Here is a 56,684-nt window from a genome sequence, read left to right as displayed (position 1 = left end):
GCGCCTTCACGGTGTAGAAGGTGAAGCCGCCTACAAAAGGGCCGGCGGCGAGGCGGGACAGCCAGGCGCGGCTCGCGTGCGGGTCCAAGGCGCCGGACTCCCAGCCACGGCGGGCCACATCGGGCATGCGGAGGATCGCCTCAGCCTCGGCGTAGTCGGTGAAGAGGATGGATTCAGCGACCACCTCGACCACGGCGAAGCCGGCGGCGTGCAGGAGCCGGGCCAGTTCACGGCCGATCGTGGCGTTGCGGACGACGTGGCCGGTCACATAGCGCGTGTAGGCACGACTTGTCGCCGTGTCGGGGTCGGCGATCGCCAGGGTGTCCCAGTCGGGGTCGGCCAGCACCACGGTGCCACCGGGGCGGACCACCCGGTGAAGCTCGGCCAGCGCACGCTCCGGGTCGGCGAGATGCTGCAGCACCCGGTCCACCCGCGCCCGGTCCACCGACGCATCGTCGAGTGGCAGCTCATGGGCATCGCCGACCAGAATCTCCACCGAGCTGGGACAACGTCGCCGCGCCTCGTCCGCCATTCCCGGATCACGATCAACACCGATCACCCTGCCCACCGACAAGGGTGATGCATATATGTGCTCAGAGCAAAGCGCCTCCGGACCGGAAGCGCGGCCGCTGCGGGAAGGAGGGTGGGTGACCGCGGCGACCATGCCGGGGAGGTCGGTGCCGGGGCCGCAGCCGACGTCGAGGACCGTGAGGCCGGGGCGGAGGTCAAGGGCTTCCAGCAGGGAGCGCTTGTAGCGGCGGCCAGGTTCCGTGGTGGCGGCGTGGTCGAGGTAAGCGACGGTCATGCCGATGAGGGTGTCAGCGGAGTGGGGAGAGATCGCGCGCCGCTTGTGCAGATTGTGTGCGAGCACCAGCTGATCGTGGATAGTGTCGCGGAGCAAGGCCGCGCTCCGCGAAATCACCCCACAAGCCGTGTGACCGCACCGCGCCGCGTCTTCAGCCCGAGCACCACGCCGGACGCGCCACAGGCCCCGTGATCAGGTTGACGGCGGGAGCCTGCCGGGAAGGGGGCGGGCACAGAAACGGCGATGGCGGCCGGAGGCCGCCATCGTTGATCGCCCGTCCGCCTGCTAGCGGTGACCCTCGGGGCGGTTCTTCCACCGCTCCTCGAGCCTGTCGAGCAGCCCGCCGGACTTGCGCGGGCGGCCTGTGCGGCGCGTGGCTGTGCCGCCGACCGCGTGCAGGTCGGTGTTCTGTCCCTTGCGACGGCTGTGCATGGCGAAGGCCGCGGAGCCCAGCATCACGACGAAGCCGGCCACGCCGAGCAGCGTCACGCTGGTAACCGTGCCGTAGACGAGTAGGCCCAATCCGGCGACGATCATGAACGCGGCGATCACCAACCGGCGACGAGCGTGGAAACGCGGGTCGCTGGCCCGCACAGCCGAGGCGAATTTAGGGTCCTCGGCAAGCGACCGCTCGATCTGATCGAACAGCCGCTGCTCGTGCTCAGAGAGCGGCACGGCTTTCCTCCCCGGGCGCAAGTCCGGCCCCGAGGCCGGGGTCGGGTCCGGTCTGTCTGACCGACACAACCAGTGTGACTGATATAACCATTCAGACCGCTACATCGCTGTGGCGGATGTACCAGTGTGACACCGCTGACACTAGACAGCCCACCGGCCGTCCTGGGCCAAGTCTACGAGTGCCCCGGCGGGTCGGAAAGCGGGACGACAGCCGAGTGCGGGTGATTTTCGGTTCTGCGAAGATCGCGACGCCCCATCAGGCTCCCCAAGCCGACGACAGATCGCCCGAATCGGGCAGCCACGGCGTCGGCCGCGGCCTCCGCCTCGCGCCAGCCGCGCTCCGGCTCACCTAGCGTGAGCTGCCGCGATGTGGTTGCTGCGGGGGCAAGGCTCTCCACGCGTACGCCGATCAGCCTGATCTTGTCGGCCGGACCGAGCGCGGTGAACAATCCCCAGGAGATTTCGAAGATCTCACGTGCCACATCGGTGTTCACCGCCACCGTGCGGGACCGGTTGACCGTCTTGAAGTCGGCCAGCCGCACTTTGAGCGCGATCGTCCGGCCCACCACCCCGCTCGCCCGCAGCCTCGCCCCGACCTTTTCCGCGAGGCCGAGCAGGCTGCGCCTGAGCAGCTCACGGTCGCTGACGTCGATGTCGAAGGTCATCTCGGCGCCGATCGATTTCTCCGCCTGCTCGGGCTCGACCCGGCGTGGATCTCGCCCCCAGGAGAGCTCGTGCAGGTGGGTGGCGGACGCCTCGCCGAGCGCGCCGCGCAGCATGCTGACCGGGGCCTGCGCCACGTCGCCGACCGTGGACAGGCCCAGCCGTCGCAGCGACTCGGCGGCCCGCTCCCCCACGCCCCACAGCGCGTCGACCGGCAGCGGGTGCAGGAAGTCGAGCGTCTGGCCGACCGGGACGACGGTCATGCCGTCCGGTTTGGCGCGGGTGGAACCGAGCTTGGCCAGGAACTTGCTCGGCGCGACGCCGATCGAGCAGACCAGCCGCTCCTCGGCCAGGATGCGGCTGCGGATGTCGCGGGCGATCACCGCGGGCCGGCCGAGCAGGCGCTGCGCCCCGGCGACGTCGAGGAACGCCTCGTCCAGGGACAAGGGCTCGACCAGGGGCGTGACATCGCGGAAGATCTGCATCACCGCGCGGGACGCCTCTCCATATGCCGCGAAATCGGGCGGCAGGAAGATCGCCTGCGGGCACAGGGCGCGGGCGCGCATTCCGGGCATAGCGCTGCGTACGCCGTACTCCCGGGCCTCGTAGCTCGCCGAACTGACCACCCCGCGCGGGCCCGCCCCGCCGACCACCACCGGCCGCCCCCGCAGCTCGGGCCGCTTGCGCACCTCGACCGAGACGAAGAATGAGTCCATGTCGGCGTGCAGGATCGTGCAGCCCGCGTCGTCGGCATCCGGCCCGAACCGCGGGTCGCGTCCCGGCCCGACGGCATGGCTGCGTCCCATGGTCAGGAGGCTAGCCGGACCCCCCGACAAAAACGGCCAGCCCGGCCCTCGACAAGAACGGTCAGCCCGGCCCCCGACAAAACGGTCAGCCCGAGGCGCCGACGGCGCTGAGGAGCGGAACCGTCATCTCCGCGGCGGTCACCGAGCCGTGATAGGCGACCATCCGGGAAATCACCGGAGGCTCGACCGCGGTGGCCAGCGCGACGACCCGGTCCAGGCAGATGATCACCACGTCACCGATGCGCTCGCGATTGACCGCAGACACCGGACCGTAGAGCCCGGTGTCGATCGCCTCCGCGCGGGTGAGCACCCGGGCCGACGAGCCGAACATCGCCCGCGCGTCCGCCACCACGTCATCGACCGCACCCGGGGTGACGTGCAGGTACCGCACCCGCGGCTCGCCCGCGAAGGCGTCGACACCGGCGAGACCGGAGACGTCGAAGCGGGCGTCGGCGGGCACGTTGAGCTGGCCGTGGTCGGCCGTGATCAGCAGGGCCGCGGACGGCGGCAGCCCGTCCACCAGCATCGCGACCAGGCGCTCCACGTCCCGGGCGGCAGCCTCCCACTCGGGCGAGCCGACACCGCTGTTGTGGCCGTGCTTGTCCAGGTCCGGGTGATATCCGAACACCATGCCCGGTCCGGCGCGCAAGGCGCCGAGCATCCCGCCGGCGAGCGATGCGAGATCGGAGGCGCCCGTGAAGGCCGCGCCCCGGTACGCCGACACGGTCAGCCCGGTGCCCTCGAACTCCGGCCGGGTGACCTGCGTGACCGCCACCCCGGCCGCCGCAGCCGTCTCGAAACACGTCGGCACCGGCTGCCAGACGGCCGGCGGCGGGTCGTCGTCCCAGCGGATGTGGTTGAGGATCCGACCGTCCGGCAGCCGCGCCATGAACCCCAGCACCCCGTGCCGCCCGGGCGCCGCCCCCGTGCCCAGCGTGACCAGGCTGACCGGTGTGGTCGACGGGAAACCCGAGGTGAGGGAGCGTGCGGCGAGGGAGTTCAGTCCCGGTGCGTGCGGGGCCATCAAGGGCATCTGGTACGACCCGAGCCCGTCGACGAGCAGCACCGCGACCCGGTCGACGCCGTCCAGCCGCTCCCGCAGTCCCAGCGTGTCATCGGCGCCGGGCACCCCCAGCACCGCCGACACGCTCGGCATCAGATCGGCGAGGCTGCCCGTCCCGTACGCGGGAATGAGGGGTTGAAAAGCGGCGCCGGGCAGGTGGTCGTCGGGGGTCACGGGTGCCGCGCGAAGACGTGGAGCTGGGTCGCGATGTCCCGGAACGGCGGCCGGGCCGACAGCGACAGCTCCAGGTCGAGCAGCGCCTGCGGGTCCGCCTCGACCACCGCGGCGGGCAGCAGATCGGCGAGCACGCGTACGCCATGGGTCTGCTCAACCTCGAGACCCGCCGAGCGCAACAGCGCCGCCGCGGTCTCCACGTCGTAGCGCCGGCGCAGCGTGTCCCGCGGCCCGGACCGGCCGTCCGCGTCGGTGGCCAGCGCGGACGCCTGACCCAGCTGACCGTTGACGGCCCGGCCGAGCACCGCCGCGGCCCGCCCGGCGACCAGCACGCTGACCGCGCCACCGGGTCGCAGCGCGGACGCTATCGCGGCGACCACCCCGGACGGGTCGTCGACCACCTCGAGCATCGCGTGGCAGAGGATGAGGTCGGCGCTGGCCGGCTCGATCAGACCCGCGAGCGACTCGCCGTCGCCCTGCACGGCACGGACCCGGTCGGCCACCCCGGCATCGGCGGCGCGCCTGGTCAGCGCGGCGAGCGCGTCGGGGCTGGCGTCCACCACGGTCACCCGGTGGCCCGCCTCGGCCAGCGGCACCGCGAAGCCGCCGGTGCCGCCGCCCACGTCCAGCACGGTCAGCTGCCGGCCGGACTGCCGCTCCAGCTCCCGGTGCAGGACGGCCCAGACGGCGGCGTTACGTGCCGAGAAGACCGGCCGGGGCGCGCGCGTCGGTGTGCTCTCCACCCGCGCAGCGTAGCGGGCCTGTCCTCGGCCGGAGCGGACCGGCGACCCCTTCCACGATCGCGCTGGCATAGTCGGGTGATGGAGTTCTACGCCGACACCGGCGGCCCCTACCGGATCTGGGCCCGCGCCACCGGGCCGTCCGACGCCCCGGCCGTGCTGCTCGTCATGGGCGCCAACGCGAACGCCATGATCTGGCCGTCCGAGCTGGTCGACGCGCTCGCCGCCCGGTTCCGGGTCATCGTGTACGACCACCGGGACACCGGCCGGTCGACGTGGGCCTTCGACGATCACCCGTACGCGGTAGCCGATCTGGCCGGCGACGCCGTGGCCGTGCTGGACGCGGCCGGGGTCGACCGGGCGCACGTGGCAGGCATGTCGATGGGCGGCGTCCTCGTCCAGCTCCTCGCGGCCGACCACCCGGAACGCCTGCTCAGCGTGACCGCCTTCTGCACCGCCGCGCTGGGCTCGGGCCTGGCCGGCGGCGACGACGCCCCGCCGATGCCGGAGCCGGACCCGCGCCTGCTCGCGTTGTGGGAGCACCTGGCCGACGAGCGTGACCGCGAGGCCGAGCTGGACTGGCGGGTCGAACACTGGCGCCTGTTGAACGGCGACAAGGTCCCGTTCGACGCCGCTTACTTCCGTGCGCTGGAGGCGGCCTGCATCGACCACGCGGGCACGTACCGTAATACCGCCGCGCATGCCCGAGCCGGCCAGTCCGGGTTGGAGCGGGATCTCGCCCGGGTCAGGGTTCCGTTCCTGGTCATCGAGGCGCCGGAGGACCCGATCAACCCGCCGCCGCACGCCGCGCATCTGGCCGCCCAGGTGCCGGGTTCACGCCTGGTCACCGTGCCCGGGATGGGCCACGCGCTCCCTCCGGCCGTCCTCCCCGCCCTGACGACCGCATTGATCGACTTCTGGGATGCGATCTAGCAACCGCTCCGGTCAGTCTCGGTACGTTTCCGCGGTTGCACGATGAATGAGTTGGTGCGCCCGCCACTTGGTAACTCCTTGATGAGCCAGGCACCGGTCGGGCCCGGATCCACCGGCATGATCGAGAGCAATGACGTGTAGAGATCGTTCGACATGACGACCGCAGTGATTTGGACATGGTTGTCTCCCGCCTCCACGGGAGGCGTATGCCATCCCGTTCCATCGGCGTTGTTCTCGGCCGGCGAGCGAGTCATGTAGAACCCTCCGCGCGGGTTTCCACTCGGCCCCACCGGCCGGTTGAAGATCACCAGACGGGACCCGTCGGGGATGCGGCCGTCACCTTGATAAATGCTCTCAAGATGGAATTATTCAGGCACGCCAGTCCAGGCGGGACTCGATGATGTCGGTGACGTGCTGCCACCAGGCGGCGAGCATCCGGCGGTCGAGCTGCTGCCATTGGCGGATGTGGTTCTTGCGCGGGCGGTCGCCGGCCTGACGCAGGGAGTCGTCGAGCTGGTCCAGCGGCGTGCCGGGGGCGAGCAGCTGGAACGCCTCCTCGATGTCCAGGGCCAGGATCAGCTCGTTCGCGATCGTGCCGGACTTGACGAGCAGGTCGGGCAGCCACCGGGCCGGGTCCATCTCCAGGTTGACCGCCGGGAGGCCCAGGTCGTAGCGGTTGGCGTCGAGCAGCGGCAGGTAACCGCGTGACATCGACTGGCACAGCCAGCCCCAGTGCGGGATCCGGGACAGGTCGTGCTCGGGGCTTGCCAGCGCGAACCCGGCCGCCTGCTCCGGGCGTGGCACCAGAGGGAGGCGTCCGGCGGAGGTGGCGAAGACGGGTGTGGTCCAGCCGTCCTGCTCCGGCACGTGGGCCCGCAGGGTGTAGCCGGTCCGGTCGCCCACCGTCAGCTCGACCAGCTGGACGGGGAAGTCGGCGGGCAGCATCCCGTGCTGGTGAAAGGAAGGCGCGGGGAAGGGAGGCGGGGTCTGATAGGGAGCCGGCGGCGCCGAGAAAGGCGGCGGCGCTGAGAAAGCCGGAGCAGGCGGCGCCGGCGGCGTGTACCGCAGGGTGACGTCCTCCCGGGCCGACGTGGCCAGCAGCGGCCGCGCCTGCTCCGCGGTGAGCCGCCGGGCCGGGTCCTTCTCCAGCAGCCCGGCCAGGACCGGCCAGAGGTGCCCGGCGTCGACCGGTACGGCCGGGCTGGTCAGGATCGCCGCGATGGTCCCCTGGGTGTCCTCCCGCTGGAACGGCGAGCGCCCGGTCACCGCGGTGTAGATGGTGACGCCGAGCGCCCACAGGTCGCCGGCGGGCGTGGCGGGGTGGCCGTTGATCCGTTCCGGCGCCATGTAGGCCGGGGAGCCGATCATGAACCCGGTCGCGGTCAGCGCGGTCGCGTCGTCGACGGCCGCGATGCCGAAGTCGGTCAGCATCGCCCGGTCGGTGTCGATCAGGATGTTCGCCGGTTTGACGTCGCGGTGCACGGTGCCGTGGCGGTGGGCGGTGCTCAGCGCGTCGAGGACCTGTAGCCCGATCTCGGCGCTCCGACCGGCCGGCAGCGGCCCGGACTTCTCGATGACGTCGGCCAGGGACGGGCCGTTCACCAGCTCCATGATGATCCACGGCCGGCCGGCGTCGAGGGCGATGTCGTGGACGGTGACGATGCTGGGATGACGCAGCCGGGCGGCGGCCTGGGCCTCGCGCATCGCCCGCCGGATGCGGGGATCGGCGGGGTCGACCGGCCCGGAGTCGGCGCCCGGCAGGTAGATCTCCTTCACCGCGACGTCCCGGTCGAGGAGCGTGTCGCTGCCCTGCCAGACGGCGCCCATGCCGCCGCGGCCCAGGACCCGGTCCAGCCGGTACCGGCCGGCGACCATCCTGGCGCTCTCGTCCGTCACATCGAAAACCTACCGAACGCCGCCCAGTCATCGGCGACCGCTGCCGTCACCGGAAGCAACGCCGGTCAGGCGGTCGCGAGCGCTTCCGTCGGCGGCAGCCCGGCCGCCCGCATCGACGGGTAGACCCCGGCCACCACGCCGACCACCACGGCCCCGCCGAGCCCGGCGAACGTCGCGGACAGCGGGATGACGAGCGGCCAGTCGTGGTAGGCCGCGTACCCGACGGTCGCCGCCGCCCCGAGCACCGTGCCGGCGATCCCGCCCAGAGTCGCCAGCGCCACCGCCTCCGTCAGGAACTGCCCGCGGATCTGCCCCCTGTTGGCGCCCAGCGCCCGGCGCAGCCCGATCTCGCCGCGGCGTTCGAGCACCGAGATCACCATGGTGTTGGCCACCCCGATGCCGCCGACCAGCAGCGCCACCCCGGCCAGTCCGAGGAACAGCGCCGAGAACGCGGTCTCGGTCGCCCGTTTCGCCGCCAACGCGTCGGACGGGCGGCTGACCATGACGTTCGCGGGCTGCCCCGGGTCGACGGTCTCCGGGAGCACCCCGCGCACCTGTTCGATCGCCGGTTCCCTGGACTGGACGTAGAGCACGGTGGGATGCCCGTCGAAGCCGAGTTCGGTCTGGGCGGCGGGCCAGCCGACGAACACCGACCGGTCGATCTCGGGCAGCAGCGGCACCGAGGCGAGGATGCCGGTGACGGTGAACCACTTGTCGCGGATCATCAGCTGCCGCCCGGTGCCGGTGACGCCGAGGCGGATGGCCGCTTCCGAGCCGAGCACCACGGCCGGGAAGTGCGACGTCGCCTCGTTGAGCCACTGACCCCGGTGGACGCGGGCGTTGATGGCGGGCAGCAGGTCGAGCCGGCTGGCCAGCACGGTCAGGCCGGAGTTGTCGTCCGGGTCGGTGCGGTCGGACCGGCGTACGACCGTGTGGGTGTTGGCCACCGCGCTGGCCCGGGTCACCGGCCCGATCCGCTGGACCATCCCGACCGACTCGGCCGGCAGCAGCACCGGCGGGTCCTGGTCGGGCATCGCCCGCACCTCCAGCATGTTGGTGCCGAGGGCGGACAACTCGCGCATCAGCTGGGCCTGGCTGGACGCCGGGATGCCGGTGACGACGATCATGGTGGCGATCCCGATGGCGATGCCGAGTGCCGACAACGCGGCTCGGGCTTTCCGCGTACGCAATCCCAGCAGTCCGAGCCCGAGCAGGTCGGCGAGACCGAGCCGGACGGGTTTGGTGTAGGGAATCATGCGGCCACCAGCCGGCCGTCGAGCATCTCCACGCGGCGAGGCAGGGCGGCCGCGATGTCCCGGTCGTGGGTGATGACCGCGATGGTCGTGCCCTCCTCGTTCAGCCGGTGGAGCAGGTCGAGCACCACCCGGCCGTTCCGCGTGTCGAGGGCGCCGGTGGGTTCGTCGGCGAGCAGCAGCGCGGGCCCGTGCACCAGCGCCCGGGCGATCGCGACGCGTTGCCGTTCGCCGCCGGAGAGCTGGTGCGGCGCATGGGCGACGCGGTGCGACAGGCCGACCCGGTCGAGCGCCTCCAGGGCCAGCGGCCGGCGTTTGCGGCGGGGCACTCCGGCGTAGAGCAGGCCGGTGGCGACGTTCTCGGCGGCGCTGAGCCCGGCGGTGAGGTGGAACGCCTGGAACACGAAGCCCAGCCACCGTCCGCGCAGCGCGGAGAGGCGCCGGTCGGACAGCCCGGCGATGTCCAGCCCGCCGAGCTCCACCGTGCCGGAGGTCGGGCGGTCCAGCGTTCCCATGATGTTGAGCAGGGTCGACTTCCCGGAACCGGACGGGCCGACGATGGCCAGCATCTCGCCGGCGTCGATGTCGAGCGAGACGCCGTCGAGCGCCGCGACGCCGCCGGGATAGCGCATGGTGATGTCGCGTACGGAGAGGACGGTCATGAGGTGGTCACCACCTGGGCGCCCTCGGTGATGCCGTCGCCGGTCACCTCGACCAGGCCTTTGGCGAAGAGTCCGGTCTCGACGGCGACGAGGCGGTCGTCGGCCAGCTGCACCGCGTACCCGCCCTCGCTGAGCGCGACCAGCGCTCCGACCGGGACCACCAGGACGCCCTCGCGGGTCTCGCCGGCCAGATCGACCTGCACCTGCGCCTGCTCGATCCCGTTCAGTCCTTTGCCGCTGTCCAGGGTGACGGTGACGGCGCGCTTGGGCTCGGCGTTCCCGGAGCCCTCCTCGCCCTGCTGTACCTCGGTTCCGACGGCCGAGACCTCGCCCGGCACCGAGGCGTCGCCGGGCAGCAGGACGGTGACCTCGTCGCCGGCCTTGATCCCGCCGGCCTCGGCGACGGTCGCCGACGCGGTGACCACCTTCGTGGTCGAGGTCACGGTGATCAGCGGGGTGGTGGCGCTGTCACCCGTCAGCGCGGTCACGGAGTCGACCCGGACCGCGCCGGGCAGCACCACCACGTCGCCGACTCCGATCGTGCCGGTGACGGGCAGGCCGAGATCTCGCTGCCACCGCTTCAGTGCCGCGATCAGGCCGGAGGTCAAAACCCCTTCCCCTTTGCGTACGGTGGTCCGCTCGGTCCGATGGTCCGGGGGTGTCGGGGCCCCCGGGGTGGCGGACGGCTCGGGCGCGGGGAGAGGAATCGTGCGGGTGACCGTCTCTCCCGGGTCCGGCTGGCGGCCGATCGAGTAGCCGAGCGCCTTGAGGTTCGTGGCGACGATCCGCACGTCGCGGCCCACCGTCTTGGGGGTCTCGAGGTCGCGGTAGAGCGGCATCGCACCGTAGAACAGCGGCACCGGCCGGTCGTCGGCCCGGAAGAGCTGCCTGCCCCGGCTGATCGAGGCGCCGGACCGGGGCAGCCAGGTGACGATGCCGTCGCGTCCGCCCTTGACCGGTCGCGCACGGCCGTACCCGAGAGTGCCGGTCAGCGACTTGGTGACCGAGAGGTCGGTCTTCTCGACGGCGACCGTCCGCACGGCGACGGGGGTGCCGGCGGACGGCTTCGACGTGTCACGCCGCTGGTACCAGACGACGACGGCGGCCGCCACGATCACGATGACCAGGGCCGGGATCACGATCCGGCGGCCGATCCGGCGGGGCTGCGGTTGTTCGGGATGCACGAGGGCCGAGTCTGGCGACCGATTGTCAGAACTTGATGAGTTTCCGCCGATCTGACGGCGTCCTGACAATGGCCTGTGATGGTGTTCCGCATGCCTCAGATGACAGTGGCCCGGTACGCCGTGTCGGCGCTGGCCGTCACGTTCCTGCTCGGCGGCTGCTCCGCCGGCGCTGACCGGGACGATCCGCCGCGGGTGGCCTCCCTGCGGACCCCGGCCCCGGCGGCGAGCCCGTCGTCGTTGAGGGCGCGCGCCAGGTGGCCGATCTCGTCGCGGCCCTGCACCGGCATCGGCGCCGGACCGCCGGCCGGTTCGGCGGCCGCCTCGGTCAGCGCGCGCAGCGGCCGGACCAGCCGGCGTCCGGTCAGCACTGTGAGCAGGATCGTCGCCAGCAGGACGGCGGCGGTCACCCAGACGATGCGGAACGGGTTCTCCTGGGAGAGGCTGAACACCGGCTCCTCGGTGGCGCCGGTGTCCGGGTCGGTGACGAAAAGCAGGGCGGGCTTCGCCACGTACGGCCGCAGTTGCCGGATCCGCGCCTCGGCGACGCACGACTGGACCTCGCGCATGTCGGCCGTCCGGTCCCTGAGGCCCGCGACCGTGAAGTCCTGGTTGAGCACGAGGATGTCGTGCTTGCCGCCGAGACACTCCTCGGCCAGCCAGGCGAGGTCGTCCAGGGCCTGCTGCTCGGTCTCGGTGGGGTCGATCGGGGTCTTGCTCCGGCACAGGCCGACCACGAAGTTGATGTCCGCGCTGGTGGTCTGCACGGTGGACCGGCCGGTGGCGTCGACGGTCACCTGGCCGTTGACGCCGTTCTCCTGCATGCAGACCAGCTGGGTCTGCGCGACTCGGTGGAGCTTCTCCCGTTCGTTCTTCGACAGCCGGTACGGGCCGGTCACCCGCGGGTCGATCCGGTCCGCGCTGTCGGTCAGCCCCGGGTCGATCCGCAACGCGTCGACGGTGGCCGAGGCGCGGGTGGCGTCCAGCGGCACGCCCGGCTTCGAGTCGGCGATGATCTGGCGGTCGTCGGTCATCAGGGTGACCCGCCGGTGCAGCCGGGCCGCTTCGGCGTCGACGGTCTTCGGCACGCCGGTCCAGTCCTGGTGTGTGCCCGGCTGGTGGACTGCACGGCCAGGGGTCCGGGCGAGCAGCTGGGTGCGGGTGAACACGCGGTCGGGCTGTCCCGCCAACGCGGCCAGGATCGCGAACTCGCCCGGCGTGCACTCGACGGGCACACCGGACGCCTCGACCCGCCGCCGTCCCGGGTCGACGGTGATCGGCCCGACCTTCAGCACGTCGGACGTGGTGTCGGTGCGCTGGCGCCGCAGCAGCGTCCGCACCCGGGCCATCAGCTCACGCGGGCTGTACGGCTTGGTGAGGTAGTCGTCGGCGCCGACGTCCAGCCCGGTCAGCAGGTCGTCCTCGGCGGTCCGGGCGGTCAGCATGAGCACCAGCACGTCGCTGTCGCGGCGCAGCGTCCGGCACACCTCCAGCCCGTTGACCACGGGCATCATGACGTCGAGGATCAGCAGGTCCGGCGGCTGCCGCCGGAGGAGTTCCAGGGCGGCGCCGCCGTCGTGCACGACAGCCACCTCGTGACCGCCGGCCAGGAGGTACTGCCGCAGCACCTCGGCCTGTCGTTCGTCGTCCTCGGCCACCAGCACATGCGCGCACACGCGGCGACTATAGGTCGGCCGGGCCATCCGGCGGCCGACCTGACAGGTTCCTGATCAGACTGAGCCCGATCAGACTGATCAGGCTCAGAACGTGAACAGCACCCCGGTCGCGCGGCGCATGTCGCAGGTGTTGCTGAATTTCTTGGACCAGGCGATCTTCTTGCCCTCCCAGATGCCCTTCGCCTCGGCCGTGATCGGCGCGTACTCCAGCGTGCACATGACCGGGGCCGGCTTGATCGCGCCCGGATCGCCGTTCACCTTGACCAGGGTCTTGCACACCTTCTTGGCGTTCGGATGCACGTCGCTGTCCGGGACGCACGTCACCACCACCGCCGCGGCGAAGCCCGCCTCGGCCGTGTAGGCCAGCGTGAGCGAGGTCTTCGCCTTGCGGGCACTCTCCTCCGGGCCGCCGGCCGCCGCGCTCGCCGGGCTCCCGATCGCCAGGCTCGCCACTGCCGCCGCCACCAGCACCATCTTGTTCATGACCTTCTCCCCCGTGTAGTCCGCATCCGGTATAGGGCACCAAAGGTGCAAAGGTTGCGGAACCCGAGGAAATCTGCCCGTTCAGCGGAAGTCGCGGGACGGCGAGGTGATCGGTGGCGTCACCCCCTCGAGCCGGTCGGCGACCAGGTTGAGCACACCCTCCGCCTTCTCCAGGCGGCCCCGCACGATCAGCGCCGCGCTGGTCCGGGCCACCTTCCGGTAGCGCTGCCATAGCCCCGGCGAGCAGGTCACGTTGAGCATCCCGGTCTCGTCCTCCAGGTTGATGAACGTGACCCCGCCCGCGGTGGCCGGTCGCTGCCGGTGGGTGACGATGCCGCCGACCCGGATCCGGGTGCCCGCCTCCACCGGGCCCAGACGGGAGATCGGCAGCGCACCGGCCGCGTCGAACCTCTCCCGCACGAACTGGGCCGGGTGCGCGTCCGGGGACAGGCCGGTCGCCCAGACGTCGGACACCAGCCTGCCCACGTCGTCCATGCCGGGCAGGGCCGGGGCGTCGGTGCCGGTCACCGTACCCGGAAGGCGGTCTGGTCTGTCCTGCGAAGCAGCCCCCGCCGCCCAGAGCGCCTCCCTGCGGGAGAGCCCGAAACTCGCAAAAGCGTCGGCGGTGGCGAGGGCCTCCAGGTGGGTGGTCGAGCATCCGGTCCGCCGGGCGAGATCCGTCATGCTCCGGTACGCGCCGTGAGCGCGGCGTTCCTCCTCGATGCGTTTCGCCAGGTCGTCGCCGATCGTGCGTACCCTCTGAAGCCCCTGCCGCACCGCGGGGCCGTGCAACCCCCACGCGTGCGGCGCCTCACCGGGCAGCGCGCCCCACCGGGTCTGCTCGTCCGACTCGAGGGTGGCCGCGGCGTCGCTGAGGTTGATGTCCGGGCGGCGCACCTCCACCCCGTGCCGGCGGGCGTCGTCGACCAGCGACTGCGGCGAGTAGAAGCCCATCGGCTGCGCGTTCAGCAGCGCCGCGCAGAACGCCGCCGGGTGGTACCGCTTCAGCCACGCGCTCGCGTACACCAGGTAGGCGAAGCTCATCGCGTGGCTCTCCGGGAAGCCGTAGCTGGCGAACGCGGAAAGCTTGACGTACAGGTCGTCGGCCAGGTCGCCGGTGATGCCCCGCTCGGCCATGCCGTCGTAGAGCCGTTTCTTGATGCGCTCCATCTTCTCCATCGAGCGTTTCGAGCCCATCGCCCGGCGCAGCTGGTCGGCCTCGGACGGGTCGAAACCGGCCACGTCGATCGCCAGCTGCATCAGCTGCTCCTGGAAGAGCGGCACACCCAGCGTCTTCTCCAGCGCGTTCCACATCAGCGGATGCGGGACGGTCGCCTTCTCCTTGCCGTTCTTGCGGCGGATGAACGGATGCACCGAGCCGCCCTGGATCGGTCCCGGCCGGATCAGCGCCACCTCCACCACCAGGTCGTAGAAACAGTCCGGCTTGAGGCGCGGCAGAGTCGCCATCTGGGCGCGGCTCTCCACCTGGAAGACGCCCACCGAGTCGGCCCGGCACAGCATCTCGTACACCTCGGGGTCGTCCAGGCGCATCGTGCTGATGTCCAGATCGGACTCCAGCATGTCGTAGGCGTAGTGCAGCGCCGACAACATGCCCAGCCCCAGCAGGTCGAACTTGACCAGGTCGATCGCCGCGCAGTCGTCCTTGTCCCACTGCAGCACGGTCCGCCCCGGCATCCGCCCCCACTCCACCGGGCAGACCTCGATGATCGGCCGGTCGCAGATCACCATGCCGCCGGAGTGGATGCCCAGGTGCCGCGGGAAGCTCTGCACCTCGTTCGCGAACTCCACCACCTGCGCCGGGATGTCGTCCACGTCCAGCGTCGCGATGCTGCCCCAGCGGTCGATCTGCTTGCTCCAGGCGTCCTGCTGACCGGGAGAAAAACCAAAAGCCTTGGCAACATCGCGTACGGCCGACCGCGGCCGGTACGAGATCACGTTCGCCACCTGGGCGGTGTGTTCCCGGCCGTATTTCTTGTACACGTACTGGATGGCTTCCTCGCGGCGGTCCGATTCGATGTCCACGTCGATGTCCGGCGGCCCGTCCCGCTCCGGCGCCAGGAACCGCTCGAACAGCAGGTCGTACTCGACCGCGTCGACGTTGGTGATGCGCAGCGCGTAACAGACCGCCGAGTTGGCCGCCGACCCCCGGCCCTGGCAGTAGATCTTCGACTCCCGGCAGAACCGGACGATGTCGTAGACGACCAGGAAATACCCCGGGAAGTCCAGCTCCTCGATCATCTTCAGCTCGTGTTCGATCTGCGCGTACGCCTTGGGATGCGCCTCCGGCGGCCCATAGCGTTCCTGGGCCCCCTCCATGGTCAGCATCCGCAGCCAGCTCATCTCGGTGTGCCCGTCCGGCCGCTGGAAATCGGGCAGCTTCGGCGCGACCAGCCGCAGGTCGAAGGCCAGGTCCCCGCCGAAGTTCGCGGCGTTGTCCACCGCGCCCGGCCAGTTCTGGAAGCGGCGGGCCATCTCGGCGCCCGACCGCAGATGCGCGGTGCCCGCCGCCGGCAGCCAGCCGTCCAGCTCGTCCAGGCTGCGCCGGGCCCGCACCGCGGCCAGCGTGGTGGCCAGCCGCCGCCGCTTCGGGGTGGCGTAATGCACGTTGTTCGTCGCCACCGGCGGCACACCGCGGCTGCCGGCCAGCGCGTACAGGAAGTCGTTGCGCTCGTCGTCGTACGGGTCGCCGTGCGAGGTCAGCTCGACCGCGACGTTCGCCTTGCCGAACAGCGACACCAGCCGGTCCAGCTCCCGCGCCGCCGCGGCGGGGCCCTCCTCGGCCAGCGCCTTCGGAACGCTCCCCTTGCGGCAGCCGGTCAGCACCAGCACGTGATCCCGCAGCTCGGCGGCCACCTCCTCCAGGTCGCCGTAGTCGGGCTTGCCCTTCTCGGCACCCCTGAGCTGAGCCCGCGAGATCGTCCGGGCCAGCCGCGCGTAGCCTTCCGCGCCGTGCGCCAGGCACAGCAGGTGCCGCCCTTCCGGATCGGCCTCACCGTTCTGCGGCTTCGTCAGGTCGAGCGACAGCTCCGCACCCACGATGGTCGGCAGCTCCAGCTCCCGCGCCGCCTCGGAGAACCGCACCACCCCGTAGAAGCCGTCATGATCCGTGACGGCCAGCCCCTCGAGCCCCAGCCGCGAAGCCTCCTCGGCCAGCTCCTCCGGATGACTCGCCCCGTCCAGGAAGCTGAAGTTGCTGTGACAGTGCAACTCGGCATAGTCCACCGTGGACTCTTTTTTGATGAAAGCCGGCGCCTCGTACCGCTGCCGCTTCCGGCTCCATGCCGGCGAGTCACCGCCGTCCCCGTCCCCCGCCAGCGGATCGACGACGGCCGGCTCTCCCGACGGCCACCCCTTGTCCTTCTCCTTCTTGTTCTTCTCTCCGGTGAGCATCCCTTCGAGCTCCGACCAGGACATCTTGGGGTTGTGAAAGCCCATCAGCCCGCCGCCCTAGTCATAGATCGCCTCCACGGCCCAGTGCCCACCGGCGAGCGAGAGCAGCATGCCCCGCCCGTCCGCGAGCGCCACCTGAAACCGGGCCCGCCGCCGCATCTCCTCGGCCGCCCACCACCGTTCCTCCACCGGCCAGGGCCCCGCCCACCCGACGATCTCCACGGCCGGAGCCCGCTCCAGCAACAACCCGGCCGGCGCGCCGGTCAACTCCAGCCGCGCACTCACCCGAACCGGCTCCCCCGCCGCATCCACCACCACCGCCCCCGACGGCCGCAGCAGCACCACCGCCGGCGCGGGCTTGGGCACCCTTCCCGGCCAGGGCGGCAACACCGGCGCAGCCCGCGCCTTCCGCCCCCGCTTCCCCGCCTTACTCCCCGCGCCCTCGCCCTCCGAGCCTTCCTCCGCCTCGCTTCCCGCCTCTTCTTCTTCGTCTACCGCATCCGGCGTAGGAAGAAGAGACAAGGCAGACCGCCCTTTTCCGTCCGATGAGGACACAAGCCGAAGGGCAGGCCTCTCCGCCTCTTTCCCTTCTCGCAATGGACTGACGACATCCACCTCCGGCCGATCAACCGCCGGGACCGGGTCGGGAACCACGGCGAGTCGGGCCGTCTGCGGGAACGGGATCGGGTCCGGGGTCACGGCCGCGACCGGGATGGTGGTCAGTCCCGGGTAGGGGTCCCGGTGGGTGGCGGTCGCCCGGGGCGGGGTGCGTTCGTCGCCCCAGGGGATGAGGCTGATCTGGTCGTCGGCGGAGCGGCCGCCGGTGCGGATCGCGGTCATCACCGCCTCGGGGCCGAGCAGACCCTGGATGCGACTGAGGGCGCGGTGGGCGCGTTCCCGTTCGGCGCCGGCGTCGCCCCACAGGCCGGGTTGCAGACCGAGGTGGACGAGCACCCCGTCCGGGATCAGGCGCAACCGGACCAGGCCGGCGGTGGGCCGGTTGGTGGCGCCGCGGCGGGCACCGGTGAGCCAGCCGTCGAGCTGCCAGCGAACCCGTTCGGCGATCGCGGCCGCGGTGAGGGTGCCGTCGTGCCGCCAGACCCGGTGCAACTCCTGCCCGTCCGCGGTGACCGCCTCGATACCGAGCCGGGTGCAGGCCAGCCCGTGCGCGGCGAGGACGTCGTGCAGCCGTTCGGCCAGCACCCGCCCCGCGAACGCGGCGACGTCCACGCGTTCCAGCGGTTCGTCGTACGTCTCGGAGACGTCCAGATCCGGCGGCGGCCGACGCACCGCGAGCGGCCGATGGTCGAACCCGGCGGCGAGCCGGTGAGCCAGCGCACCGTCGAACCCGAACCGCGTCAGCACGTCCGAGGGCGGCAGCGCGGCGAACTCCCCCAGCGTCGTCACACCCAGCCGGCGCAGCAGATCGGTCAGCTCCGGACGGTCAAGGGCTTCGACCGCAACCCCCGACAGAAATTCCCGGGTACGCCCCGGCGCGACGATCCGCCCCGCCCGCGCCGCCAGCCCCGCGGCGAAGACCCCTTCGGCGATCCCCGCCTGACTCTCCACCTCGCAGGCTTGCGCCACCTGCTCGACGATCCGTTCGGCGGCCGCTTCCTCGCCCCCGAAGTACCGCACCGGCCCCCGGGCTGCCAGCGCACAGGCCCCCGGCCGGATCACCTCGACCCCGACCGCGACCTCTTCGATCGCCGCGACCACCGGCTCGAACGCCCGAGCGTCCCGCCCCGCATCGTGCTCGACAACCACCAGCCGCGAACACCGGCTCTGCGCCTCCCGCCGCCGCAGCCCCCGCCGCACCCCGTCCGCCCGAGCGGCTTCCGAGCAGGCCACCACCCGATTGGCATGAAGCACCGCCACCGGCCCCGCCGAGCCCACCCCGTCAACGATCTCCGCAGCAACAACCGGCCAGTCCGGACACCAGATCATCAGCGTCCGAACCCCGGCCCCCTCACTCACACCCGCCCCGCCCGGCCTCTCGCCGAAAAGCGGAGCCAGAACCGAAACCAAAACCAAAAGCGGGACCGGGTGCGGGTGCGGGTGCGGGACCGGGGCCAGGGCTGGGTGCGGAGATCGGAGCGGGAACGAACTCCCACCAGACGGGCACGGCAGGCCGGGCCGAAGCGGTCCGGGCCGAAGCAGTCCGGGCCGAAGCAGTCCGGATCGGACGGAGGCGAGCGGCAGGCCGCGAAGTGCCGACCGATGGGGTTCGTGGCCGACGGGCATGCACCGGGCCCGTCGGACGGCTTCGCCTCGGATGCGAAAGCACGATCACGCACGCCGATGCCGTCGCCGATGCCGGGCGCGCGAAGCGCGACAGGATCGCCAAATCCGACACCTCAAGATCCGCAGCATCATCCACGGACAAATCCACCACGTCCCCCGGCCTCTCCGCCCCAGGAGGCACGGCAGGCGAGGGCGACAACGAGGAAGGGCCGGAGGAGACCAGCGGCGGGACGGGTGGCGGGACGGACATGCCGGGCATCCACATGGTCAGTTCGCGCGGGCGGCCGGCCGCGCCCCGGCCGCGGGCCAGAACCGTCACGCGGCGGCGGCGCAGGCGGCCGTGGCCCTGGCCCAGGCCTTCCCAGGCGCCGGCGGTCACGCGCAGGGTGACATCGGCGCCGGGCCAGGCGCCGACCGGCATCAGGACGCTGCCGCGCTGGCGGGCCCGGGCCACGAGGCGGGCGGCGATCGGCGGGGCTATCTGGCCGGGGATCGCCGTCACCACGATGTCGACGCCGTCGATGAGGGCGCCGGCAACGGTCGGCCAGTCGGGGCCGGGGTTGGGGATCAGGGCCAGGCGGTCCAGGGCGATGCCGTTCTCCTCGGCGGCCAGGGCGCCCAGGTCGGGCACGCCGATCACCGCGCACCAGGAACCGGCCCGGGACGCCGCGGACAGCAGGGCCAGCATCAGCGAGACGGTGCCGGAACCGCCGGCGGCGACCGCGATGGTGCTGCCGCGGCGCAGGCCCCGGCCGGGCAGCAGCGCGCTCAGCTCGGGCGCCACCGGCAGCATCCGGTGCAGGCCGGGCGCGTCGGTCTCGCTCGCCGGGCGGACCAGCTCAGACAGGGCGGCAGCACCCTTGATCAGGCGTCCCGCCATGGCACTCGCCTCTTCCTCAGCTCGATGGGATAGGTCAGCTCAACGAAATGGGCCAGCTCGACCGGATGGCCAGCTCGATGGGATGGGCCAGCGAGGGACGATCTCAGCTCGATGGACGAAGCGGCCAAGGGAACGGCCTCAAAACTCGATGGGCGGAGCGGTCGAAGGAACGGAACGGCCGAAGGGACGGCCTCAGCGCAATCGGATGGGTCAACCGGGAAGGTGGATGGGACAGCCGGGAAGGTGGCCGCGACGGCCGGGAGCCGCCGGGCGACGGTCGGAAGCCACAACCGCCGGACGAGGGCCGGGAGCCGCAACGGCCGGGCGACGACCGGAAGCCGCAACGACCGGACGAGGGCCGGGAGCCGAGACGACCGGTGACGGCTGGAAGAGATGGATCAGGCGGCCAGGCGCCCAGCCGGCAACCGCTGCTGGTAGGCGATCCCCAGCGCCGTCTCGACGACCGCCACGAACTGCTCGGCCGCGCGCAGCAGGTCGTCGGCCTCGCGCGGGCTGACCACGCGCGGGATGCCGGCCTCGGCGGCGGAACGCTTGCCGGCGCCGAGCGCGAAGTAGTCCGCCCACTCGCTGAACTCGGGCGCGACCAGCACCAGCAGCGACCAGACGCTGGTCACCCGGGTGCGGCGGCCGGGCGCGGCGGGACGGGCGCGGGCGGCGAGAACGGCGGCGGCGGCGCGCAGGGCGGCCATGTGCGCGGTGGCGTACCGCAAACCGTCGGGACCGGTCTGTGCCGCCTCGGCCAGGCCACCGCGCGCTATCGCGAGCAGCTGGGCGGGGGTGCGGTGGGGCAGCATGTGGGCGGGCACGGTGGGCGCGTCCGCGGATCGGACCGCGGCGGTCGGCGCGTGCGCCAGGCCGGGCACCACCCCGGTGGACGAGTTGCTCGCCATGTCGTTCTCCTCAATGCACGTCACATCCGATGAAGATGGCCGCGCTGCGGAGGAAGAAACGCAGCGGAGAGACCGTCGGCCGGGTGCGGGAGCTTCCCCACAACCACACCCGGCCGGACAGCGCCGGCTGGATCCGTCGCCCGCCCCCGGGGGTCGGTGGGGGCGGACGACGGTCCTGCCTAGGTGGGTCCGGATCCGCGAAAACCCGAACCTCCTCGCGACGCTTCGCGGGCGTCGCACCGGGGCGGGAGCCGCGAATCTCCATCCCCGATCGCTAGTACGGCCGTTCGAAGGATTCGAACAGACGTTCTAACTACGGAAGAGAGTAACACCCGGGTACGACAAAAAAGCAAGGCCGGAAAGGGGGTTGGCAGAGTGGGAGGTCACGTCACTCCCCGCCAACTTGAACGTATACCAGAGCAGGGGTCTTGCCGCAAGACCCCGGTCCTGCCGCAGAATGGTCGATCGACGCCAAGAACGGGGGTTTTACGTGCTTACCACGGTGTTCGACCTGAAAGGCGCCAAGGATGATCCGGCGCTGATCGACCAGGACGAGAAGCACTTCGCGGCGATGGCGGCCAGCATCGAACAGTCGATCACCGACCTGTCCGCCCGGCTGGAGGCCCAGCGCAAGGCGCCGGCTGGCAAGGGACGCCAGGCGGTCGACCGCGACGAGGAGGTCCAACGGCTCACCAGCCGGCTGCGGACGTTGCGCCGCTACAGCCTGGATCTGTGTCTGGGCCGCATCCACAGAAGCAAAGAGACGGTCTACATCGGGCGGCTCGGCCTGACCGACCAGGACGGCCGCCGCCTGCTGGTCGACTGGCGCTCCCCGGCCGCCGAGCCGTTCTTCGCCGCGACCCACGCGAACCCGCAGGGCCTGGTGAGCCGCCGCCGCTACCGCTGGACCCGCGGCCGGATCACCGACTTCTGGGACGAGGTGTTCACGCCGGAGGGGTTCGAGAGCACCGCCGCGCTCGACGACCAGTCCGCCTTCATCGCCAGCCTCGGCAGCACCCGCTCGCCGAGGATGCGCGACGTCCTCGGCACCATCCAGGCCGACCAGGACGCCATCATCCGGGCGGGCTCCGGTGGCGCGCTGGTCGTGGACGGCGGCCCGGGCACCGGCAAGACGGTCGTCGCGTTGCACCGCACCGCGTACCTGCTCTACTCGGATCCGCGCCTGGGCCAGCGGCACGGCGGCGTGCTGTTCGTCGGCCCGCATCAGCCCTACCTGGCGTACGTGTCGGACGTGCTGCCCAGCCTCGGCGAGGAGGACGTGCAGACCTGCACCCTGCGGGACCTGCTGCCGGAGGGTGCGGCGGCGAGGCCCGAGACCGGCCCGGAGGTGGCCCGCCTGAAGTCGTCGGCGGACATGGTGACGGCGATCGAGACGGCGGTCCGGTTCTACGAGGAGCCGCCCGCGGGGAGGAAAAGCTGGGCCGAGGCGTTCGCGTCGGTGTCCCCCGGCACCCCGCACAACGAGGCGCGCGAGGAGATCTGGGAAGAGCTGGTCGCGATGGACGAGGAGGCGGACCGCCGGGAGTTGCGCACCGCCCTCAACCGCGCGTGGCCGATGCTCGATCCGGCGGAGCTGATCGGCGATCTCTGGTCGGTGCCGGCCTACCTGCGCAGGTGCGCGCCCTGGCTCACCAAAGATCAAGTTCGACTTCTTCAGCGTACGGATGTGAAGGCCTGGACGTTGTCCGACCTGCCGCTGCTGGACGCCGCGCGACAGCGTCTCGGCGACGCGGAGGCGGCCCGGCGGGACAGCCGCCGGACGGCGACGGAGAAGACCGAGCGCCGGCGCATGGACCGGGTCCTCGACGACCTGATCGCGTCCAACGAGTTCGACGACGGCGAGGGCCTGATGACGATGCTGCGCCAGCAGGATCTGCGGGACGTGCTCGTGGACGAGGCCGCCATGCCGCACCAGGACCCGGATGTGCTGGCCGGCCCGTTCGCGCACGTCGTGGTGGACGAGGCGCAGGAGCTGACCGACGCGGAGTGGCAGATGCTGCTGCGGCGCTGCCCGTCGCGCAGCTTCACGATCGTCGGCGACCGCGCCCAGGCCCGCAACGGGTTCGCCGAGTCGTGGCGGGAGCGTCTGGAGCGGATCGGGCTGAGCCGGATCGAGCTGGCCACGCTGACCATCAACTACCGGACGCCGGCCGAGATCATGGCGGAGGCCGAGCCGGTGATCCGGGCGGCGCTGCCGGACGCCAACGTGCCCACCTCGATCCGCACCAGCGGCGTGCCCGTCGTCCACGGCGTCCACGCCGACCTGGACGCGATCCTCGACGAGCACACCGAGGGCACGGCCTGTCTGATCGGCGCGACGACCGACCGGCCGGGGGTCCGGAACCTGACCCCCGAACTGGCCAAGGGACTCGAGTTCGACCTGGTGGTCCTGGTCGATCCGGAGCGCTGGTCCGCGGTCGATCGCTACGTGGCCATGACCAGGGCGACGGGAAGGCTCGCCATTCTCGAGAAGATCTAGCCTCCGACGTGGATCCCGGGGCGCCGAGCCGGATCCGGTTCGGCGGAACGGATGATCTCGCGGACCACGGGCGCGGTGTCGCCCCGGCCGAGGAGCAGGTACCGGAACAGGTGGACCAGCGGGCTGCCCTCGGCCCACTCGAAGTAGCACCGCGGGCGTACCCCGGTCGCGTCGCGCAGCGCCAGCAGCACCGCGGCGATCGCGTTCGGCGCGGCCGGGCTCTGCACCCGCAGGACCCGGTAACCGTCCACCTCGACCCCGCGGACGTGCAGCGTCTCGCTGAACTCCGACGGGTCGATCACGTCCACCTCGAGGAAGATCAGGTCGGCGACGTTGGGCACCGGGTTCATGCCGCGCTGCTCGCGCTCCTTCGCGGAGTACTCGGCCTTGTCACCGGCCTGGCGGCGGTTGGCGACGATGTTCAGCTCGCCGTCGTGCACGATCGAGTCGGCGACGAACCGCCGGGCCGGCTCGTCGAACTCGATCCGGTCGGCGCGCAGCTCGGTGGTGCGGGCGACCCGGGAGATGAGCGACACCACGATGATCCCGGCCACGAAGACGGCGGAGATCGCGATGCCGTCCGGCTTCTCGATGATGTTGTCGCCCAGGGCGTACACCAGGACAAGAGTGAGCACCGCGAAGCCGATGCTCGCACCGCGCTGCCGTGACCGGATCGCCGAGATCATCACCGCGACCGCCCCGGAGACCATCATCGCCAGGATGCCGGTGGCGTAGGCGCCGGCCTGCGCGTTGACGTCGGCCTGGAAGACCAGCGTGATGCCGATGCTGATGGCCGTGTAGACCAGCACCACCGGCCGGACCGCACGCGCCCACTCCGGCGCCATGCCGTAGCCGGGCAGGTACCGCGGCACGATGTTGATCAGGCCGGCCATCGCCGAGGCGCCCGCGAACCAGAGGATCAGCACGCTGCTGATGTCGTAGACGGTGCCGAAGCCCTCGCCCAGCATCTGGTGCGCCAGATAGGCGAGCGCACGGCCGTTCGCCGCACCGCCCGGCTGGAACTCCTCGGCCGGGATCAGCACGGTGGTGATGAAGCTGGTGAGGATCAGGTAGACGCTCATGATCAGCGCGGCGGTGGTGAGCAGCTTGCGGGTGTTGCGGATCCGCTCGGCCTTGTCGGACGCTTTGATCAGCGGCATCATGCTGACCCCGGTCTCGAAGCCGGACAGGCCCAGCACCAGCGCGGGGAAGGCCAGCACGGCGGGACCGAACGCGCCGAAGAAGCCGCCGTGCCCCTGTGTCAGCGCGGCGGTCCAGCCGGCGAAGTGGTCCGGCACGTGCGTCAGCCCGACCACGGTGACCACCGTGTTCAGCCCGAGGAAGATCGCCACCAGCGGGATCGCCACCACCACGGCCTCGGTGAAGCCCAGCAGGAAGACGAAACCCAGGATCAGGAGCAGGACGACCGTGATGAGTACGTTGTGCCCGTGCAGGAAGCCCGGCAGGTTCGGGTTCTCGGCCATGTGCACGGTCGCGTCCGCCCCGGACAGGGTGATCGTGATGATCCACGAGGTCGCCACGAACCCGAGCAGCACCAGCACGAACAGCTTGCCTCGCCAGAACGGCAGCAGCTTCTCCAGCATCGCCACCGAGCCCTGGCCGTCCGGGCTCTCCTGCGCCACCCGCCGGTACATGGGCAGCATCCCGGCCAGGGTGAGCAGCACGATCAGCAGCGTCGCCAGCGGGGACAGCGCACCGGCGGCGAGCGCCGCGATGGCCGGCAGGTAGGACAGTGTCGAGAAGTAGTCGACACCGGTCAGGCACATGATCTTCCACCAGGACTGCTGGTGGGCGCCCTCGCCGGACTCCGGACCGACCGGCTGGACCCGGTGGGCGAGCAGCCACCGGCTGATCGCGCGACTGGGGACGTACGGCCGGACCGGGCTTTCGACGGACTCCGGAACAATAATCTCGGTACTCACAGTGCTCATTCCGCTACGGACCGGGCTGCGCGGCCGATCGTTCGGTGCCAGGATGCACCTCGGAGGTAGACCATGACGAGAACCATTGTGATCACCGGGTCGAGCTCGGGCATCGGCCTGGCCGCGGCGGAGCACCTGGCGACGCTGGGCTACGACGTGGTCCTCGTCGGTCGTGACGAGAAACGCCTGGCAGCGGCCGTGGAACGGGTCACGGCGGCCGGGCAGGGCCGCGAGCCGGCATGGTTCCGCGCCGACTTCGAGCGGCTCGCCGACGTCCGGCAGCTCGCCGAGCGCCTGCTCACGGCGTACCCGAAGATCGATGCTCTGGCGAACAACGCGGGCGCGCTGGTGCCGAGGCGGCGCATCACCGAGGACGGCTTCGAGGCCACCATCCAGGGCAATCACCTGGCGCCGTTCCTGCTCAGCACGCTGCTGCGGGAGCGGTTGCGCGGCGGCCGCATCGTCACCACGGCGTCGGACGCGCACCGCGGAGCGCGCGTCGGCCCGGAGTCGTTCACCGGACCGGCGGGGCGCTACCTGGGCTTCCCGGTCTACGGCTCGAGCAAGGCGGCGAACGTCCTCTTCGCGTCGGAGGCGGCCCGGCGCTGGCCGGACATCACGAGCGTGAGCTTCCACCCGGGCGTGGTCCGGTCCAACTTCGGCGGCGGCCCGCTGCTCAAGCTCGCCTTCCGGTTCACGCCCTGGCTGCGCAGCGCGGCGGCGGCCGGCGCGGACCTGGCCCATCTGATCACCGCGCCCGAGCTCGTCGACGGCGCCTACTACTACCGCGGCAAGCCGGCCCGCGCGTCGGGCAACGCGACCGACCCGGCCCTGGCCGCCCGGCTGTGGGACGCGAGCGAGGTCGCGGTCGGAATGGACGCCCGCTGATCGGGGCATGATGGCGGGGTGCGCAACCATCCCAACGTGATCGCGGTGCAGGATGCCCTGGACGCGGCCGGTGCGACCGGCCCGGACGGCCGGCCGTGCCAGGTCGTCCTGCTCGACGAGGCGGTACACACCGCGGCCGCGGCGGCCGAGGCGCTGTGCATCGAGGTCGGGCAGATCGCCAACTCGCTGATCTTCGACGCGGCCGGCGAGCCCCTGCTGGTGCTGACCTCGGGGGCGCATCGGGTGGACACCGCGCGGCTCGGGGATCTGAAGCGGGCCACGCCGGCCTTCGTGCGGGAGCACACCGGGCAGCCGATCGGTGGCGTGGCCCCGCTCGGTCACCCCAAGCCGGTACGCACGCTGGTCGACACCGCGCTGGGCGAGTTCGACGCGATCTGGGCCGCGGGCGGCGTACCCCAGGCGGTCTTTGCCATCACCTATGCCGAGCTCCTGCGCGTCACGGCCGGGACCGCGGCGGACGTCGCGTAGGTCCGATGCCGGTCAGCCTGCATGTCTGGCGGGTGCCGCGTCGCCGGATCGGCGCGGCCTTCCTGCGGATGGCGCGCGATCCGCGGCGGGTGCGCGGCCTTCCGGGTGTCACTTTCGCCAAATTCCTGGGTACGGGCACAGGTGTGTCCTTCGGTCCCCTCGACGCCGACTTCTCGCGTTATGCCGCCCTGGTCGTGTCCGCGTCTCCGGTGGCGTTGTCCCCCTGGGACCGCATCGCGTCGTCGTCAGCGGTTGTTTCGCTCACGCCGCTGCACAGTGTGGGCACGTGGTCCGGTCGGCGACCCTTTGCCGCCTCTCGGGACAAACCGGACGGCATGGTGCTGGCGTTGACCCGGGCCCGGCTGCGGCCCTCGCGCGCGCTGACCTTCTGGCGAGCCGTGCCGCCGGTGGTGGCCGCCCTCGACCGGGCGCCCGGGCTGCTCGCCCGATTCGGCATCGGTGAGGCGCCGATCGGCTGGCAGGGCACGGTGACCGTGTGGCGCGGCGCGACGGATCTGACCGCCTTCGCGTACCGTCAGCCCGAACACCGTGCCGTGATCGATCGAACACCCACGGACAACTGGTACGCGGAAGACCTGTTCGCACGCTTCGCCGTCCGGGACATCACCGGCGACCGATCGGTGCTGGGCTGGATGGACGAAGAAGGGCGGGCGCAGGCATGAGGCTCGTGCCGTGGCAACCGGACGATCTGCTCCGGCGGCTCGACGACGTGGTGGCGGTCTACGGCGAGGCCATGGGCTACCGCAAGGAGCTCCTGCAGACGCGTCGCGGGTACATCGGCGCGCACGTTCGCCGGGCCGGATTCCGGTCGGTCGCCACGCTCACGTCCGACGGGCACCTCGCCGGTTTCGGGTACGGGTACGCGTCCGGCCCCGGCCAGTGGTGGCACGACCAGGTCCGCGCGGCGCTGCCTCAGGACGCCCGCGAGCAGTGGCTCACCGACTGCTTCGAGGTGGTCGAGCTGCACGTCAAGCCGGCCGCCCAGGGCCACGGCGTGGGCGCGCGGCAGTTGCGGGCCCTGCTGGCGATGGCCGACGGGCGTACGGTCCTGCTCTCCACCCCCGAGGCCGACGAGGAGCGCTCCCGGGCGTGGCGTCTCTACCGCCGCTTCGGTTTCGTGGACGTCCTGCGCGACTTCATGTTCCCCGGCGACGAGCGAGCGTTCGCCATCCTCGGCCGGGAACTCCCCCTGGCCGAACGCCCGGTCGACGCGCCGGGCATCGTCGGCATCTGATGCGGCGCCTCCCCTGGGCGCTGCTCGGCGCCCTGGTCCTGGTCCAGATCTGCTATCCGCTGGCCGCCGGCCGCGCTCCCCTGACCGTGGCAACCGTCGTCCTGGGCTACGTCTTCTCCGTGACGCACGCGTGGCTCTCCCGCGGCCCGCACGTCGCGGCGGCGCTGGTGCTCGTGGTGACCCTCGGCGGTTTCCTGGTCGAGGCGCTGGGCGTGGCGACCGGTTTCCCCTTCGGTTCGTACTCCTACTCCGGCGCGCTCGGCCCGCAAATCCTCGGCGTGCCGCTGATCATCCCGCTGGCCTGGACGTGGATGGCGTGGCCGGCGCTGCTCGCCGCCCGGCGCCTCTGCCGATCCTTCGCGGCACGGGTGGGGGTCGCGGCGTTCGGCCTGGCCGCGTGGGATCTCTTCCTCGACCCGCAGATGGTCTCCGAGGGCTACTGGCGCTGGCTCTCCCCGACGCCGGCGCTGCCCGGCCTGCCCGGGATCCCGGTCGCCAACTACCTCGGGTGGCTGGGCTTCGCGCTCCTCGTGATGACCCTGTTGTCCCTGGTGCTGGGCTCGCGCCTCGAGTTGTCCACAGCCGATGACCGGCCGGCCCTGGCGCTGTGGTTCTGGACGTACGCTTCCTCCGTGCTCGCCCACGCCGTCTTCCTCGACCTCCCCGCCTCCGCGGCCTGGGGCGGGGTTGTCATGGGCCTGGCCGTCATTCCCCTGGCCATCTCTCTTGTTCGCCGGCGGGCTGCGTGAGCTGGCTGCTCCTCGTGCCGTTGGTGCTGCTCACCGGGCACACGATCGTCAACGCGCTGTTGCTGCGGCGACCGCCACGCGACGCCGTGACCGAGCGGCGGGTGGCGGTGCTGCTGCCGCTGCGGGACGAGGCCGACCGCGTCACTCCCTGCCTGGAGGCGCTGCTCTCGCAGCGTGGGGTGCCACGGTTGGAGATCGTCGTGCTCGACGACGGGTCTGCCGACGGGACCGCCGACGTGGTGCGCTCGGTGGCGGCCAGGTCCGCGGCGGGCGGCCCGGTGGCCGCTGATCCCCCGGCGGGCGAATCGGTGGCCGCTGATCCCGCGGCGGGCGAATCGGTGGCGGGCGGCAAGGTGCGGCTGTTGACCGGGGCCACCCCGCCGGACGGGTGGCTGGGCAAACCGCACGCGTGCGCCCAGCTGGCCGCCGCGGTGCCGGAGGCCGAGGTGCTCGTGTTCGTCGACGCCGACGTGGTGCTGGCGCCTGACGCGGTGGCGGGCGGCGTCGTCGCGGCCGAAGGCTTCGAGTTGCTCAGCCCGTACCCGCGGATCGTCGGTTTTGGTCGTCTCGTCCAGCCGCTGCTGCAGTGGTCGTGGCTGACCTTCCTGCCGATGCGCGCGATGGAGCGGTCGCCGCGGACGTCGCTGGCCGCGGCCGGTGGGCAGTGGCTGGTGGTGTCGCGCGGCGGCTACGACCGGGCCGGCGGCCACGCGGCGGTGCGCGGCGAGGTGCTCGAGGACATCGCCCTGGCCCGCGCGGTCAAACGCTCCGGCGGCCGGATCGCCCTGGCCGACGGCTCGGCGTTGGCCACCTGCCGCATGTACGACTCCTGGCCGGCCCTGGTGGACGGCTACACCAAGTCGCTGTGGGCGTCCTTCCCGTCGGCGTTCGGCGCGGCCTCCGTCGTGGTCCTTCTCCTTCTCCTGTACGCCGTCCCGCCCCTGTTCGTCCCGACACCGTGGTGGCCGCTCGCCGTGACGGCGTACCTCCTGGGCGTCGCCGGCCGCGCGGTGACCGCGCGCGCCACCGGCGGCAGGGCGTTCCCCGACGCCTTGGCCCACCCCGCGTCGATCGTCGTCTTCGCCTACCTGATCGCCCTCTCCTACCAGCGCCGCCGCCGGGGCGCCCTCACCTGGCGGGGCCGCCCCGTATGAGCCGGGTGGTGATCATCGGCGCGGGGGTCGGCGGGCTGGCGACCGCGATCCGCCTGGCCGCGGCCGGCCACGACGTCGTGGTGCACGAGCGGTCCGGCGTCGTCGGCGGCAAACTCGGCGTGTACGAGCGGGACGGCTACCGCTTCGACACCGGGCCGAGCCTGCTCACGTTGCCGCAGGTGTTCGAGGACCTCGGCCTGGGGCTCGCGCCCGCGCCCGTCGATCCGGTGGTACGGCACGTCTTCCCGGACGGGACCGTGCTCGACTCGTCATCGGACCCGGCGGTGTTCCGCGCCCGGATCGCGGACGCGTTCGGGCGGGCGGCGGCCGACGACTGGGCGGCGTTCTGGCAACGGGCCGAGCGGATCTGGGCCGCCTCCTGGGGCCCGGTGCTGCAGCAGCCGGTGACCGCGGCGACGCTCCTGCGGATGTCGTGGCGGCTCCGCGACCTCCGGGCTATCGCACCGGGCCGGTCCCTGCGGTGGCTGGGGTGGCGTCACCTGCGCGATCCACGGTTGCGGATGCTGCTGGACCGCTATGCCACGTACACGGGAGCGGACCCGCGACGGGCACCCGCCGCGCTGGCCGCTATCCCTTATGCGGAGCTGGCGTTCGGCGGCTGGTACCTGCCCGGCGGCCTGGGCACGCTGGCCACGGCGCTGGCGGCACGAGCCCGTGCGCTGGGCGTCGAGATCGTGCTCGACTCCCCCGTGACAGCCATCGACCAGTCCGGCGGCCGCGTCTCCGGTGTGCGTCTCGCGTCCGGTCTCGTTCCCGCGGATGTCGTGGTGTCCAACGTGGACGCCCTGGAGACGTATCGGGAGCTGCTGCCGGATGCGGGGCGGCTGGGGCGGCTCGCGGACCGGAGCCTGGCCGGCTTCGTGCTGCTGCTCGGTGTGCGTGGTGAGACGCCGGAACTCGCGCATCACACAGTGTTCTTCCCCCGCAAGTACGGGGCCGAGTTCGACGCGATCTTCGGCGATCCGGGTCACGGGCGACGGGCACGCCCGGCGGACGATCCGGCGATCTTCGTGACTCGCGCGCCCGATCCCGCGGTCCGGCCGGCCGGGCGGGAGGCGTGGTTCGTGCTGGTCAACGCGCCGCCGCACGGCATCGGGTGGAATGCGGTCGACTGGCGGCGGCCCGGGCTGACGGAGGCGTACCGGGATCGGATCCTCACCCGGCTGGCCGCCCGCGGCCTGGACGTGCGCGACCGCCTGGACTTCGCGGAGGTCCGCACCCCCGCCGACCTGGCCTCGGCGACGGGCGCGCCGGGCGGATCGATCTACGGGACGGCGGGTGGGCTGCTGCGGCCGGCCAACCGCGGTCCGCTGCCGGGCCTGTACCTGGTGGGCGGATCCACCCACCCGGGCGGCGGGCTGCCGATGGTCACTCTCTCGGCCCGCATCGTCGCCACGGAGATCGAGTCCGACCTCGCACGCCGAGCCTGACCCGCGACGCGCGGAGGCTGCGCGGCCCCTGAGCTTAGAGATGCGCCACACGCAGGTCTCGAAACTCACCGTCTACCACGTGGTGACGCTACGGTGGTGGAAACCCGACGGCAACCGACTCGCACCAGGACCGTGACCCGTGCTGGGCGATGATGGTCACCGACGGCTGAGGCGGGTGGGATGACGGCGCAAGTGGCGGTTCGCGATCACACCGCGCTCCTCACCGAGCTCGAGTGCAACGGCAGCATCGACGAGTTCGCCACCGTTCGCGTCCGGGCCGCTGAGCTGCGGGTCCTCGCCGCGGAGGCCGGGGACGACGAGGCCGTGCACCGGTGCGACATGCTGATCGCCGACGTCCTGCTGCGCGAGGGACAGCTGGGCCCCGGCGGGCTCAGCGCGCACCAGACGCAGGCGTGGGCCGAACAGCACGGACGGCCGTACGTCCAAGCCCGCGCCCACCGGGTGCTGTCGAACTTCTACCGGCTCCTCGGCGACTTCCCCGAGGCGCTGGCCCACGGCGTCCAGGGCGTGTCGAACCTCCCGGCCGACGCCCCGCCCGCGGTCCGGGCCCGGCACCTGGTCATGCTGGGTTGCGCGCTCGACGACAACGGCTCGTTCGACGAGGGTGAGTTGCGCTACCGCGAGGTGCTGCGGATCGCCGGCGAGCTCGGCGACGACGGTTTGACGCTGCGCGCGCTCAACAACATGACCTACAACGCGTACGAGGCGGGTGACGAACCCACCGCGAGCACCCTGGCCGCACGGATGCGTGAGGTCGCCGCGCGTGGCCGGCCGCTCGCCGCCAAGGAACTGGACACCATCGCCCGCGTCGAGATGATGGCCGGCCGCTACGACGAGCTGGAGACCACGCTCGCCGGTGCGCTCGACGGGACCATTCTGGACACCGACGGTGACGGCGCGGCGGAGTGCCTGCTCACGCTGGCCGAGGCGCGGCGCAACGCCGACCGGCCGGCCGCCGCGCAGGCCGCGCTGGATCGTGCGGTCCAGCTCTGCGAGCGCAACGGCCTTTCCCGCGTACGCGTGCAGGTGCAACGCGAGCAGGCGGCGCTCTTCGCGGCCGCCGGCAGATACCGGGACGCGTACGAGGAACTGCTGCGCCACAACGCCGGCCTGGCGACGTTGCAGAGCAACCAGCGGGAGGCGCGCGCCCGGGCGATGCAGGCGGTGTTCGAGGCGAACGAGTTCCGGGAGATGGCCCACCGGGACGCGCTGACCGGCGTCTACAACCGCTGGTACGTCAACGAGCAGCTGCCCGTCCTGCTGGCCGAGGTGGCGGCGAACGGCGAGCCGCTGTCCGTGGCGATCCTCGACCTGGACCACTTCAAACAGGTCAACGACACGTTCTCCCACGCAATCGGCGACGCGGTGCTCCAGCAGGTGGCCCGGCTCCTGCCCGACGGCACGGGCGGCCCGCTGCTGCCGGACGGCCTGGGCGGACCGCAGCTTCCCGACGGCCCGGGCGGCCCGGGCGGCCCGGGCGGACCGTTGCCGCCGGACGGCTCGGGCGGCTCGGGCGGCTCGGGCGGACCGTTGCCGCCGGGCGGACCGGGCGGACCGGGCGGACCGGGCGGACCGGGCAGACCGGGCAGACCGGGCGGACCGGGCGGACCGGGCGGACCGTTGCCGCCGGACGGCTCGTGCGGCCCGGCGGTGGCGGCGCGTCTCGGTGGCGAGGAGTTCCTGCTGATCCTGCCGGGCTTCGACGCGGCCGCGGCGGCACGCTACTGCGAACGTCTGCGGCTGGAGATCCACGACTTCCCGTGGGCGGCGATCACCGGCCCGCTCCCGGTGACCGCCAGCATCGGCGTCACCACCACGACCGACGGCCACTCGACGGTCCCGGCACTGCTCGCCGCGGCCGACCGCAACCTTTACGCGGCCAAGCGAGCCGGCCGCGACCGCGTCGTCAGCTAGAGACCCTTCGAGGTTGAGGTCTGGTCAGGCCGCGCTGCCGGGTGTGCAAGGTGCCCGGGCGCCTGCTGCACCCTGGTTGCCGCCGCCCGCGCCCGCTGCGGAGTCGGGCGGGGTGCCCGCTCACCCTGGTTGCCGCCGCCCGCGCCCGCTGCGGAGTCGGGCGGGGTGCCCGCTCACCCTGGTTGCCGCCGCCCGCGCCCGCTGCGGGGTCGGGGCGGGGTGCCTGCTCGCCCTGGTTGCCGTCGCTTGCGCCCGCTGCGGGGTCGGGGCGGGGTGCCTGCTCGCCCTGGTTGCCGTCGCTTGCGCCCGCTGCGGAGTCGGGGCGGGGTGCCTGCTCGCCCTGGTTGCCGTCGCTTGCGCCCGCTGCGGGGTCGGGGCGGCTTGCCAGGCGCCCGGGTGCCTGCTCACCGTTGCTGCGGCCGGTCGCGGCCGTGGCCGGGCGCGGTTGGTGGTAGGAGCGGATATGAGTGGTAGACCAGGCTGGCAGTGGTGGGCCAGGGCGGTATTTCGGCGTGGATGCCGCGCTGGGCTACCACGGTCCGCGCGCGTGGTAGCTCAGAGCGGTCAGCGGTCACGGATAGCGCCTGGCCCTACCACCGGCCACGAGACACCGGTCGGCCAGAGCGGTCGTGGCGGGCCGAACAGGCCGGATGCCGCCTTCGGCTACCACCCTCGCGCCCAGCTACCACCGCAGGCCACGGCTACCACCCTCGTACCCGGCTACCACCACAGGCTACGGCTACCACCCTCGTGCCCGGCTACCACCGACCGCGCCCGGGCAGAGCCGCGAGCGGCGGCAGCGACGGTGAGCAGGCACCCGGGCGCCTGGCAGACCAACCGAAAGCCCACACCCGGCGAAAGCGCCGGCAACAAGCGCACGCACCGAAGAGCCCCGGCAACCCGAGGAGCCCCGGCCGAGGGAGTCCCGGCAACGCGAGGAGTCCCGGCAACGCGAGGAGTCCCGGCAAGGCGAGCCGGACCTCCACCGCGAAGAGTCTCTAGACTAGACCCTTCGCGACGCAACGCCTGGGGTTTCTGGTGCGTGCCCTTGATAGCTGGGCACGTGCCCGCCGGAAGGGCCGGCCGCGACGGCGGTGCGCGCGCTCATCGGCCTGCTCAAGCGAGAAGCTGCAAACCCAGATCGGTCGTCGCGTACGTGACGGAGCGTCCCGTCCGGGTGCGCGTGACCAAGCCGGCCGCGTGCAGCACGGCCAGGTGGCCGCCGACGGTGCCCAGGCTGAGGCCGAGCTGCGCGACCAACTGGCTGGTGGTGGCGGGGCCGGTCAGTGCCCGCAGCACGGCTGCCCGCCCGGCGCCGAGCAGCGGGCCGAGCGTGTCGTCGTGCGGTGGCGCCGGTGGGCCGAGCGAGTCGGCGACGCCGCGGGCGCGGTAGGCGACGTTGAACGGCTGCGGCGGCTTGTGCCGGACGATCAGGTCGCCGAAGACGGTCGGGGTGAACATCAGGCCCTGGCCCTTGACCTCGAAGACGTCGTCGTCGCCGGTCATCCGGATCGCGATCGCGCCGTCGGCCCAGGTCACGCGCGGGTGCATGCGGTCGAGGGCGGCCGCCCAGCCGTAGGCGGCGAGGCGTCCGGCGCGGTGCACGATGTCGCGTTCGAGGATGGCGCGCAGCCGCGGCCACTCGGGCTCGATCAGGGTGCGCCAGCCGGCGTCGAGCGCGTGGGCGAGCCGGTCGACCACGTCGGGGGCGGCCAGGATGCGCCGGGCGTACTCCGCCGGGCCGCGGTGTCCCCGCAGGTTGAGGTCGATCTCCGCGCGGGCGACCTCGGGCGGCGTGGCGCGGAGGGCGTCCAGTTCCTCGGCGAACGAACCGCCCGGCCCGACCGGCCCGGGCAGCAGGAAGTCGGAGTTGTACCCGCCTTTGCGGAACAGCGCGGCCAGCGCGCCCACCTCGGGCACAGCGCGGCGCAGTTCGGCCAGCCGTCCCCGGCGGCGCTCCACCCACGGTGTCAGCACGCCCGCCGGGTCCGCTCCGGCCAGCAGGCGCAGCGCGCAGTGCGTCTCCAGCATCGGTGAGATCCCGTAGCTGCAGGTGGCGAGGTCCGCGCCGGCCAGCTTGATCAGCATGTTTCGGCCACGAACGAAACCTTAGACCTGATGGGTACGCCGCGGCGACAGTGCTTCCATGACGACGTACCGGCAAGTCTTCGCGGTCGGCGAGTTCCGGGCACTGCTCGGCGGCCATGCGCTGATGCTGACCGGCGAGACCGTGAAGATGCTGGCCCTGGCCGTGCTGGTCTACGCCGGCACCGGTTCGCCGCTGCTGGCCGCGCTCGCCTACGTGGCCGGGTTCCTGCCGCAGGCGCTGGGCGGGACGCTGCTGCTGTCGCTGGCCGACCGCTGGCGTCCCCGCACGGTCATCGTCGGCTACGACCTGCTGCGGCTGGCCGTCGGCGTGGTGCTGGCTGTGGGCTGGCTGTCGCCGCTCGCGATGATGCTGCTGGTCTTCCTGACCGGCACGTTGGCGCCGATCGCGATGGCCGCGCGCACCGCGGTGCTCCCCGACCTGCTGGAGGGCGACCGTTTCGTGCTGGGACGGTCGCTGTTCACGCTGGTGTCGGCGGGCATGCAGGTGGCCGGCGCGGCGGTGGGCGGCGTGCTGCTCGCGGTCGCCGGCCCGGACGGGGCGCTGTGGCTGGCGGCAGCCTCGTGCGTGGCGTCGGCGCTGGTCAGCCGATTCGGCATGCGCGACCGCCCGGCCCGCACCTCAGGACCCGGCGCGACGGCAGGCCGCAGCGCGGTCCGGGAGACGTTGCGGGTCAACGGCATCCTGCTGCGCGACGCGCCGATGCGGGGCCTGCTCCTGGCGCACTGGGCGCCGGTCACCCTGATGGTCGGCGCCGAGGGCGTTGTCGTCCCGTACGCGGCCGGCCTCGGCCGCGAACCGGCGGCAGGCGTGATCCTGGCCGTGGGGGCGGCCGGGATGCTGATCGGCGAGTTCGTGGTGGGCCGCCTCCTGCCGCCGCACCGCCGCGAACAACTCACCCCCTGGCTGGCGCTGCTGTTCGGCGCGCCACTGCTGGTCTTCCTGGTGCGGCCGGGCGTGGTGGCCGCGGCCCTCCTGCTCGGCCTGGCCACCGCCGGCATGTCCTACCACCTGGGCCTGGCCCGGCGTTTCCTGGAGGCCGCCCCCGAAGCGCACCGCGGCCAGGCCTTCGGCTTGCTCAACACCGGCATGATGACCGCGCAGGGCCTGACCATGGCGGGAGCGGGCGCCTTGGCCGAGTTCCTCTCCCCCGGCACCGTGATGGCCGTGGCCGGCGTCGCCTCCCTGATCGCGACCGCCGCCCTCTGGCCCCGCCTGACCCCCGCCGCAGCACTTGCCCTCCGTTAGGTCGTGTTCAAAACCCGGCCAGACCCGGGTTTTGAACCCAAGCTAGGAGTAACCGGATGCGGCGATCGGCCCCGGAGGCGTGGCGGCTGTATTTCGCCGTGCTCGTCGACGGCGAGCCGGTCGGCATGCAGGACCTCGTCGGCCAGAACTTCGCGCGGTTCGGCACGGTGTCCAGCTTCTCCTGGCTGGCCCCCGGCAGCCGCCGGCGGGGACTCGGCAAGGAGATGCGGGCGGCGATCCTCCACCTGGCCTTCGCCGGGCTGGGCGCACGCGAGGCCGGCAGCGACGCCTTCGGCGACAACGAGGCGTCCAACCGCATCTCCCGCGGCCTGGGCTACGAACCGAACGGCACGGACTGGGACACCCGCCGCGGCGAACCCGGGCTGATCCAGCAGTGGCGGCTCACCCGCGACGTGTGGGAACGGGTCCGCCGCGACGACATCGAGCTGACCGGTGTCGAGGAGTGCCTGCCCGTGCTGGGCATCGGCTAGGCGGCACGCCGGGCCGGCGAAACGGCGACGGCTGGGCGGCACGCTGGGCCGGCGAACGGCGACGGCTGTACAGAACGCCCGGGCCGGTGGGCGCCAACGGCCTGGAGTCTCGCCTGGATCCGCGAGACCGGCGTGCAGATGCGGCTGCTTCTGAGGGGCCGGCGCGCGTACCGTCAAAGGGTCTTGATCGTGGAGCTCCGGCGGATCCGCAGGTCGGCCGGGAAGACGCAGCGCCAGTGCCGGGCGAGGCTGCGGTTGACCAGGGCGCGCGTGGCGGCCGCGGACATCTGCTCGACCGGCTGGTGCACCGATGACAGTGGCGGGTTGGCGCAGGACGCGATGATGCAGTCGTCGAAGCCGACCACCGCCACGTCGTCGGGGACGCGGCGGCCGATGTCGGCGAGGGCCTGGAGGGTGCCGGTCGCCATCAGGTCGCAGCCCACGAAGATGGCGTCGACCTCGGGCTCCTCGGCCAGCAGGCGGTGGGTCATCTCGTAGCCCGCCTCGCGCCGGAACTTGCCGATCGCGGAGATGTCGGGCAGGCCGAGGTCGCGGACCGCGCGGCCGTAGCCCTCGCGGCGGCTGTCGGCGCACGGATTGCCCTCCTGGCCGTGCAGCGCGGCGATCCGGGTGCGGCCGGTCTCGTGCAGGTGCTGGACCGCGGCGTAGGCGCCGTTCGCGTTCTCCATGTCCACATAGGGCACCCCGGGCGCGGACGGGCCGATGGAGACCACGCGGTCGCAGCGGGCGTAGAAGTCGGCGGCGAGCGGCGGCGGGACGTTGACCAGGATGACGCCGACGCTGACCGAGTCGGCGACGGTGGACAGCAGGGCGGCGGCACGGGGTTCCTCGACGACGTGGACGCGCAGCTGGGCGGTGCTGCCGGCGAGTTCGAGCAGGATGCCGGCGGTGACCCGGCCGTAGTACGGGTTGTTGCCGAAGCAGGTGGCGTCGTCGATGACGATCAGCTCGACCACGTCACCGTGCCCGGAGGCGAGGGCGCGGGCGACTGGGTCGGGGCGGTAGCCGAGCCGGGCGATCACCTCGCGGACATGCTCGCGGGTGGCCGGGGCCACCCCGGGCGCGTCGTTGATCACCCGGGAGACGGCAGCCTTGGACACCCCCGCCGCGACCGCGACGTCGGCCAGCGTCGGCCTCCTCTGTGACATCGACCAACTATAGAACCGCGACGCCGGACGGGAGTGCCCCCGGCAACGAGATGTGGGTGAGGATGACATCGCGCAGCGCCGCCGCCGCGTGGGTGAGGACGGCCCGACGGCGGTGGGCCAGGGCGATCGTGCGGCGCAGACCGGGTGCGGCCAGCGGGGTCGAGCGCAGCAGCGGGCGGTTGGCCAGCACCATGCTCGGCACCAGCGCGACGCCCAGCCCGGCCTCCACAAAGGCCAGTACCGCGTCCATCTCGCCGCCCTCGACGGCGAAGCGCGGGGTGACGCCGACTGCCCGGCATGCGGCCAGGGTCACCTCGCGCAGGTCGTAGCCGGGGCGGAACATCACCATCGGCGTGTGCGCGAGCTCGGTCAGCTCGAGATGCGGGGAGATGGTGGGTGGTGGGCCGGCCAGCCGGGACGCGACGACCAGACTCTCGCCGAGGATCGGCTCGGCGAGCAGCGCGGGGTCGGTGCCTTGGCCGGGCTCGACGATCAGCGCCAGGTCGAGGGTGTGTTCGAGCAGGCCCGCGCTGAGGTCGGGCGAGCTGCCCTCGGTGACGTGCAGGTGGATCTCGGGGTGCGCTCTTCCATACGTACGCAGGACCGCCGGCACCAGCGACGAACAGAGGCTGGGTGTCGCGCCGACCCGGACCTCTCCGCGGCGCAGCCCGACGACGTCCCGCACCGCGCCCACCGCCGCGTCGGCGTCGGCGATCATGCGCTGGGCCATCGGCAGCAGCGTCTCGCCGGCCGCGGTCAGGGTCACCGCCCCGCGGACGCGGTCGAACAGCGGCGCGCCGAGGGATGCTTCGAGGGTGTGAATCTGCTTACTCAGGGTCGGCTGCGCCACACCGAGCAAATCAGCCGCTTGAGTGAAATGTCGGGTTTCGACTACTGCGAGAAAGTAACGCAGCTGTTGCAACTGCATCGGGATAGCCTCCGTCTATGCAAACCCATCCCATCATGCATTGGACGAATCACCAACTGCACGCCTACCTTCCGAGTTGTGGCGGTAATGACGAAGGCGCCGGTCCGTAAACCGGTCCCGGCAACGCGCAGCACGGTCTCGCTGAAGCTCCTCATGGCGGTGACCGGCCTCCTGCTGGTCGCGTTCCTCTTCGCGCACATGACCGGCAACCTCAAACTCTTCGTGGGGCCGGAGAACTTCGACCACTACGCGCACTGGCTGCGCACGCTGGGCACGCCGCTGCTGCCGGAGACCTGGTATCTGTGGATCCAGCGGGCCGGTCTGACGGTCGCGCTGATCGGCCACATCGCGGCCGCGACGATCCTCGCGCGGCGCGCTCGCAAGGCCAGGCCCGTCCGGTACGCGCACCGCCCCAAGGTCCAGGGCTCGTACGCCGCCCGCACGATGCGCTGGGGCGGCGTCATCGTGCTGCTGTTCGTGATCTACCACATCCTCGACCTGACCACCGGCACCGTGAACCCGGCCGGCGGCGACAGCGAGCCGTCCGCCCGGGTGATCGCCGACTTCGCGCCCGGCCGCTGGTACGTGACGCTGTTCTACACGCTGGCCATCGTGGCGGTCGGCCTGCATCTGCGGCACGGCATCTTCAGCGCCGTGCGTACCCTCGGCCAGCGTTCCCCCCGCGGTGAGCGACGCGCCCGCCAGGCCGCGCTGGTCCTGTCCCTCGTGCTGGTGATCGGCTACCTCTCGGTGCCGTTCGCCGTCCTGACCGGATTGGTGGGCTGACCATGGAGCTCTGGGAGAACGGCGACCCGATCCGCGACGAGGCCGCGCCGGACGGGCCGATCGAGACCCGCTGGGAGCGGCGGCGATTCTCGGCCAAGCTGGTCAACCCGGCCAACCGCCGCAAGCTCAGCGTGATCGTGGTCGGCACCGGACTAGCCGGCGGCTCGGCGGCGGCGACGCTGGCCGAGGCGGGTTACCGGGTCCGGTCGTACTGCTACCAGGACAGCCCGCGGCGGGCGCACTCGATCGCGGCGCAGGGCGGCATCAACGCGGCGAAGAACTACCGCAACGACGGCGACTCGGTGTACCGGCTGTTCTACGACACCGTGAAGGGCGGCGACTTCCGCGCCCGCGAGTCCAACGTGTACCGGCTGGCCGAGGTGTCGGTGAACATCATCGACCAGTGCGTGGCGCAGGGTGTGCCGTTCGCCCGGGAGTACGGCGGGCTGCTGGACAACCGGTCGTTCGGTGGCACCCAGGTGTCCCGCACGTTCTACGCCCGGGGGCAGACGGGACAGCAGCTGCTGCTCGGGGCGTACCAGGCGATGGAACGGCAGATCGCGGCCGGGAACATCGAGATGCACGCCCGGCACGAGATGCTCGAGCTCATCGTGGTGGACGGCCGCGCCCGTGGCATCGTGGTCCGCGACCTGGTCACCGGCGAGATCACCACGGACCTGGCCGACGCCGTGGTGCTGGCCTCCGGCGGCTACGGCAACGTGTTCTTCCTGTCGACGAACGCCAAGGGCTGCAACGTGACGGCGACGTGGCGGGCGCATCGTAAGGGCGCGCTGTTCGCGAACCCGTGCTACACGCAGATCCACCCGACGTGCATCCCGGAGTCGGGCACGCATCAGTCGAAGCTGACACTGATGAGCGAGTCGTTGCGCAACGACGGCCGGGTCTGGGTGCCGCTTTCCGCTTCTGACAAGCGTCCGCCCGGTGACATCCCCGAGGATGAGCGCGACTACTACCTCGAGCGGATCTACCCCTCGTTCGGCAACCTGGTCCCCCGCGACATCGCGTCGCGTGCCGCCAAGAACGTGTGCGACGAGGGGCGCGGGGTCGGTCCCGGTGGGCTCGGTGTCTATCTCGACTTCGCCGACGCGATCGAGCGGCTGGGAGTGAAGGCCGTCGAAGCCAAGTACGGCAACCTGTTCGAGATGTACCAGCGGATCACCGGCGAGGATCCGTATCAGGTGCCGATGCGCATCTACCCGGCCGTGCATTACACGATGGGCGGGCTGTGGGTGGACTACGACCTGCAGTCGACCATCCCCGGCCTGTTCGTGATCGGCGAGGCCAACTTCTCCGACCACGGCGCGAACCGGCTGGGCGCGTCGGCGCTCATGCAGGGGCTGGCAGACGGGTACTTCGTGCTGCCGAACACGATCAACAATTATCTCGCCGGCGGCCCGTTCGGTGACATCTCGGACAGGCCGGAGGTCGCGTCCGCTCTGTCCTCCGTGGAAAGCCGCGTCCAGAAGCTCCTCGACGTCGACGGCGACCGGACCGTCGACTCGTTCCACCGCGAACTCGGCCACATCATGTGGGAGTACTGCGGCATGGAACGTACGGAAGAAGGCCTGACCAAGGCGATCGGCCTGATCCGCGGCCTGCGCGACGAGTTCTGGACGCGCGTCAAGGTGCCCGGCACCGGCGAGCAGCTGAACCAGAACCTGGAGAAGGCCGGCCGGGTCGCCGACTTCTTCGAGCTCGCCGAGCTGATGTGCATCGACGCCCTGCACCGGGCCGAGTCGGCCGGCGGCCACTTCCGCGCCGAGTCGCAGACCCCCGACGGCGAGGCGCTGCGCCACGACGACGAGTTCTCCTACGTCGCCGCCTGGGCCTTTTCGGCTGAGGGAAGGCCGACGCTGCACAAAGAAGACCTCGACTTCGAGTACGTCCACCCGAGCACGCGGAGCTACAAGTAATGGACATCCAGGTTCGCGTCTGGCGCCAGGACGGCCCTTCCGACAAGGGACGGATGGTCAGCTACGACGTCAAGGACATCTCCCCCGACGCCAGCTTCCTGGAGATGCTCGACGTCCTCAACGAGAAGCTGATCCTCGACGGCGACGACCCGGTCGCCTTCGACCACGACTGCCGCGAGGGCATCTGCGGCATGTGCGGCATGATGATCAACGGCGTGGCGCACGGTCCCGAGCGCGCCACCACGACCTGCCAGCTGCACATGCGGCACTTCTCCGACGGCGACGTGATCGACGTCGAGCCGTGGCGGGCCGCCGCCTTCCCGGTCATCAAGGACCTGGTGGTCGACCGGGGCGCCTTCGACTCGATCATCCAGGCGGGCGGCTACATCTCCGCGCCGACCGGCACCGCCCCCGACGCGCACGCGACTCCCGTGCCGAAGGCGGACGCCGACGCGGCCTTCGAGGCGGCGACCTGCATCGGATGCGGCGCCTGCGTGGCCGCCTGCCCGAACGGCTCGAGCATGCTCTTCACCGCGGCCAAGGTCTCCCACCTGGGCCTGCTCCCCCAGGGCCAGCCCGAACGCGACTCCCGCGTCCTGGACATGATCGCCGCCCAGGACGAGGCCGGCTTCGGCGGCTGCACCAACGCCGGCGAGTGCACCACGGTCTGCCCCAAGGGCATCCCGCTGACCCTGATCGGCCGCCTGAACGCCGACTACCGCAACGCCCTCCGGAAGGGTTGAAGCCAGTCGGCAATCCGCTGCTGGACCATCGCCACGGTGAACACGTCGGGCTCGTAGGGGGCCGGCTGGTGCAGCGCCTGCTCCACCGGCACCACCGGAACGACCACCTGTGGCAGCCGCCGGGCCCAGGCCTCCGCGTCGCGCAGCATCCCCAGGATCGCCGGCGCCTCGGCCGCGGTGACCGGCCGCGTCGTGTCGGCGATCAGCAGGACCAGCCGGATGAACTCCATGACGGTGCGCCGCCCACCCAGGTCGGTGCCGACGGCGCGGTAGTGGCCGGCCGCCCGGCGCAGCGCCGGTCCCGCCGCCGCATCGCCGATCAGGTGCATCGCCCGCCCGTAGCGGCCGAACCCGTCCGCGAGAACCACCTCCGGACGGTCGGTCACCCCCTCGTACGCCGCGATGGCCTGACCGTGCCGCCGGGCCGTCTCCGTGTCGCCGGCCTGGGCGTGCAGCTCGCACAACACCATCCGCAACGACGGCAGCAGCAGGTCGTTGCCGGTCGGCTGCTCCCCCAGAATCGCCAGCGCCTCGCTCGCGTCACCGATCGCCCCGCCGATGTCGCCGAGGGCCTGCCGGATCAGCGCACGGTCCCAGAGCCGATCCGCGAGCACTCCCCGCGAATCCGAATCGCCGTCCCGCAGCGCGACCACCTCGCGTGTGTTCGTCACCGTCCAGTCCGAGAACCGGATCGCGTAGCCCATTGCGTCGTCACCGAGCGCGCGTTTCGCCTGCCCCGCCTGATAATCGGCGTCGCGGACCAGGTCCTCGACCGGGCGTCTGCGCTTGAAGAATCTGTGGGTCATCTGGCCGCCCTCCCGAACATCAGGCGGCCAGCCGCCACAATTCCTGTAGGTGCGCCAGGAGATCCTTCTGACGCCGTTCGAGGACGGCAGGCGACCATGCTCGACAGCGTCGTCGATGTGGTCAGCCGCTGCTGGCCGTCGACGACCTCGGCGGCCGCGTCGCCCTCCGCTTTGACGAGCACGGCGCCGCCGAGGAAACAGGGGTCGGAGTTCTCCGATTTGTGCTCTGTCGCCTGGGTCTGGGAGCCGGCCACCGCTCTCACCTCGACTTCGATGTCGCCGCTCGGCCGTCCTCGGCCGGGCGCGGAATCGCAGTCTGACATCAGCCGTCCTGTGTAGATACCGGCCGTTTGGATGCGGCCGACGTCAGCCGGGTGATGCCGTGCCGCCGACGGCGGCGTGGATGAAGTCGGTCAGGGTGTCGACGACCTCGTCGCCGCCGCGCCAGGTGGCGAGGAAGGATCCCAGCAGGGTCGTGATCATCGTCGCGACCACCACCGGGTCGCCCGGCAGGGACAGCTTGGCCAGGTGGTCGGCGATGTGGCGCAGGTCCGGCTCGGTCATCTCCTCGACGCGGCGGGCGACGGCCGGGTCCACGATGGCCGCCTGCCGCAACGCCTCCAGCACGACGTGGTGGCGGCGGGAGAACTCCCAGTACGACGCCACGTGGTAGCGGACCGCGGCCCGGTCGCGGAAGTCGTCGCTGTGACCGGGCGCCGTCGCGCTCGCGTCACCCTCGGCCAGCAGGTCGGTCAGGAGCGCCTCGAGCAGCGCCTCCTTGTTGGCGAAGTGGGTGTAGAACGACCCCGCCGCCCGGCCGGCCTCCGCCGTGATGTCGGTGATCTTGGTGTTGAGGTAGCCGAGGCGGGCGAACGCGCGGACCGCCGCCGCTTTCAGCTCCGCCCCGGTCTGGGCCGCCTGCTCCTTGCGCACGATCATGACCCTACCGTATGGTGAATTCATGTTCAGTGAATCAGGATTCAGTGAATCCAGCGTCAGTATCGTCGGGGCGGGACCGACCGGACTCACTCTGGCGATCGAGCTCCAGCGCCGCGGCGTACCCCATCGAATCTTTGAAGCCTCGCCCGGGCCTTTTGCCGGATCGCGGGGCAAAGGCCTGCAGCCGCGCACACTGGAGGTGCTCGACGACCTGGGCGTGCTCGACCGCTTCCTGGCGCACGGCTGCGACTACCCGGCGATGCTCGCGCATCTGCCCGACGGCCGGACGCAGGAGTGGCGGATGGGCGAGCTGCACCCGCCCACGCCCGAGGTGCCGCACCCCAACACGCTGATGGTTCCGCAGTGGCGCACCGGGCAGCTGCTGCTGGAGCGGCTGACCGAGCTGGGCGGCCGCGTCGAGTTCGGCGCCGCGGTGACCGGCCTCGACAACACCACGATCACTTTGAGTACGGGTGAGCAGGTGCACGCCGACTACGTGGTCGGCTGTGACGGCGGGCGCAGCACGATCCGCAAGCTGCTCGGGGCGACGTTCGAGGGCGAGACGCACGACGTCGAGCGGATGCTGATCGCCGACGTACGCCTCGAGGGCCTGGACCGCGAGCACTGGCACATCTGGCCGGCCACTCCGGGCCTCCGGCTGGGCCTGTGCCCGCTGCCCGGGACCGACGACTACCAGCTGACCGCGCCCGGCGCCACGCTCGACGAGCTGGAGTCGTTGCTGCCGCCCGGCGTCGAGCTGACCCACGTCGGCTGGACGTCCGAGTACCGGGCCAGCTCACGGATGGTGTCCCGCTTCCGCCACGGTGACGTGTTCCTGGCCGGCGACGCCGCCCACGTGCACCCACCGACCGGCGGGCAGGGCCTCAACACCGGCATCCAGGACGCCTACAACCTCGGCTGGAAGCTCGCCACCGGCGACTCCGCGCTGCTGGACACGTACGACGCCGAGCGCCTCCCGGTGGCGGCCGCCGTCCTCGGCATCAGCACCCGGCTGCTCCGGACGCCGTCGGTGGACCGCGACGACCCGGCGCTGCGGCAGCTGACCCTGTCCTACCGGGACGGTCCGCTGGCCGGGCCGACGCTGCCCGGCCCGGTGCAGTCCGGCGACCGGGCCCCGGACGCGCCGTGCGGCTCGCTGCGGTTGTTCGACGCGTTCCGCGGCCCGCACGAGACGTTGCTGGCGTTCGACGTGCCGGACTCGGCGCTGCCCGCGGACACGCGCGAGCTGCACGTCCGGCGCATCGTGCGGCCGGGGGCGCCGTCCGGCCCGCGCGCGCTGGTCGACCTGGCCGGTCACGCCCACCGCGCGTACGGCGCCGACGACCCGGCCCTGATCCACATCCGCCCCGACGGATACGTCCGCAGCATCACGAGGCCGGATCTCCAGACTGCCCACCATGGACGTGCGCCGTGGGTGATGACCAGGACGGCAGGGGGTTCGGCACGGCCGTCGGCTGGTTGAGCGACGCCACGCAGAAGCAGGATCGGCCCACCCTCAACGGCCAGCTGATCCCGAGCGCGGGCGCGGGCTGGCTCCTCAAGATCCAGGCGAGCGCGAGCGGTCTGCGGGCCGACGATCAACTGCAGATCCTGGTGTACGGCCAGCCGGAAGGCGGGAAGGCCGTGTCGCCGATGAGCACGCCCGCGCCGTACCTCGACGGCGACCGTCTCCTCTTCACCCAGGCCGGCCCGAACGTCGAGGGTGTCGCCGCGCAGAACTTCGAGATCCCCCTGCCTGACCTTCCGCGCTACGAGACGATCATCGTCACCGCCGTGATCGGGGAGTTCCCGCGCAACTGCGAGGGGCGAGCCGTCAACGTCCGGGACAACACGGAGTTCCTGGTGCCGCCCGAGGTCCGCGAGGACGGCAAGCCGCTCAAGAGGGACGGGACGCTGTCGTGTCTGACGTTCGCGGCTCCGCCTCTCGCCGCTCCGGCCTCGGCGCGCGCAGTGCCAGCGCCCCGGCCGTCGCGCTGATCGTGACCGCCACCGCGAGGACCACCGGCGCTCCCAGGTGGACGGTCGCGGCGCCGAGCGGGTTGGTCAGGGCGATCGGCCCGAACATCAGCATCCCGGACGTCGCCGACACCCGGCCCAGCAACTCCTCGGGGGTGAACGTCTGCACCGCCGTCACGCCCGCGACCAGCGCCCACGGCAGCCCGACGCCGATCGTGAAGCTGCCCGCGATCGTCGTCTGCCACCAGGGCAGGCAGTAGAGCAACAGGCCGCCCGCGAAAATCACCGCGCCGGTACCGCCCGCCGTCAGCGGGCCACGCCAGGCGATCACCCGCCCCGCGACCAGGCCGCCGAGGATGGAGCCGGCGCCCTGCCCCGCCGCCATCACCCCCAGGAACGTGGCCGGCAGCCCCAGCACACCGGTCACCCGTGCGTAGACCGCCGCCGTCGTGAACCCCGACATCGCGATCGCCGCGCCCGCGACCAGCACCGGCCACCGCACCTCGGGCCGGTTCCACAGCACCCCGATCCCGTCCCGGACCCGCGTCCGTCCACTTCGCACGATGAGCGGCTCACGGTCCAGGCGCACGCCCGTGTAGAGCAGCGCCGCCAGCAGTGGCATCAGGGCGCTCACCACGGCCGCCGCTCCCCCGCCGCGCCAGGTGTAGATGGCCGCGCCGGCCAGCGGGGCGACCAGCTTCATGCCCTCGCGGGCGCTCGACTGCCAGCCGTTCACGTCCCCCAGCGCGGCCTTGTCCAGCGCCGCCGGGAGCAGAGCGTTCTCCGCCGCGCTCGACAGGACACCACCCATGCCGTACGCGAGCATCACCGCGAAGATCAACCACACCTGCTCGCGCCCGCGCACCAGGAGCAGGCTCCCCACCGCCGCGACCAGCACCAGGTCCACGCCGATGGCCAGCGCCCGCCGCGGCAGCCGGTCCACGAGCCCGCCGAGCCACGGCGCCGCCAAGGTCGGCGCGTACAGGCAGAGCCCCACCAGCCCGGCCAGACTCGCCGACCCGGTCAGATCAAGAATCCACACCCCCGCGACCAGCATCATCGACGTACTGCCAAACCCGGAAACCACTGATATCCCTACGAACAGGGCCGCATTCCTCCGCACGCCGTAATCCTCAGAAGTTGCGCCCCTGCGGGTCAATCCTGTCAATAGAACGTTGACATTGACGTCCTCTTCTGTCGATCTTTATTCGGTTGTTCGGCGTCAACCGTCGCAATACGGTTACTCGCAGCGACGTACGGCCGGTGGGTTGACACGGGGGCAGACCCACCGGCCGTGCCTGTCTCCGGATAGTCCGATAGCGGATGATCCCGCGATAGGATCAGTTCATGGCCACCCACTCCCCCGAGCGCACCGAGCGCGACATCACCGGCCTGCTGAACATGGCCGGCCACGCCCTCGCCAACCGCCTCGCCGCCGCCCTGGCCGACGTCGATCTCACGCCCCGCATGCAGTGCGTGCTGGTGCACGCGATGGAGGGCGAACGCACCCAGATCCAGCTCGCGGCGCTGGCCGACCTGGACAAGACGACGATGGTCACCACGGTCGACGACCTGGAGCAACGCGGTCTGGCCGAGCGTCGCCCGAGCACCTCGGACCGCCGCGCCCGGATCATCGCGGTCACCGACCGTGGGCGCGCGGCCGCCGAGGAGGGGCAGCGGATCGTCGACGCCGTGCACGCCGACGCGCTGTCCGGGCTGTCCGCATCGGACCGTTCGGCATTCCTGGAGACCCTGCGGCTGCTGGCCGACAACCGGGAGATGGGCCCGGTCCGCCGCGCCCGAGGTAGGTGACTTCTAGATAGTCCGGTAACGGATTATCTGTTACGGTCGGAGCCATGAGTGCTTCGACTGATCGCCGCGGTGCCGCCCTGGCGGTGCTCTGCGCCATGGCCCTGATGATCGTGCTGGACAGCACGATCGTCGCCGTCGCGATCCCCGACATCCAACGCGACCTGGGCTTCTCCGAGGCCGGCGTGGCCTGGGTGGTGAACGGCTACCTGATCTCCTTCGCCGGCCTGCTGCTGCTCTCCGGCCGGCTCGGCGACCTGGTCGGCGCGTGGCGCGTCTTCCTCGCCGGCCTGGTCGTGTTCACGCTGGCCAGCCTGATGTGCGGCTTCGCGCCGACGGCCGGCCTGCTGATCGCCGGCCGCTTCCTGCAGGGCGCCGGTGGCGCGCTGGCCTCCGCCGTCGTCCTCGGCATGATCGTCCGGCTGTACTCCGAGCCCGGCCCGCAGGCCCGAGCCATGGGCATCTACAGCTTCGTGCAGGCCGGCGGCGCCGCGGCCGGCTTCGTCCTGGGCGGCGTGCTCACCGACGCCGCCGGCTGGACCTGGATCTTCCTGATCAACGTTCCGGTCGGCGTCGCGGTCGCCGTCCTCGCGCTGCGCCACCTGCCCCGCGAGCCCGCTCCCGGCCTGGGCCGCCACCTGGACCTCGCGGGCGCACTGCTGATCACCGCGGGCCTCTCCGCCGGCGTGTACGCGATCGTCCGGACCATGTGGCCGCTGGGCGTGCTGGCCGCGCTGCTGATCGCCGCCTTCGTATTCCGCCAGAGCCGCGCCACCGACCCGCTGATCCCGCTGCGCCTGCTGGCCCGCCCCTGGCTGCTCCTGACCAGCGCCATGGTCATCCTGGTCTTCGCGGCCGGCATGGGCTTCCAGTTCCTCAACGCCCTCTACATCCAGCGCGTCATGGGCTACGACGCCCTCGGCACCGGCCTGGCGTTCCTGCCGACCCCGATCGTGATCGGCCTGGTGTCACTCTTCGTCGCCCCGCGCGTGACGGCCCGCTTCGGCCCCCGCCCGGTGCTGGCGGCGGGCCTGACCCTCCTGCTGGGCGGTCTGTTGCTGCTGGGTCAGACCCCTTCCGCGTACGCGACGGGCATGCTTCCCGCCCTCATCATCATGGGCCTGGGCGTAGGCGTGACCGTGCCCGCAATGATCATGCTGTCGATGGCCGGCACCGTCTCGTGCGACACGGGCCTGGTCTCCGGCCTGACCAACACCGCCCAGCAGGCGGGAGGCGCCCTGGGCCTGGCAGTCCTGGCCGCCGCGGCGGCCGCGGTCTCCGGCCCGGCCCCCACAGTGGACGCCCTCCGAACCGGCTACGGCGTCGCCTTCCACGTTGACGCGGCCTTCGTCCTCGGTGCCCTGCTCCTGACGTTGCTGGCCCTGCGCAGGCAGCCCGCCGCTCACGCCCCGGTGCCCGCGGCGCTCTGACCAGAGGCCGGTGGCGGGGTGCCCGCTCGCGGTGGTTGCCGCCGCTGTCGGCCGAGCGTCAGGTCGGGCCGGGTTGCCCGGCGCCCGCGGTCGAGAGCGGCCGGAGGACCGGCGACGGCGTCAATGAGCTGTTGACGAGCCGTCGCCGCCGAGGCAAGGTCGAGGGATGGGGCTGGAGCAGCTGACCGCGGTGGCGGCCGCCCGGGCCGCCTTCGACGAGCGGGAGCTGCGGCTCATCGATCAGGCCCGGCGGGACGGCGCGACCTGGGCGGAGATCGCCGACGCGCTCGGGCTGGCCACCCGGCAGGCCGCCGAGCAGCGCCGGCAGCGGCTCGCCGTCGTGGTCAGCCGGGCCGCCGCGCTGCACCGGCAGGAGCAGGATTTCCGCTTCGGCAATGACATCGCCGCGCTGCGGGCCGCCACCATCTCACTGCAGCGGCGCATCGAGGCTGACCCGCGCTGGGATCGCCGGTTCGTCCGGGCGGCCCTGGTGCGGGAGACCATCGCGACCGCCGCCGAGGCCGCGCCGGGGCCTCTGTTCGCGCTGGCCGCGCAGGCCGCGACCGATCTGGCCGACTCCGGCGTGGTCGCCTTCTCACCGACGACCGCCGCGGCCCTCGCCCAGCTCCGCAAAGCCCTGCGAAACGCGGCCCCGGCCCCGGCTGACGCCCCGGCACCGCCGCAAACCACAGCTCCCGCCCCAGCTCCGCCGCAAACCACAGCTCCCGCCCCGGCCAAGAGCCGATGATCCGTGGAGTGCTCTTCGACGCCGGCGGCGTGCTGACCCGCCCGGTCGGCGGCCGCTGGAACCCGCGCCACGACTTCGAATCCGTCGTCGTCCGCCACCACCCCGAGGTGGACACCGCGCGGTTCCCCGAGGCGATCGCGGCCGGCCAGCGGTTCCTCGACGCCGGTGAGACCACTCCGGTCCGCGCCGACTACCACCGCGCCGTACTCGTGGTCCTCGGCGTCGCCGAGCCCACTCCCGCGCTGCTCACTGAGCTGGAGGCGCCGCCTTCCGGACCGGTCGTCGAGCTCTACCCGGACGTCCCCCGCACGCTGGAGAGGCTGCACGCCGCCGGCATCCGCATGTCGGTCGTGTCGGACAACTGGGCCGGTCTCGAGGCCGGTTTGGACGGACTGGGCATCGCGCATTTCTTTGCCGGCTTCGTCGTCTCCGAGCTGATGGGCTGCACCAAACCCGACCCCCGGATGTACGCCGCCGGCAGCGCCCTGATCGACCTGCCCCCGCACGAGTGCCTGTTCGTCGACGACGACCCGGAGCTGGTGGCCGCAGCGGTGGCGCTGGGCTACCGGGGCGTGGCCCTGGTCCGCGACGGCGAGCCGCCGTCCGGGGCCGGCTGGGTCAGGACACTCGACGCGCTGGCGACCCGCTGGGCGCCGGCACTGCCACCGGCATCGGGCTCGAGCAGTTGTGCAGCTCCACCCAGTTCTTGAGCGGGGTCGGCGTGTCGCAGGTTTCGCGGGTGACCTGTTTGGGCCCGAAGTTGTCCTGCCTCGTGTCGGAGATGACCTCGACCTTGCCGTCCACGCCGCTGTGGTAGGTCGTGATGATCGGATCGCCCTCGGTCGAGGGCATGGTGACCTTGAGGAAGGCCGGCTTCCGCGCCTTGTTGGCCTCGATCAGGCAGCTGCTGCCCTCGGCGGGAAAGCCTTCGCGCTGCTTCCGGTCGAACGTGCCGCAGTCGACGACGGCCGCGGCCGGGCTCGGCGCCGCGACCGGTGGCCCGGCGTCCGGGGAGTCACAGGCGGCGGCGAACCCGAGCAGCGCCAACGGCAGAAGAATTCGTCTCATGCGTGTCACCCGTTCTCACAGTTGGCCGGTTCGAACCAGTCGTCGACCGGCTTGATCGCGGTGCAGGTGGTGCGGGTGATGCGCTGCGGCCCGAACCTGTCCTGGCGAGTATCGGTGACGATCTCGACCCGCCCGTGACCCGCGCTCTGGTAGGTCGTACTGATCGGGTCGCCCTCGTCGGTGTTCCGGATGATCTCGAGCCGGGCGGGTTGCCTGGCTGTCACGGCGTCGATCAGGCAGCGGCCGGCCGTGCCCGGGTTCTCGCCGGACAGCTTGAGGTCGAAGGTGCCGCAGTCGATCGTGACCGGACGTGCCGGTTCCGCGGGCTGCCGGGTGTCGTCCGGGGAGCAGGCGGCGAGTGCCAGGACGGCCGGCAGCAGCAGGAGGCGACGCATGGGAGGTAGGACGGGCCGGCCGGGCGGCGCGTTCCCTGCAAGCCGGACCTCGTTTCGGACCGCGCGGTGATTGTCCACTTTGATGAGTACCTAAATATCGACACTTGTCATTGTTTTGTAGGGTCGTCGGGGTCGCCGGTGTCCTCCGGCGACCAACCGTTCGGAAGGGCATCTGAATGAGATCCACTCTCCGATTCCTCGCCGGAGGAGTCAGCGGGCTGCTGCTCGCCGGCCTGGCCGCCGTACCCGCCGGCGCGGCGGCCGCACCAGCCGCCGGCCGCACCAGCGCCGCCGAGGCGCGTCGCGTCGACCGGGTTCCGACGCCGCAGCTCGACTGGTACTCGTGTTACGACTGGGCCGAGTGCACCACGGCCGACCTGCCGCTCGACTACGACCGGCCCAACGGTCCCACCACCGAGATCGCCCTGCTCCGGGTGAAGGCCAAGGACCAGGCCAACAAGATCGGCAGCCTGTTCCTCAACCCGGGCGGCCCGGGCGGCTCCGGCACCGGCATCGCGCTGTCCTCGCCGTTCTTCCTCAGCAAGGAGGTGCGCGACAAGTTCGACGTGGTCGGCTTCGACCCGCGCGGCATCGCGAACAGCGAGAACGTGAAGTGCTTCCGGAACACCCGCGAGCAGACCGAGAAGATGCGCGGCGCGAACGTCCTGTTCCCGTGGGGCGCCGAGGAGGAGGCTGCCTACATCGCTTCCGCCAAGGAGCTCGGCAAGGCCTGCTCGACCACCGGCAAGAAGATCGCCGGGGCGATGTCCACCGCCGAGGTCGCCCGCGACATGGACGTCCTGCGCCGGGCCGTCGGTGACGAGAAGCTGACCTACCTGGGCTTCAGCTACGGCACCGCGCTGGGCCAGTACTACGCGAACATGTTCCCGGACCGGTTCCGGGCGATCACCGTCGACGGCGTGATCGACCCGACCAAGTGGGTCGGCAACGAGCAGACCAAGAACCAGACGCTGGACGACCGGATGCACAGCGCGGACGGGGCGTACAAGGCGCTGACCGAGATCTTCAAGCGGTGCGACGCCGCCGGCGAGGAGCTGTGCGCCGAGGCCGGGAAGTTCGCCGCCGACTTCGAGCTGGTCGCCGACCGGCTGCGCGCCGAGCCGCTCGAGTTCGAGGACGAGGCCGGCAAGTACTGGTTCCGCTACTCCGACCTGGTCGGTAACGCGCTGGGGATGCTGTACGACCCGTTCGGCTACGAGATCCTCGTGCTCATGACGCAGGACCTGCTGGAGCTGACCGACCCGGGCACGTCCGCCGAGGCCAAGGCGGCCGCCCGTAAGCGGCTGAACGAGCGCCTCAAGGACCGCGGCCAGCGGCCCGGGCGGGACTTCCCGTACTACAACGACCTCGAGGCCAACAACGCCGTCATCTGCACCGACGGCCTGCACCCGCAGGACGCCTCGCAGTGGCCGGCGCTGACCGCCGCCGCCGACGAGCGCGCGCCGTACTTCGGCCGCGCGTGGGGCTGGGGCGACGTGGCCTGCGCTCCGAACACCTGGACGGTCCAGGACGAGGACGCGTACCGCGGCCCGTTCAACCAGCGCACCGCCGCGCCGGTGCTGGTGGTGGGCAACTACTGGGATCCGGCGACCAACTACGACGACGCGGTCGCCTCGGCGGCCCTGCTGCCGAACAGCCGCCTGCTGTCCAGCGACAGCTGGGGCCACACCGCGTACGGCACCTCGGCGTGCGCCACCGGCGCCGTGGACCAGTACCTGCTGACCGGCGCCCTGCCGGCCGAGGGCACGCTCTGTGTGGGTGACACGCAGCCGTTCCAGTCCGAGGAGCAGGCGAAGGCTCGCGGCAAGGCGCCGGTCCGCACCGAGCGGGTGCCGTCCGACCTGGCCGACGTGGCCAAGCTGACCCCGCCGACCTCGGGCGAGGCCAAGCTTCTGCCCCCGGTCACCGCGTTCCGCTGATCCGCTGACGGTGGCCCGGGGCGTATCTCGCTCCGGGCCACCACTGTCTCACCGCCCAGGACAAAGTCGAGGGAACTCAGCCCGGTGAGGGGAACTCGAGGGAACTCAGCCCAGGGCGGGAACGCGAGGGAAGTCAGCGCAGTGCGCGGCCGACGGCCGTCGAGAGCTGGACCAGGCCGATGACCTGCAGGGTCAGCCAGACGGCGACCGCGACCGTCGCCACGGGCAGCGGCAGGACCAGGGCCGCGATGCCGGCGAAGAGCAGGCCGGGGATGCTGACCGCGATGCGGGTGGGTCGCTCCCCCACCGTCACCGCGCCGATCTCGGACATGCCGGCCGCGGTGGCTCTGGCGCGGGCGTACTCGTGGAGCCAGCTCAGACCGCCCGCCGTGACCACCAGCCAGGCCGGCGCGCCGGCCAGCCAGAACGCGACCAGCCAGGACGCCTCACCGAGGCGGTCGGCGACAGAGTCGACGACGAAGCCGAGGCGGGACGCGCGGCCGGTGACCACCGCGACCGCGCCGTCGAACGAGTCCGCGAACGCCGCCGCCGTGACCAGCACGCTCGCGCCGATCAGGCCGGCCGGACCGCCGAGCGCGGCGACCGGCACGAGCAGGCACAGCAGCAGGCCGGCCGCGGTGACCGCCATCGGGCCGAGGCCGAGCCGGGCCAGCAGGTTGCCGGCGCGCCAGGCGATCCGGACCCAGCCGCGGACCAGCGGCGTCGCCGTGCGCGGGTCGAAGCCGCCGTGCAGCGACGCCCATGAGACCGCATAGGCGTCCCAGCTCACGGGAAGGTCAGGCCGCGACCCGTCCCCGGTGACGGGAAGGTCAGGCCGCGACCTGCCCCCGGTCACGGGAGGGTCAGGCCACGACGGCGGGCGTCGTGGCCAGCTGCTGCCAGACCTCGCGCGTCGCGGTGGAGCGGTTGAGCGTGATGAAGTGGATGCCGGGCACGCCCTCGTCGAGCAGCCGGGCGCACATCTCGCCGCACAGGTCGATGCCGAGCTCGCGGACCGCCGCCTCGTCGTCGGCGATCCGCTCGAACCGCGACAGCAGGTGCGCCGGGAAGGGCGCGCCGGAGAGCTGAGACGACCGGGCGATGGTGGCCATCCGGGTCACCGGCATCACGCCGGGCACGATCGGGGTGTCGCAGCCCGCGGCGGCCACCCGGTCGCGGAGGCGGAGGTATTCGTCCGCGTCGAAGAACATCTGGGTGATCGCGAAGTCCGCGCCGGCGCGGCACTTGTCGATGAACCAGCGGGTGTCCGACTCGACGTCGGCGGACCGCGGGTGCTTGTAGGGGAAGGCCGCGACACCGACGCTGAAGTCGCCCACCTCACGCAGCAGGCGCACGAGATCGGCGGCGTACGAGATGCCGGACGGATGCTTGACCCACTCGCCCATCGGGTCGCCGGGCGGGTCGCCGCGGACCGCGAGGACGTTGCGGATGCCCGCGCCGGCCAGGCGGCCGATCACGTTGCGCAGCTCGGCGACCGAGTGGTTGACCGCGGTCAGGTGAGCCATCGGCAGCAGGGTGGTCTCGGTGGCCACCCGCTCGGTGACGGCGACCGTGGTGTCCCGGGTGGTGCCGCCCGCGCCGTACGTGATCGACACGAACGACGGGCGCAGCGACTCGAGCTCGCGGATCGCCTGCCACAGCAGCTGCTCGCCGGCCGGGGTCTTGGGCGGGAAGAACTCGAACGAGAAGGTCGGCGCCGCGCCATTGATCAACTCGCCGATGCTGGGCGAGGCCGGGAGCTTGGATGGCAGACCGAGAGACACGGTAGGACTCTACCGGGTGCAGCGGCTAGGTTGACGCGGTGACCATCTCCCCCCTGGAGTACGCGGGCCTGCGCGACCGTGTGGACAAGGCGCTGACCACGTTTCTCGCCGACCAGCGGTCCCGGATGACCGCGATCGACCCGGCGCTGGCCGACGTGGCGGACGCACTGGAGGCGTTCGTGCTCGGCGGGGGCAAGCGGCTGCGGCCGGCGTTCGCGTACTGGGGTTTCCGGGGTGCGGGCGGCCTGGACAGCGACCCGGTGGTGGCCGCGGTCGCCGCACTGGAGCTGGTGCAGGCCAGCGCCCTGATCCACGACGATCTGATGGACCGCTCGGACACCCGGCGGGGCGAGCCGGCCGTGCATCGGCGCTTCGCCGCCCGGCACACCGCGGCGGGCTGGCGGGGTGGCGCGTCCGAGTTCGGCGACGCGGCCGCGGTGGTGCTCGGCGACCTGGCGCTGGTGTGGTCGGACGAGATGCTGCACGGTTCGGGCGTGGACCTGGCCGACCTGGCCCGGGCGCGGCCCACCTTCGACGCCATGCGCACCGAGGTCAGCGTCGGCCAGTACCTGGACGTGCACACCCAGGCCACCGGCGACACGTCGCTGGAGCGGGCCGGGCTGGTCGCCCGGTTCAAGGCCGCGAAGTACACGGTCGAGCGGCCGTTGCTGCTGGGTGCGGCGCTGGCGGATGCGCCGGCCGCGCTGAGCGCGTCCTACTCGGCGTACGGAATGCCGTTGGGTGAGGCTTTTCAGATGCGCGACGACGTGCTCGGGGTGTACGGCGATCCGGAGGTGACCGGCAAGCCCGCGGGCGACGACCTGCGCGAGGGCAAGCGGACCTACCTGGTGGCGGCGGCGTTCGAGGCGGCGTCGGCGGCCGATCGGGCGGCACTGGACGCGGGCCTGGGCGACCCGGACCTGGACGACGCCGGGGTGGAGCGGCTGCGCGCGATCATCCGGGACACCGGCGCGCTGGCCCGCACCGAGGGGCGGATCGTGACGCTGACGACCGAGTCGCTGGCCGCGCTGGCCGCGGCGGACGTCCAGGACGAGGCGCGCGGGGTGTTGCGGGAGCTGGCCGAGGCCGCTACCCGCCGGAAGGTCTGAGCCGCACCCAGATCGACAGCGAGAAGAGCACCAGGGCGAAACCAAAGAAAAGATCTTCGATCGGTGCGTACGCGAGCCGCACGCCGATGATCGCCCCGGGGTTGTACAGCACGATCCCGCGTCCGGTCAGGATGCCGTTCGAGAGCAGCTGGAAGACGATGATGATCGGGTACGTGGCCCAGAACACGACCTTGGTCACCAGGCGGGTGCGCAGCACGAAGAGGTCGACCAGCACCGCCCCGAGCACCCCGAGCCCGGCCGCGACGGTGTAGGTCACCGTTTCAGCACCTTGCGGACCGCCTCGAAGCCGAGGATGGCGCAGATCGGCACCACGGCGAAGAACAGCACCTCGTCCAGCGGCAGCCCGCCCGGGAAGAGCACGCCGGTGGTCTGCGCCGGGTCGAACGTCCAGTGCCCGGCCGCGATCGCGGCCAGGTCCCAGAGGACGAAGAC

General features: G+C 72.0%; 51 protein-coding genes and 1 pseudogene (2 of these 52 only partly in view). 23 read left to right on the top strand and 29 right to left on the bottom strand.

Features of this window, described 5'->3' with window-relative positions; genetic code table 11:
* From QSK31_RS03520 to QSK31_RS03500, 5 genes are all read right to left on the bottom strand, one after another.
* Positions 1-805, bottom strand: partial view of a methyltransferase domain-containing protein gene (locus QSK31_RS03520; RefSeq protein ID WP_285680848.1) — the 5' portion only. 17 nt of this gene lie to the left of the window's left edge; the window shows 805 of its 822 coding nt (coding positions 1-805); its start codon is at positions 803-805; its stop codon lies off the left edge, out of view.
* Between the two features lie 285 nt (positions 806-1,090).
* Positions 1,091-1,480: an SCO2097 family morphological protein gene (locus tag QSK31_RS03515; protein WP_285680846.1), complete on the bottom strand. Its 390-nt coding sequence runs from the start codon at positions 1,478-1,480 to the stop codon at positions 1,091-1,093.
* Between the two features lie 173 nt (positions 1,481-1,653).
* The gene (dinB, locus tag QSK31_RS03510; RefSeq protein WP_285680845.1) at positions 1,654-2,949 is read right to left on the bottom strand and encodes a DNA polymerase IV; all 1,296 of its coding nucleotides are present in this window, start codon (positions 2,947-2,949) and stop codon (positions 1,654-1,656) included.
* A gap of 85 nt (positions 2,950-3,034) precedes the next feature.
* Positions 3,035-4,186 (bottom strand): alkaline phosphatase family protein, encoded by a 1,152-nt coding sequence (locus tag QSK31_RS03505; protein ID WP_502872892.1) that lies wholly within the window; start codon positions 4,184-4,186, stop codon positions 3,035-3,037.
* Entirely contained in the window at positions 4,183-4,929 is a 747-nt protein-coding gene (locus QSK31_RS03500) for a methyltransferase domain-containing protein (RefSeq protein WP_285680843.1), read from the bottom strand. The genes QSK31_RS03505 and QSK31_RS03500 overlap by 4 nt, the downstream gene beginning before the upstream one ends.
* 78 nt (positions 4,930-5,007) lie before the next feature.
* On the opposite strand from QSK31_RS03500, the gene QSK31_RS03495 reads away from it, so the two are divergent.
* Positions 5,008-5,859 carry an alpha/beta fold hydrolase gene (locus tag QSK31_RS03495; RefSeq protein ID WP_285680841.1) on the top strand — a complete coding sequence of 284 codons (852 nt, stop codon included), beginning with the start codon at positions 5,008-5,010 and terminating at the stop codon, positions 5,857-5,859.
* Positions 5,860-6,228: 369 nt separating this feature from the next.
* On the opposite strand, the gene QSK31_RS03490 is transcribed toward QSK31_RS03495, so the two are convergent.
* The 10 genes and pseudogenes from QSK31_RS03490 to QSK31_RS03445 form a co-directional block, all read right to left on the bottom strand.
* On the bottom strand, positions 6,229-7,755 hold the full coding sequence (locus QSK31_RS03490; protein WP_285680839.1) for a serine/threonine-protein kinase: 1,527 nt from the start codon (positions 7,753-7,755) through the stop codon (positions 6,229-6,231).
* A 65-nt stretch (positions 7,756-7,820) separates the two neighbouring features.
* A complete protein-coding gene (locus QSK31_RS03485; RefSeq protein ID WP_285680837.1) occupies positions 7,821-9,011 on the bottom strand; it encodes an ABC transporter permease in 1,191 nt (396 codons plus the stop codon).
* Positions 9,008-9,670: an ABC transporter ATP-binding protein gene (locus tag QSK31_RS03480; RefSeq protein WP_285680836.1), complete on the bottom strand. Its 663-nt coding sequence runs from the start codon at positions 9,668-9,670 to the stop codon at positions 9,008-9,010. The genes QSK31_RS03485 and QSK31_RS03480 overlap by 4 nt, the downstream gene beginning before the upstream one ends.
* A complete protein-coding gene (locus tag QSK31_RS03475) occupies positions 9,667-10,854 on the bottom strand; it encodes an efflux RND transporter periplasmic adaptor subunit (protein WP_285680834.1) in 1,188 nt (395 codons plus the stop codon). The genes QSK31_RS03480 and QSK31_RS03475 overlap by 4 nt, the downstream gene beginning before the upstream one ends.
* A gap of 95 nt (positions 10,855-10,949) precedes the next feature.
* A complete protein-coding gene (locus QSK31_RS03470) occupies positions 10,950-12,527 on the bottom strand; it encodes a response regulator (RefSeq protein ID WP_285680832.1) in 1,578 nt (525 codons plus the stop codon).
* Positions 12,528-12,611: 84 nt separating this feature from the next.
* Entirely contained in the window at positions 12,612-13,010 is a 399-nt protein-coding gene (locus QSK31_RS03465; protein ID WP_285680830.1) for an SSI family serine proteinase inhibitor, read from the bottom strand.
* A gap of 81 nt (positions 13,011-13,091) precedes the next feature.
* The gene (locus tag QSK31_RS03460; protein ID WP_285680828.1) at positions 13,092-16,466 is read right to left on the bottom strand and encodes an error-prone DNA polymerase; all 3,375 of its coding nucleotides are present in this window, start codon (positions 16,464-16,466) and stop codon (positions 13,092-13,094) included.
* Between the two features lie 12 nt (positions 16,467-16,478).
* Positions 16,479-18,368 carry a DNA polymerase Y family protein gene (locus tag QSK31_RS03455; protein WP_285680826.1) on the bottom strand — a complete coding sequence of 630 codons (1,890 nt, stop codon included), beginning with the start codon at positions 18,366-18,368 and terminating at the stop codon, positions 16,479-16,481.
* A gap of 547 nt (positions 18,369-18,915) precedes the next feature.
* Positions 18,916-19,545, bottom strand: a pseudogene (imuA', locus tag QSK31_RS03450) (DnaE2-dependent mutagenesis accessory factor ImuA'); the annotation flags it as partial.
* A gap of 398 nt (positions 19,546-19,943) precedes the next feature.
* Positions 19,944-20,456: an SAV_6107 family HEPN domain-containing protein gene (locus QSK31_RS03445; RefSeq protein ID WP_502872891.1), complete on the bottom strand. Its 513-nt coding sequence runs from the start codon at positions 20,454-20,456 to the stop codon at positions 19,944-19,946.
* A gap of 490 nt (positions 20,457-20,946) precedes the next feature.
* On the opposite strand from QSK31_RS03445, the gene helR reads away from it, so the two are divergent.
* Positions 20,947-22,956 carry an RNA polymerase recycling motor ATPase HelR gene (helR, locus tag QSK31_RS03440; protein ID WP_285680824.1) on the top strand — a complete coding sequence of 670 codons (2,010 nt, stop codon included), beginning with the start codon at positions 20,947-20,949 and terminating at the stop codon, positions 22,954-22,956.
* Here helR and QSK31_RS03435 read toward each other — a convergent pair.
* Positions 22,953-24,908, bottom strand: coding sequence for an APC family permease (locus QSK31_RS03435; protein ID WP_285680822.1), 1,956 nt, complete (start codon positions 24,906-24,908; stop codon positions 22,953-22,955). The two genes, helR and QSK31_RS03435, sit on opposite strands and share 4 nt — an antisense overlap.
* A gap of 63 nt (positions 24,909-24,971) precedes the next feature.
* Between QSK31_RS03435 and QSK31_RS03430 the strand changes: the two genes are divergently transcribed.
* The 8 genes from QSK31_RS03430 to QSK31_RS03395 all read left to right on the top strand — a co-directional run bounded on the left by QSK31_RS03430 (position 24,972) and on the right by QSK31_RS03395 (position 32,820).
* A complete protein-coding gene (locus QSK31_RS03430; protein WP_285680820.1) occupies positions 24,972-25,787 on the top strand; it encodes an SDR family NAD(P)-dependent oxidoreductase in 816 nt (271 codons plus the stop codon).
* Positions 25,788-25,805: 18 nt separating this feature from the next.
* Positions 25,806-26,276: a YbaK/EbsC family protein gene (locus QSK31_RS03425; RefSeq protein ID WP_285680819.1), complete on the top strand. Its 471-nt coding sequence runs from the start codon at positions 25,806-25,808 to the stop codon at positions 26,274-26,276.
* Between the two features lie 5 nt (positions 26,277-26,281).
* On the top strand, positions 26,282-26,959 hold the full coding sequence (locus QSK31_RS03420; protein WP_285680818.1) for a monooxygenase: 678 nt from the start codon (positions 26,282-26,284) through the stop codon (positions 26,957-26,959).
* The gene (locus QSK31_RS03415; protein ID WP_285680816.1) at positions 26,956-27,531 is read left to right on the top strand and encodes a GNAT family N-acetyltransferase; all 576 of its coding nucleotides are present in this window, start codon (positions 26,956-26,958) and stop codon (positions 27,529-27,531) included. The genes QSK31_RS03420 and QSK31_RS03415 overlap by 4 nt, the downstream gene beginning before the upstream one ends.
* The gene (locus QSK31_RS03410) at positions 27,531-28,280 is read left to right on the top strand and encodes a carotenoid biosynthesis protein (protein WP_285680814.1); all 750 of its coding nucleotides are present in this window, start codon (positions 27,531-27,533) and stop codon (positions 28,278-28,280) included. Before QSK31_RS03415 ends, QSK31_RS03410 begins: the two co-directional genes overlap by 1 nt.
* Positions 28,277-29,434 carry a glycosyltransferase family 2 protein gene (locus tag QSK31_RS03405; RefSeq protein ID WP_502872890.1) on the top strand — a complete coding sequence of 386 codons (1,158 nt, stop codon included), beginning with the start codon at positions 28,277-28,279 and terminating at the stop codon, positions 29,432-29,434. The genes QSK31_RS03410 and QSK31_RS03405 overlap by 4 nt, the downstream gene beginning before the upstream one ends.
* Positions 29,431-30,885: a phytoene desaturase family protein gene (locus QSK31_RS03400; RefSeq protein WP_285680812.1), complete on the top strand. Its 1,455-nt coding sequence runs from the start codon at positions 29,431-29,433 to the stop codon at positions 30,883-30,885. The genes QSK31_RS03405 and QSK31_RS03400 overlap by 4 nt, the downstream gene beginning before the upstream one ends.
* Positions 30,886-31,065: 180 nt before the next feature.
* Entirely contained in the window at positions 31,066-32,820 is a 1,755-nt protein-coding gene (locus QSK31_RS03395) for a GGDEF domain-containing protein (protein ID WP_285680809.1), read from the top strand.
* Between the two features lie 1,116 nt (positions 32,821-33,936).
* On the opposite strand, the gene QSK31_RS03390 is transcribed toward QSK31_RS03395, so the two are convergent.
* Entirely contained in the window at positions 33,937-34,908 is a 972-nt protein-coding gene (locus QSK31_RS03390; RefSeq protein ID WP_285680807.1) for an ArsR/SmtB family transcription factor, read from the bottom strand.
* Positions 34,909-34,966: 58 nt separating this feature from the next.
* Here QSK31_RS03390 and QSK31_RS03385 point away from each other — a divergent pair, with 58 nt between their 5' ends.
* Positions 34,967-36,175, top strand: a complete 1,209-nt coding sequence (locus QSK31_RS03385; RefSeq protein WP_285680804.1) for an MFS transporter — start codon at positions 34,967-34,969, stop codon at positions 36,173-36,175.
* 56 nt (positions 36,176-36,231) lie between these two features.
* Entirely contained in the window at positions 36,232-36,666 is a 435-nt protein-coding gene (locus QSK31_RS03380; protein WP_285680802.1) for a GNAT family N-acetyltransferase, read from the top strand.
* A gap of 173 nt (positions 36,667-36,839) precedes the next feature.
* Here QSK31_RS03380 and QSK31_RS03375 read toward each other — a convergent pair whose 3' ends face one another.
* Positions 36,840-37,835: a LacI family DNA-binding transcriptional regulator gene (locus tag QSK31_RS03375; RefSeq protein ID WP_285680799.1), complete on the bottom strand. Its 996-nt coding sequence runs from the start codon at positions 37,833-37,835 to the stop codon at positions 36,840-36,842.
* A 7-nt stretch (positions 37,836-37,842) separates the two neighbouring features.
* Positions 37,843-38,763 carry a LysR family transcriptional regulator gene (locus QSK31_RS03370; protein WP_502872889.1) on the bottom strand — a complete coding sequence of 307 codons (921 nt, stop codon included), beginning with the start codon at positions 38,761-38,763 and terminating at the stop codon, positions 37,843-37,845.
* 87 nt (positions 38,764-38,850) lie between these two features.
* Between QSK31_RS03370 and QSK31_RS03365 the strand changes: the two genes are divergently transcribed.
* The 3 genes from QSK31_RS03365 to QSK31_RS03355 are packed head-to-tail and all read left to right on the top strand — an operon-like array spanning position 38,851 to position 42,226.
* Positions 38,851-39,549: a succinate dehydrogenase cytochrome b subunit gene (locus QSK31_RS03365; RefSeq protein WP_285681380.1), complete on the top strand. Its 699-nt coding sequence runs from the start codon at positions 38,851-38,853 to the stop codon at positions 39,547-39,549.
* Positions 39,550-39,551: 2 nt separating this feature from the next.
* Entirely contained in the window at positions 39,552-41,483 is a 1,932-nt protein-coding gene (locus QSK31_RS03360) for a fumarate reductase/succinate dehydrogenase flavoprotein subunit (RefSeq protein WP_285680798.1), read from the top strand.
* Positions 41,483-42,226, top strand: a complete 744-nt coding sequence (locus QSK31_RS03355) for a succinate dehydrogenase/fumarate reductase iron-sulfur subunit (RefSeq protein WP_285680796.1) — start codon at positions 41,483-41,485, stop codon at positions 42,224-42,226. The genes QSK31_RS03360 and QSK31_RS03355 overlap by 1 nt, the downstream gene beginning before the upstream one ends.
* On the opposite strand, the gene QSK31_RS03350 is transcribed toward QSK31_RS03355, so the two are convergent.
* The 3 genes from QSK31_RS03350 to QSK31_RS03340 form a co-directional block, all read right to left on the bottom strand.
* The gene (locus tag QSK31_RS03350) at positions 42,199-43,032 is read right to left on the bottom strand and encodes a hypothetical protein (protein WP_285680795.1); all 834 of its coding nucleotides are present in this window, start codon (positions 43,030-43,032) and stop codon (positions 42,199-42,201) included. The two genes, QSK31_RS03355 and QSK31_RS03350, sit on opposite strands and share 28 nt — an antisense overlap.
* Entirely contained in the window at positions 43,029-43,286 is a 258-nt protein-coding gene (locus QSK31_RS03345; RefSeq protein WP_285680793.1) for a DUF262 domain-containing protein, read from the bottom strand. The genes QSK31_RS03350 and QSK31_RS03345 overlap by 4 nt, the downstream gene beginning before the upstream one ends.
* Positions 43,287-43,398: 112 nt before the next feature.
* Positions 43,399-43,971 (bottom strand): TetR/AcrR family transcriptional regulator, encoded by a 573-nt coding sequence (locus QSK31_RS03340; protein ID WP_285680792.1) that lies wholly within the window; start codon positions 43,969-43,971, stop codon positions 43,399-43,401.
* 22 nt (positions 43,972-43,993) lie between these two features.
* Between QSK31_RS03340 and QSK31_RS03335 the strand changes: the two genes are divergently transcribed.
* Both QSK31_RS03335 and QSK31_RS03330 read left to right on the top strand, forming a co-directional pair.
* On the top strand, positions 43,994-45,454 hold the full coding sequence (locus tag QSK31_RS03335; protein ID WP_285680790.1) for an FAD-dependent monooxygenase: 1,461 nt from the start codon (positions 43,994-43,996) through the stop codon (positions 45,452-45,454).
* On the top strand, positions 45,403-45,969 hold the full coding sequence (locus tag QSK31_RS03330; protein ID WP_285680788.1) for a hypothetical protein: 567 nt from the start codon (positions 45,403-45,405) through the stop codon (positions 45,967-45,969). Before QSK31_RS03335 ends, QSK31_RS03330 begins: the two co-directional genes overlap by 52 nt.
* On the opposite strand, the gene QSK31_RS03325 is transcribed toward QSK31_RS03330, so the two are convergent.
* Complete coding sequence (locus tag QSK31_RS03325; RefSeq protein ID WP_352244356.1) at positions 45,869-47,008, bottom strand: MFS transporter; 1,140 nt, start codon at positions 47,006-47,008, stop codon at positions 45,869-45,871. The genes QSK31_RS03330 and QSK31_RS03325 overlap by 101 nt on opposite strands.
* Positions 47,009-47,295: 287 nt before the next feature.
* Here QSK31_RS03325 and QSK31_RS03320 point away from each other — a divergent pair, with 287 nt between their 5' ends.
* From QSK31_RS03320 to QSK31_RS03305, 4 genes are all read left to right on the top strand, one after another.
* Positions 47,296-47,760: a MarR family winged helix-turn-helix transcriptional regulator gene (locus tag QSK31_RS03320; protein ID WP_285680785.1), complete on the top strand. Its 465-nt coding sequence runs from the start codon at positions 47,296-47,298 to the stop codon at positions 47,758-47,760.
* A 44-nt stretch (positions 47,761-47,804) separates the two neighbouring features.
* A complete protein-coding gene (locus tag QSK31_RS03315) occupies positions 47,805-49,187 on the top strand; it encodes an MFS transporter (RefSeq protein WP_285680784.1) in 1,383 nt (460 codons plus the stop codon).
* Positions 49,188-49,353: 166 nt separating this feature from the next.
* Positions 49,354-49,935 carry a hypothetical protein gene (locus QSK31_RS03310; RefSeq protein ID WP_285680783.1) on the top strand — a complete coding sequence of 194 codons (582 nt, stop codon included), beginning with the start codon at positions 49,354-49,356 and terminating at the stop codon, positions 49,933-49,935.
* 8 nt (positions 49,936-49,943) lie between these two features.
* Positions 49,944-50,645 carry an HAD family hydrolase gene (locus tag QSK31_RS03305; protein ID WP_285680782.1) on the top strand — a complete coding sequence of 234 codons (702 nt, stop codon included), beginning with the start codon at positions 49,944-49,946 and terminating at the stop codon, positions 50,643-50,645.
* On the opposite strand, the gene QSK31_RS03300 is transcribed toward QSK31_RS03305, so the two are convergent.
* Positions 50,554-51,003 (bottom strand): DUF4362 domain-containing protein, encoded by a 450-nt coding sequence (locus QSK31_RS03300; RefSeq protein ID WP_285680781.1) that lies wholly within the window; start codon positions 51,001-51,003, stop codon positions 50,554-50,556. The two genes, QSK31_RS03305 and QSK31_RS03300, sit on opposite strands and share 92 nt — an antisense overlap.
* Positions 51,004-51,008: 5 nt before the next feature.
* Positions 51,009-51,398 (bottom strand): DUF4362 domain-containing protein, encoded by a 390-nt coding sequence (locus tag QSK31_RS03295; RefSeq protein ID WP_285680780.1) that lies wholly within the window; start codon positions 51,396-51,398, stop codon positions 51,009-51,011.
* A 176-nt stretch (positions 51,399-51,574) separates the two neighbouring features.
* Between QSK31_RS03295 and QSK31_RS03290 the strand changes: the two genes are divergently transcribed.
* Complete coding sequence (locus QSK31_RS03290; protein ID WP_285680779.1) at positions 51,575-53,338, top strand: alpha/beta hydrolase; 1,764 nt, start codon at positions 51,575-51,577, stop codon at positions 53,336-53,338.
* A gap of 133 nt (positions 53,339-53,471) precedes the next feature.
* On the opposite strand, the gene QSK31_RS03285 is transcribed toward QSK31_RS03290, so the two are convergent.
* Together QSK31_RS03285 and metF are read right to left on the bottom strand one after the other, a co-directional pair.
* Positions 53,472-54,128: a CDP-alcohol phosphatidyltransferase family protein gene (locus tag QSK31_RS03285; RefSeq protein WP_285680778.1), complete on the bottom strand. Its 657-nt coding sequence runs from the start codon at positions 54,126-54,128 to the stop codon at positions 53,472-53,474.
* Between the two features lie 73 nt (positions 54,129-54,201).
* On the bottom strand, positions 54,202-55,122 hold the full coding sequence (gene metF, locus QSK31_RS03280; RefSeq protein ID WP_285680776.1) for a methylenetetrahydrofolate reductase [NAD(P)H]: 921 nt from the start codon (positions 55,120-55,122) through the stop codon (positions 54,202-54,204).
* A gap of 53 nt (positions 55,123-55,175) precedes the next feature.
* Here metF and QSK31_RS03275 point away from each other — a divergent pair, with 53 nt between their 5' ends.
* Entirely contained in the window at positions 55,176-56,231 is a 1,056-nt protein-coding gene (locus tag QSK31_RS03275) for a polyprenyl synthetase family protein (RefSeq protein ID WP_285681377.1), read from the top strand.
* Here QSK31_RS03275 and QSK31_RS03270 read toward each other — a convergent pair.
* On the bottom strand, positions 56,212-56,508 hold the full coding sequence (locus tag QSK31_RS03270; RefSeq protein WP_285680774.1) for a lycopene cyclase domain-containing protein: 297 nt from the start codon (positions 56,506-56,508) through the stop codon (positions 56,212-56,214). The two genes, QSK31_RS03275 and QSK31_RS03270, sit on opposite strands and share 20 nt — an antisense overlap.
* Positions 56,505-56,684 carry the 3' portion of a lycopene cyclase domain-containing protein gene (locus QSK31_RS03265; protein WP_285680773.1) on the bottom strand. It continues 132 nt past the right edge of the window, so the window shows 180 of its 312 coding nt (coding positions 133-312); its start codon lies beyond the right edge, outside the window; its stop codon occupies positions 56,505-56,507. Before QSK31_RS03265 ends, QSK31_RS03270 begins: the two co-directional genes overlap by 4 nt.

Source organism: Actinoplanes sp. NBRC 103695 (genome assembly GCF_030269485.1).
Lineage (GTDB): Bacteria > Actinomycetota > Actinomycetes > Mycobacteriales > Micromonosporaceae > Actinoplanes.
Note: the sequence above shows the minus strand (reverse complement) of the source record. Positions and strands in the feature narration are given on the sequence as shown.

Excerpts from the sequence above, each read along its gene's own strand:
- dinB (WP_285680845.1), bottom strand. The coding sequence starts at position 2,949 with ATGGGACGCAGCCATGCCGTCGGGCCGGGACGCGACCCGCGGTTCGGG.
- QSK31_RS03495 (WP_285680841.1), top strand. The coding sequence starts at position 5,008 with ATGGAGTTCTACGCCGACACCGGCGGCCCCTACCGGATCTGGGCCCGC.
- QSK31_RS03485 (WP_285680837.1), bottom strand. The coding sequence starts at position 9,011 with ATGATTCCCTACACCAAACCCGTCCGGCTCGGTCTCGCCGACCTGCTC.
- QSK31_RS03480 (WP_285680836.1), bottom strand. The coding sequence starts at position 9,670 with ATGACCGTCCTCTCCGTACGCGACATCACCATGCGCTATCCCGGCGGC.
- QSK31_RS03465 (WP_285680830.1), bottom strand. The coding sequence starts at position 13,010 with ATGAACAAGATGGTGCTGGTGGCGGCGGCAGTGGCGAGCCTGGCGATC.
- QSK31_RS03460 (WP_285680828.1), bottom strand. The coding sequence starts at position 16,466 with ATGGGCTTTCACAACCCCAAGATGTCCTGGTCGGAGCTCGAAGGGATG.
- QSK31_RS03455 (WP_285680826.1), bottom strand. The coding sequence starts at position 18,368 with ATGATCTGGTGTCCGGACTGGCCGGTTGTTGCTGCGGAGATCGTTGAC.
- QSK31_RS03445 (WP_502872891.1), bottom strand. The coding sequence starts at position 20,456 with ATGGCGAGCAACTCGTCCACCGGGGTGGTGCCCGGCCTGGCGCACGCG.
- QSK31_RS03435 (WP_285680822.1), bottom strand. The coding sequence starts at position 24,908 with ATGAGCACTGTGAGTACCGAGATTATTGTTCCGGAGTCCGTCGAAAGC.
- QSK31_RS03430 (WP_285680820.1), top strand. The coding sequence starts at position 24,972 with ATGACGAGAACCATTGTGATCACCGGGTCGAGCTCGGGCATCGGCCTG.
- QSK31_RS03420 (WP_285680818.1), top strand. The coding sequence starts at position 26,282 with ATGCCGGTCAGCCTGCATGTCTGGCGGGTGCCGCGTCGCCGGATCGGC.
- QSK31_RS03415 (WP_285680816.1), top strand. The coding sequence starts at position 26,956 with ATGAGGCTCGTGCCGTGGCAACCGGACGATCTGCTCCGGCGGCTCGAC.
- QSK31_RS03410 (WP_285680814.1), top strand. The coding sequence starts at position 27,531 with ATGCGGCGCCTCCCCTGGGCGCTGCTCGGCGCCCTGGTCCTGGTCCAG.
- QSK31_RS03400 (WP_285680812.1), top strand. The coding sequence starts at position 29,431 with ATGAGCCGGGTGGTGATCATCGGCGCGGGGGTCGGCGGGCTGGCGACC.
- QSK31_RS03395 (WP_285680809.1), top strand. The coding sequence starts at position 31,066 with ATGACGGCGCAAGTGGCGGTTCGCGATCACACCGCGCTCCTCACCGAG.
- QSK31_RS03390 (WP_285680807.1), bottom strand. The coding sequence starts at position 34,908 with ATGCTGATCAAGCTGGCCGGCGCGGACCTCGCCACCTGCAGCTACGGG.
- QSK31_RS03385 (WP_285680804.1), top strand. The coding sequence starts at position 34,967 with ATGACGACGTACCGGCAAGTCTTCGCGGTCGGCGAGTTCCGGGCACTG.
- QSK31_RS03380 (WP_285680802.1), top strand. The coding sequence starts at position 36,232 with ATGCGGCGATCGGCCCCGGAGGCGTGGCGGCTGTATTTCGCCGTGCTC.
- QSK31_RS03375 (WP_285680799.1), bottom strand. The coding sequence starts at position 37,835 with ATGTCACAGAGGAGGCCGACGCTGGCCGACGTCGCGGTCGCGGCGGGG.
- QSK31_RS03370 (WP_502872889.1), bottom strand. The coding sequence starts at position 38,763 with ATGCAGTTGCAACAGCTGCGTTACTTTCTCGCAGTAGTCGAAACCCGA.
- QSK31_RS03365 (WP_285681380.1), top strand. The coding sequence starts at position 38,851 with ATGACGAAGGCGCCGGTCCGTAAACCGGTCCCGGCAACGCGCAGCACG.
- QSK31_RS03360 (WP_285680798.1), top strand. The coding sequence starts at position 39,552 with ATGGAGCTCTGGGAGAACGGCGACCCGATCCGCGACGAGGCCGCGCCG.
- QSK31_RS03355 (WP_285680796.1), top strand. The coding sequence starts at position 41,483 with ATGGACATCCAGGTTCGCGTCTGGCGCCAGGACGGCCCTTCCGACAAG.
- QSK31_RS03350 (WP_285680795.1), bottom strand. The coding sequence starts at position 43,032 with ATGACCCACAGATTCTTCAAGCGCAGACGCCCGGTCGAGGACCTGGTC.
- QSK31_RS03340 (WP_285680792.1), bottom strand. The coding sequence starts at position 43,971 with ATGATCGTGCGCAAGGAGCAGGCGGCCCAGACCGGGGCGGAGCTGAAA.
- QSK31_RS03335 (WP_285680790.1), top strand. The coding sequence starts at position 43,994 with ATGTTCAGTGAATCAGGATTCAGTGAATCCAGCGTCAGTATCGTCGGG.
- QSK31_RS03325 (WP_352244356.1), bottom strand. The coding sequence starts at position 47,008 with ATGATGCTGGTCGCGGGGGTGTGGATTCTTGATCTGACCGGGTCGGCG.
- QSK31_RS03320 (WP_285680785.1), top strand. The coding sequence starts at position 47,296 with ATGGCCACCCACTCCCCCGAGCGCACCGAGCGCGACATCACCGGCCTG.
- QSK31_RS03315 (WP_285680784.1), top strand. The coding sequence starts at position 47,805 with ATGAGTGCTTCGACTGATCGCCGCGGTGCCGCCCTGGCGGTGCTCTGC.
- QSK31_RS03310 (WP_285680783.1), top strand. The coding sequence starts at position 49,354 with ATGGGGCTGGAGCAGCTGACCGCGGTGGCGGCCGCCCGGGCCGCCTTC.
- QSK31_RS03300 (WP_285680781.1), bottom strand. The coding sequence starts at position 51,003 with ATGAGACGAATTCTTCTGCCGTTGGCGCTGCTCGGGTTCGCCGCCGCC.
- QSK31_RS03295 (WP_285680780.1), bottom strand. The coding sequence starts at position 51,398 with ATGCGTCGCCTCCTGCTGCTGCCGGCCGTCCTGGCACTCGCCGCCTGC.
- QSK31_RS03290 (WP_285680779.1), top strand. The coding sequence starts at position 51,575 with ATGAGATCCACTCTCCGATTCCTCGCCGGAGGAGTCAGCGGGCTGCTG.